Origin of the sequence: Chryseobacterium limigenitum (assembly GCF_900114875.1) — a bacterium.
In the GTDB taxonomy this organism is placed as follows: Bacteria; Bacteroidota; Bacteroidia; order Flavobacteriales; family Weeksellaceae; genus Chryseobacterium; species Chryseobacterium limigenitum.
Genome location: NZ_FPKW01000002.1, coordinates 1 through 57,671, shown reverse-complemented (window position 1 = coordinate 57,671; position 57,671 = coordinate 1). Strand labels below are relative to the sequence as shown.

Below are 57,671 nucleotides of genomic sequence, written 5' to 3'. Positions count from 1 at the left end.
TACAGATATGTACGTTTAAAGGTGACATAAAGATAGAAACCTGAATAGCTTTTCCTTTGATAAATTCAGTTTCTTCAACTTCTTTGATCATTACTACTTTTCCGTCAACCGGAGCAATAACGTTTTCTCTGTGCTCCAAAATATCACGTTCCGGAACTCTAAAGAACCAAAATACCAAACTGTAAACAAGCAATAATGGCATAATGATCAGTAGCGACCACATTTTAAGAAAATAAATAGCCAACACACTAATGATAATAAATAGTATCGTTGCTACAGTGATCGTCCCTTTTGACTCCTTATGTAATTTCATGAGATTAAATAAATTTTTCTAAAATAAAGTACAAATATACGACAGGCGCGCAAATTAAAAAACTATCCAGCCTGTCTAATACACCACCATGCCCCGGAATGATGTTTCCGCTGTCTTTTACAGCGAAATTTCTTTTCAGTTGGCTTTCTACCAAGTCTCCTAATGGTGCAAATGCAGCCACTAAAAACCCAACAACCATCCAGTTTCCGCGAAGTTCCGGTTGATAATGTTCTACAAAATATGATAAAACTAAAGTTAATACGACTCCGCCAATATATCCTTCCCAAGTTTTTTTAGGAGAGATTTTGGGAGCCATTTTATGTTTTCCGAAGAATTTCCCTGTTAAGTACGCAAAAGTATCGCTGCTCCATATCAGAACAAACAAGAAAAGAACTTCCAGAGAGAATGTATTGTCGTAAGTCGAGAACTTTGGTAAACCTAATGCAAAACTAAACGGAAGAGCCACGTAAATGACCGTAAAAATTAGTTTTCCGCTATCGAAGTACAATTCGTTAGCATATTTAAATAAAGTAATAACAGCTATTAAAATAAGGGCAAGAGCTAATATTTCACTCAGTCTGAAATTAAAATAAAAGTCGTGGTAGAAATATCTTTTAGAAAACATGTAAAAAATAACCAAAATGACAGGAAATACTACCCATTTTTCATATCCATTTCCAAATTTCATGATCTTCACACATTCCCACGATCCTACAATCATTAGAAAAGTGATCAAACCGTAATATAAATATTGCTGTTTAACAAGATCCGGAGAAATACTGTTGATCAGTTGCGCTCCCAACGGAGTCGTACAAAGAATAATAACTGCAACATAAACAATTCCCGAGAGCGTTCTTTGAATAAGATTTTTGTCCAAGATGTAAATTTTAGAAGTTGATGCTAATCTTCAAGCAGCAATAAAAACAGTTTTGTATTGGCATTAGAAGAAGTATCTAATTTTGACTGATTTCCGCTGATGGAAGTAAGATTTTTAATATTTCCATTCCTTTTAATTTTCCCCATCGCATCATTAAGATTATTTACGATCTGAGATACGTTTGCCATAATAATAATTTTATTTGGCAGTCTTGAAGAATGGTAATGCAGGATGTTATTGTGAGAGAGCATGATTCTGCCATCGTAAGCAATAAGGTACTCACAGGTAATGAAAGCTGCATCATTAGAATGCTCAAAATCTGAAGTATAAGGAGCTTTTACAACATTCAGAAAATTCTGAAGTTCCTTATCCCAACAAAACATGTTGTTGATACCTTCTATTTTTATGATTTGATTTAAAGTCTGTAGAGCTTCCGCTTCATCTGCACAGTAATTGAAAAATCCTCCGGAATGCGTAAACAATTGCGCAAACTTATAGTCGAGATCCGCATTTTTAAGCGAATCCCCTAGTTTCTCCAAACTCTGTTTGTCTTCTTCCTCAGGTTGGTTGGTAAGTTTGCTTACAATTCTCTTGAATAAACTCAACTTAATTTATTTTTAGTCAACTTTATACAAAAATAGAAAATTAATTACAATAGATTCTAAAAATGTAGCCTTAAATATGAAAAAACCTGACAATTTTGTGTTGTCAGGTTTTTGTAATATGTTTTTTGAAGTATTTTAAAGTTGAGTCGGGCTTTCTGGAGCCTGAATTTCTCTTTCTTCTTCTTTCTCTTTGATAATGATTTCCTCACTCGATTCTTTTGCTGCAGCTGCGATCGTGCTTGTAACAGGTCTTTCTGTTAACTCAGGATCCCAGGCTCTTTTCCCGAAAATATCCTCAAGGTCTTCACGGAATATTACTTCTTTTTCTAGAAGCTTATTCGCCAAAGCATCAAGCTTATCTTTATTTTCAGTAAGAATCTGAACCGCTCTTTGATATTGATTTTCAATAATTGATTTAATCTCAACATCAATTTTATTAGCTGTTTCCTCAGAATACGGTTTTCCGAAATTATATTCAGACTGCCCCGAACTATCATAGTAAGAAATGTTACCAATATTTGGGCTTAGTCCGTAAACGGTAACCATAGCCTGAGCTCTTTTCGTTACACTTTCCAAATCAGATAATGCACCTGTTGAAATATTGTTGAAAATAACCTGCTCTGCAGCTCTACCTCCTAACGTTGCACATAACTCGTCCAACATCTGTTCAGTAGTCGTCAACTGTCTTTCTTCCGGAAGATACCAAGCTGCTCCTAAAGAACGCCCTCTCGGTACAATTGTTACTTTCAACAATGGAGCGGCGTGTTCTACCAACCAAGAGATTGTAGCGTGACCCGCTTCATGATAAGCAACTCTCTTCTTTTCCGAAGGTTTGATGGCCATGTTTTTCTTTTCAAGACCTCCGATGATTCTGTCTACAGCATCAAGGAAATCCTGTTTTGTAACTGATGTATGACTGTTTCTAGCTGCAATTAATGCTGCTTCGTTACAAACGTTAGCAATATCCGCCCCACTGAATCCAGGAGTTTGTTTTGCCAAGAAATCTCTGTCAACCGTATCATCAAGCTTAATTTTAAGCAAATGAACATCAAAAATCTCTCTTCTTTCGTGTAATTCCGGAAGGTCTACATAAATAGAACGGTCAAAACGTCCTGCTCTCATCAAGGCTTTATCTAAGATATCAGCTCTGTTGGTTGCAGCCATAACGATTACGTTAACGTCTGTTCCAAATCCGTCCATTTCTGTAAGAAGTTGGTTTAATGTATTTTCTCTTTCGTCGTTTCCGCCTGAGAAATTGTTTTTACCTCTTGCACGTCCGATAGCATCAATCTCATCAATAAAGATGATCGCCGGAGATTTTGCTTTTGCCTGCGCAAATAAATCTCTAACTCTTGAAGCACCTACACCTACAAACATTTCAACAAAATCTGAACCTGAAAGTGAGAAGAACGGAACTTTAGCTTCACCTGCAACGGCTTTAGCCAATAACGTCTTACCAGTTCCCGGAGGCCCTACCAATAGAACTCCTTTAGGAATTTTACCTCCTAATTTCGTGTATTTTTCAGAGTTTTTCAAGAAATCAACAACTTCCTGTACTTCTTCTTTTGCTCCTTCCAAACCTGCAACATCTTTAAATGTTACCTGAATTCTTTCTTTTTCGTCGAAAAGTTTAGCTTTAGACTTACCGATAGAGAAGATTTGTCCGCCAGGACCTCCGCCACCTCCCATCTTTCTGAAAAGAAGGAAATAGAATAACCCTAAAATTGCGATCCAGATCAACGCTGAAAACAAGATATCCATGAACGGGTTTTTGCCCGCACCATAATCTTTAGTTGTTTTAATCGCCGGATTTGTTGCTTTTACCTGATCAAATTTTTGAAGGAAAAGCTGAAGGTCTCCATACTTCACAGAATAATCTGCTTTTGGAGCCATATCAAACCCTGATAACGGATTGTTGTCTTTGGCTTCTTTACTTACCATTGCCGCTTTTGCAGCTTTAGTTAAGAAAACATCAGCCTTTTCGGTGTCTTTGTATATAATAATGTTCTGAACCTTCCCCGTCTGCAATTCTCTGAAGAAACCATCTTCATCAATAGATTTTGCACTATCGCCTCCTAAAAAATTGGAGCCGAAGAATAACAAAAGAGCTATGATCGCAATCGGAAAAAACCAGTTAAATCCTTTATTGTTCATTTATACTTTTTAAAATTTAATATTCATATTCAATTTTTGTGATTGCGGCATCTCCCCAAAGTTCCTCAATGTCATAATATTCACGAGTTTCTTTCTGGAAAATGTGCACCACTACGGTAACGTAATCTACCAAAACCCACATAGAGTTTTCGGTACCTTCCACATGCCAAGGTCTATCCTGAAGATCGTTTCTCACCTTTTTCTCAACACTTCCTGCTAATGCAGATACCTGAGTGTTTGAGTTTCCGCTACAAATTATAAAAGTTTCCGCTACAGAGTTCTCAATCTTAGAAAGATCGAAAATCATGATATCTTCACCCTTAACGTCCTGGATGGCTTCAACAATTTTATCTATTAGTGCCTGCTTTTCTGCTGTTTTATTCATTAAAATATCTATAATCTGCAAATTTATTGTTTTTCTTTTACTTTAGCCTTACTTTTAGCCTTTTAAAGTCTTAAAGTTTTCTTAATGGGTCAACTATTCTATCAAAAAGAGTCTCCTTCTACTAATGACGAAATATCTCAGTTTTTACTTTACGATAATTCGGATTTTATTGCACTTCACACTTTCAACCAGACAAAAGGTCGCGGACAGTATGGAAATACGTGGATTTCAACTGCTGAAAAAAATTTAGCTTATACATTAGCGGTAAAAACTCAGAACTCCACACTCTCTGATTTTTTGTTCAATTATTATACCGCAATTGTCATCAGGGATTTCCTTGCCAATTTGACTGAAAATATAGTGAAAATAAAATGGCCGAACGATATCATTCTTAAAAATAAAAAAATCGTCGGCATCTTAATTGAGAAGAGAAAGATCAACCAAAGCAATTATTATATTATCGGGTCAGGCATTAATATTTTACAGGAAGAATTTGATGACATTTCGAAGGCCGGTTCACTCCTAACCCAGACTGGAATACAATTTGACCTAAAAGAATTTGCATTAAATTATCACACATTTTTAATTGAAAAATTAAAAAACATTCCGTCTGAAGAGGAAATACTGGAACAATTTAATGAAAATTTATTCCGAAAAGATGAGATCTCCGTTTTTGAGATTAATGAAGAGCGACAAAATGGCATTATAAAATACGCCGATGAAAAAGGCGAATTATGGATCGATCTTGAAAATGACGGCCTAAAATCTTTTTATCACAAAGAAATAAAATTGCTTTACTGATTCGCTCTTTTCAGATATAAATACAGTGCAATCGGGAAAAAGATGATATTAGGAACCCACATTGCCAAGGCCGGAGACATACTTTTATTTTCCGAAACAACCTTTAAGGCTTCGAATGAGAACACGAACAAAAAGGCCAAGGAAATCCCTATCGCCAAGTTAATCCCCAGTCCTCCTCTTTTCTTTTGAGAAGAAAGAGACAGCGCTAAAAACGTCAAAATGACAATAGAAACAGGCATGGAAGTCCTCTGATGAAGCTCATTAAGGTGAGTATTCAGGTTGCTATTTCCTTTTTCTGCTTCTCTTTGGATGAATTTCAGAAGTTCGGGCGTTGTTTTATTTTGCCCCAACAATTCATTCGGGAAAAGTTCGTCAGGATTGTGTCCGAAGCTTTTTATTAATTCAGGACCGTTTCCTAGTTTTTCGGTATCGTCTTTATTGATTGTTTTTTCGAAATAATTGCTTAAAACAAATTGCTTTTTAACCTTGTCCCAAAGCACATCGGAAGCTTTAAGTTCATAGGTCATCTTTCTATTCTTATTAAATTTTTGGAAGACAAAGCCTGAGCCTCTTTTTTCTCCTTTATTCCAGGAATTAACAAAAATATATTCCGTTCTGCTCAATTGTGCGGAAACAGGAGCTGTACCCAAAACTTTTTCTTTATTCCTTGCGTTATAAGTGTACGCTTCAAGTTGATTTTTCTGAATATTTGCCCAAGGAAGCACAAAATGATTGATTACCAGTGACAAAGAAGCAATAAACAGAGACGTAATTAAGTATGGTTTTGCAAACCTGTGAAAACTTGCTCCACTACTGATAATGGCAACAATTTCCGTATTATTTGCCATTCTGGACGTGAAATAAATCACAGAAATAAACACCAAAATGGACAGAAAAGTCATGACCAAGTTGATGATCCAGAAAGGATAGAAATGAATAAGAAAATACGTTAAATCTAATTTCGGATCTATAAGTTTAGCATTTTCAATTCTCGGAATTTTCTGCTGAACATCGATCACCAAAACCACTACAGACAGCAATATCAACATGAAACTGAAAGTCCCAAGGTATTTTTTAATGATATATCGGTCTATAATTTTAAGCATGCTCTATATTTTAAAGTCTTTGTCTAAGAATCGGCACCACAGAGTTTTTCCATTGGTAGAAATCTCCTGCAACAATATGTTCTCTCGCCACTTTCACCAAATCTAAATAAAATGCCAAGTTATGAATTGATGCGATTTGTTTCCCTAAATATTCTTTAGAAACAAACAAATGGCGCACATAAGCTTTTGAATATTCTTTATCTACAAAACTCGTCCCAAATTCATCCAAAGGCGAAAAATCGTTCTTCCATTTTTCATTTTTCATGTTCATAACACCTTGCCAAGTGAACAACATTGCGTTTCTGGCGTTTCTTGTAGGCATTACACAATCCATCATATCGATTCCTAAACCAATGGATTCCAGAATATTCCATGGAGTCCCAACACCCATTAAATATCTTGGTTTGTCTTTTGGTAAAATATCGGTAACCTCATCGGTAATTCTGTACAGTTCATCTTCAGGCTCACCAACGGAAAGTCCGCCGATCGCATTTCCTTCTGCGCCTGCTTCCGAAATTACTTCTGCTGAAATTTTTCTTAAATCTGAATAAGTAGAACCTTGAACAATCGGGAAAAATCTTTGTTTATGACCATATAATTCAGGATTTTGTTCATTCCAATCGATACATCTTTTTAACCAACGATGCGTCATTTCCATGGAAGCCTTTACCTGATTGTATCCACTTGGATAAGCAACACATTCATCAAAAGCCATAAAAATATCAGCCCCGATCTGTCTTTGGATTTCCATAGATTTTTCCGGAGTAAATAAATGATAACTTCCATCGATGTGAGACTTGAATTTCACCCCTTCTTCAGACATTTTTCTGCTTCCAGAAAGTGAAAAAACCTGAAAACCTCCCGAATCCGTAAGAATTGGAAGATCCCAGTTCATGAATTTATGTAAACCTCCCGCATTCTGCATCGTTTCCATGCCGGGACGAAGGTATAAATGATAGGTATTGCCCAGAATAATTTGAGCTTTAATGTCTTCTTTTAATTCTCTTTGGTGAACTGTTTTTACACTGGCAACAGTTCCTACAGGCATAAAAATAGGCGTTTGCACCTTACCGTGATCGGTCATGATCTCTCCTGCTCTTGCCTTACCTTCAGAGGTTTTTTCTATATTAAAAAATTTCATTCGTATACTTTTAAATCATCGCCATTGGCCGTTATATTTCGCCTAATGGAACACGTTTCTGCATTGTTATCTTGCAAAAGACGGCACATTACCATCCTTTTTTAATTTGTCTTTTATATATTGATCCGCTTTTGGATCTTTTTCCAACAGCTTTTTCTGAGCTTCGTCTGCGATACCTTTCATTTGGTCTTTTACAACATAATATTTAAAACTTTCAACAAAATCTGTTGATTTTATGTTGTGAGCCTTAAGGATATATCTTGTTCCGGCCTCCAGATTTTTATTCTGATACATGAAAGTTGCCTGATCGTTGATTGACAGGTCAGCAAGAATTTCAGCCATCGTATCTTTATCCACCAAATTCTTTGGTTTATCTACATAATCACTGCATGAAAATATGCATGACAAAACGAAAATGAAGATCAGCTTTTTCATAATCTGTTGATTAATGATTTCCATTTTAAATTTAAAACACCAAAAACCGCTTCATGAATGATCCCGCCATTCATTTTGCTTTCTCCCAATATTCTGTTTGTAAAAATAATCGGTACTTCTACAATTTTATAGCCTTTTTTAAAAGCTCTGAATTTCATTTCGATCTGAAAACCGTATCCTTTTAACTTTACGTTATCCAATCCTATTTCTTCTAAAACTTTTCTTGAAAAACAGACAAAACCAGCTGTTGTATCATGAATCGGAAGTCCTAAAACAAATCTCACATATTTTGAAGCGAAATAAGAAAGCAAAACCCTTCCCATTGGCCAGTTTACCACATTGACTCCTTTTGAGTATCGTGAACCGATCGCCATATCCGCATTTAAACAAGCTTCAAACAATTTAGGAAGATCACTTGGATTATGGGAAAAATCGGCATCCATCTCAAAAATATAATCATAATTGTTTTGAATAGCCCACTTAAATCCATGAATATAAGCCTTCCCCAGACCGTCTTTCACATGTCTTATTGACAAATGTAAAGTGTGAGGAAATCTTTTCTGAAGATCCTTTACAATGTTGGAAGTTCCGTCCGGAGACGAGTCGTCCACCACCAAAATATGAAAATCATCTTCCAACGCAAAAACCGCGGAAATTATACTTTCTATATTTTCCTTTTCATTATAAGTTGGGATGATGACGAGTTTTTTCATTTCAATTTGCAAAGATAGTTTATTTAACCTTTTTATTTTATACAAAATAATCTATAATTTTGCAAAAAACATTCCTTTGCCGTTATCACAAAATTTTATAAATCATGTAAGGATACCCGAGAACAACGATTGGGTTATTTTTATATTGTTGGGCTGTATATTTTTATACCTGTTTATGATGAATATCATAGAAAGAGGCGCCAACCTGAAAGACTTTTTGCTTCAAAAATATTTTGATGCAAGCAACAATCTTCCGAGCTGGATCATCACATCCTGTGTGACGGCTCTTACTTTGGCAGTTTTGATCTCACAATACATTCCTATTGTACCTAAATACATAGCCGATCTGAGTGTTTTAGGGTATCAACTGAACAAATTTGGGTATAGTTTAGTTATAGTTATCCTATTTTATTTCGTAAAAACGACTTTAGGATTTATTTTCTATCAAAGTATAGGTGATGGTAAAAAATGGTTGGTTTTTTACTTTACCTCTACTAAATTTTATTTCGTTTTGTCGTTTTTGTTAATAATTTTATGTGTAACCCACTACTATTTCCCTATTGACAGAAATAAAATGTTTTTATACTACTTGTTCTTTTTTTCTTTTGTATTCATTTTCAAGGTTTTTTTCTACTTATTTCACAAGAACAATGTCTTACCTGAAAAATGGTATTATAAATTTTTGTATATTTGCACCCTCCAAATCGCACCTTTATTGTTGCTTTGGAAACTATTATTTTTTTAATAAATGTCAATGATGAGAATAAAGTCTATATTGGTTTCTCAACCAGCGCCTAGTGAGTCTTCTCCATATTTGGAAATAGCGAAGAAGGAAAAAATAAAGATTGATTTCCGTCCTTTTATCCACGTCGAAGGAGTTGACAACAAAGAACTTAGAACACAGAAAATAGATCTAACGCAGTACACTGGAATTATTTTCACCAGCAAAAATGCGATTGACCACTATTTCAGACTTGCAGAAGAATTGCGTTTCAGCGTACCGGATACGATGAGATACATTTGTCAGTCGGAAGCAGTTGCCAACTATCTTCAAAAGCATATTGTGTACAGAAAAAGAAAGATCAGTTTTGGGGAGAAAAACTTCTCTGACCTTGCTCCTCTTTTCAAAAAATTTCCTACTGAGAAGTATCTATTGCCATCTTCAGATGTTTTAAGTCCTGATATCGTTAAAACTTTAGATACGGCAAACATAGATTGGACAAGAGCGATCATGTACAGAACTGTCTGTAGTGATTTAACTGATATTACGATTAAAGATTACGACATGCTGATCTTCTTCAGTCCGCAAGGAATTAAATCTTTACAGCAAAATTTCCCTGAATTTAAACAGGACGAAACTAATATTGGCGTTTTCGGTAACACAACATTAGCAGCAGCCGAGGAAGCAGGATTAAGAGTAGATTTAATGGCACCTACAAAAGAAACGCCATCAATGACAATGGCACTTGAAAAGTACGTCAAAGCTCTTCACAAATAGCCCTTGATATAAAATATAAATCAGCCGTCTTTTCAATTCAAGGAAAGATGGCTTTTTTTTAACTAAATTTGAACAAGAATTAACATTGAATGGAAGCTCCACAGGCAAAAAAAATAGAAAAAACACTAGAAATACACGGAGATAAAAGAACTGACAATTATTTCTGGCTCAATGAAAGAGAAAATCCCGAAGTCATAAAATATCTTGAACAAGAAAATGCTTACCAAGAATTCATGATGAAAGATACCGAAGAGCTTCAGGAAGAACTTTTCGAAGAAATGAAAGCCCGCTACAAAAAAGACGATGAGTCTCTACCCTATTTCTTTAACGAATATTGGTACATTGTACGTTATGAAGACGGAAAAGAATATCCTATTTTTTGCAGAAAACATAAAAGTTTAGACAATACAGAAGAAATCATTCTGGATGTAAATGTACTCGCAGAAGGGGAAACATTTTTCGAAGTGGGAAGCGTTGCGGTAAGTCCGAATAATAAACTGACTTCTTTTTCGTCTGACAATGTTGGAAGAAGAATTTACGATATCAATTTCAAGAATTTAGAAACAGAAGAAATTCTTTCCGATAAAATAGAGAACACCACAGGTAAAGCTGTTTGGGCGAATGATAACGAACATGTTTTTTATATCAGAAAAGATGACAGTTTGCGTGCATTTCAGGTTTACAGACATAAATTAGGAACAGAACCTTCGGAAGATATTTTAATTTTCCATGAAGAGGATGATACTTTTGATGTGAATGTTTTCAAGACAAAATCATTAGAATATATTTTCTTAGCAAGTTCAAGTACGATCTCAGACGAACACCGTTTTATTCCTGCTGATGATGTTTTTGCAGAATGGAAAATCATTCAGCCAAGAATCGACGATCTTGAATATTCTGTAGAACATTATGAAGATGAGTTTTACATTATCACCAATGCCGACGACGCCATCAATTTTAAAATTGTAAAGGCTAAAATCGACAATTGCGGAATGGAAAACTGGGTAGACGTAATCCCACACCGTGCAGAAGTTTTATTGGAAGGTTTTGAAATATTTAAAAACTATCTTGTTCTTGAAGAAAGAGAAGAAGGTCTTTTACAGATAAAAATCATTGAAGAGAAAACGAACGAATCTTATTATTTACCTTTCTCTGATCCTACTTACACAGCTTATATCGGGATCAATCTAGAATTCGATACAGAAATTTTGCGTTATGGTTACACTTCATTAACTCAGCCAGGCTCCACCTATGAGTACGACATGAAGACCAAAACCACAAAATTATTGAAGCAACAGGAAGTTTTGGGAGGAAAATTTTTCGCTGAAAATTATATTTCCGAAAGAATTTGGGCAGATTCAAGAGATGGGGAAACGAAAATTCCAATTTCTTTAGTTTATCATAAAGACACGAAAAAATCGGCAGACACTCCGGTACTTTTATATGGTTATGGAAGTTATGGACACACAGTTGACGCGAGTTTCTCGAATGTAAGACTGTCAATTTTAGACAGAGGTTTCATTTATGCGATCGCTCACATCCGAGGTGGAGAATATTTAGGAAGAGAATGGTATGAAGACGGAAAAATGCTGTTTAAGAAAAATACATTCTTCGATTTTATTGATGCCGGAAAGTATTTAATTAAAGAAAATTATACTTCATCCAAGCATTTATATGCGATGGGTGGAAGTGCCGGAGGATTATTGGTTGGAGCCGTTATCAATTATGAACCTAAACTGTTCAACGGAATTGTTTCTCAGGTTCCTTTTGTGGATGTGGTGACAACCATGTTGGATGAGACGATTCCATTGACGACCGGAGAATATGACGAATGGGGTAATCCGAACGACAAAGAATACTATCAATACATGAAGGAATATTCGCCTTACGATAATGTAGAAGCGAAAGAATATCCTCACATGTTGATTACAACTGGTCTGCATGATTCTCAGGTTCAATATTGGGAGCCTGCGAAATGGACTGCAAAATTAAGAGAGTTAAAAACAGACAACAATCTTTTATTATTCAAAACCGATATGAGTTCCGGTCACGGAGGTGCAAGCGGAAGATTTGAATCACTAAAAGAAGATGCACTGGAGTATGCGTTCTTGCTCAAAATAAATGATAATTCATAAATGATAAATGATGGATAGTGTCGATTATAACAAACTTTTCGCTTCAAAAACAAAGCAATTAGCTGTTACAATTATTCAGGAATTATCTAAACTTCCTTATCAAGAAGCTTTTGCCGTAATTAGAAAACAAATATATCGTTCGTCTACATCAATGGCAGCCAATTATAGGGCGATGTGCAGAGCTAGATCAAAGGCAGAGAGATTTTCTAAAATATCCATCGTCATAGAAGAAACAGACGAAACATTATTTTGGCTTGAAATGCTAGAAGAACTCAATTATGTTCAAAACGAAATTTTATTAGATTTAAAAATTAAAACTGAAGAAATCTTAAAAGTGATTTCTTCATACCGAAAGATGTTAAAAGCATAGCTTTTATCATTTATCAACTATCATTTATAAATTATGATCAACGAAGCTGAATACTGGAAAAAAGTAGAACAATTTTTCGAGGACAACTTTGAGACTGAAAAAAATCCGCCAATCGAGACGATATTATTTCTGATTGGTCTTCAGGAACTTGGAAGTGGCCAACAAAAATACACGAAAGACGACAAATTAAACATTCTTCATATTGCGGTTTGCAGATTATTAGAGCCTTTTGGTTACTATAAATTCACGCATTACGAAGATGGATGGCCTCATTTTGAAAAACTGGAAGGACTGCCAGAATTAAAGCCCAATGAACAATCATTGCTTATGAAAAAAGCGGTTATTCAATATTTTCAGGATGAAGAATTGATATAAAAATAAAGCTTGGATAATTTTTTCCAAGCTTTTTACTTTTTAAACCATCAAGGTTGGGGTTCAAATTATTTTAGAATTTCCTCAAGCTGGTTCAGACCCATTTTGAAACCTTCTTCAAAACCCATTTCCAATTGTTGCTTTATAGCTTCCGGTGACGTAAAATGAATATTGACAGTCACTTTTGTACCTTCTTCCACACCCGTAAAACCGAAAAGCCATTTTGATTGTGCAAAATCTTGATTAATGTTGCCATTTTCATCGCAGAAAGCATCAGTTCCGTCAAAACTTCTATGCTCCATGATTTCGCCATATTTTGCCTGAGCATAATGCCTCTCTCCTTCCGGACCAACCATTGAGTACAGCCAAATTCCACCTTCCTTAAAATCCTGCTCTTTTGTTTCGCATTTCCATGGTTTTGGAGCCCACCACTGATCCAATAATTCAGATTTTGTAAAATAATCCCATACTTTTGACACATCTGCACCGAAAATTTTCATTACATAAACTGTATTAGAATCAAAATCTTTGTTAAAAATGATATTAGATTTCATAAGTAATTATTTTTAACAAACTTAATATATTATTCTCTGACAAGGCTTTTCCTATGGCAAGTATTTAAAAATTTATAATAAAATGTTAAAAAACGTAGTTTTAAGAAAAATTACACAATTTTTTGGCTCGTTTTTTGTTTATGAAGTCTTAAAACAATTAATTTTAACATTCATAATTCCAAAATTTTTAAAATAAAATAATGAATAATAAATTCATCCCAATAATTTCAGTGTTTATGACGATCTCACTGATCGTCTTCGTTACGCTCCAATTTTATTGGTTGAAAAGATATTATAATGTCCTAGAGCAAGACTTTTCGAGCAAAGTATATACTGCCTTAGAAAGTACCGCCAAAAGCGTTACCGAAATTGAGATAGAAAAATACATGAACGAGAATAATAAAAACTTCCGAAATAATATTCTTGCCAACAATAAACAGCCTTCTTTAACCACTATTCAGCAGGTTGAAGATTCCGGTACCCAAAGACAGATTATTTATTCTAAAAATATTATTGAAAGAAACCAGCTTCCAATCTCTCAAAGTGGAGATTCTATAAAATGGACAACACTTTACAGCGATGAAGCGGCCTATAAAATAAAAAGAGACACCACAAAACCCCAACAGCTTACCTCAGAACTCAATAATGAAATTGAAAACGGAGATTATACCATAAAAGAATTTGCAAAAATTTACGGGAATAATCTACCCATCACCAAAAGAGTTGATGATAAAGTGCTTGATTCCATTATTTCAAAAGAACTTAAAATAAGAGGAATTTCAGCAAAATTCGGGTACGGGATTACGGATAAAAACAACAATCTTACAAGCATAGTCAACAAAGATTATAAAGATAAAAAAGACAATACACCTTACACCTACCCTCTTTTTACGGACAATAAAGAACGTACTTTATACTCTTTGGCTTTAGTTTTTCCTAAAAAAGAATATTCTTTGGCGATGAACAACTGGCCGATGCTTTTAGGAACTTTCCTTTCGTTACTAACGATTTTGGGAATTTATATTATTTCCATTAATTATATGATGAGGCAGAAAAAATTGGCGGAAGTAAAAACAGACTTCATCAACAATATGTCGCATGAATTCAAGACTCCTCTGGCAACAATTTCGGTAGCAACAGACTCTTTGGCGAATGATAAAATTGCCACCAATCCTGATAAGGTTAAATATTATTCAGAATTAATAAAACAGGAAAATCTGAGGATGAAAAAACAGGTAGAAAATGTTCTCAACATGTCTAAACTGGAGAGAAACGAAGTAAACCTATTCCTAAAAGAAGCCAACGTAAGAGAATTAATAAAAAGAACTACAGAATCATTTAACCTAATTGTAAAACAAAGAAACGGTTCATTGACGCAAGAGTTCAACGCAGAGAAATATATTTTTAAAATTGATGAATTTCATATTTCAAATATGCTGGTGAATTTATTGGACAATGCCAATAAATATTCTCCGGAAACGCCTGAAATTCATGTAAAAACAAGAAACGAAGGTAATTTCTACGTCATTGAAATTTCCGATAAAGGAATGGGAATGGAAACCCAGAATAAAACGAAAATTTTCGACAAATTTTTTAGAGAAGAAACCGGAAATATTCATAATGTGAAAGGACAAGGTTTGGGACTTTCCTACGTTAAGAAAATTGTAGAACTGCATAAAGGACAGGTTATTGTAGATTCTGAGAAAGAATCGGGAAGCACATTTACGATCAAGCTTCCAATGAGTTAAAAAAAATAAATAATAAGTGATTATTGATAAGCGATCTGCTTGAATGATCATTTATCAACGATCATTTATAAATTATAAAATATAAAATATGAGCAACAGAATATTATTAGTAGAGGACGATCAGAGTTTCGGCGCAGTGCTGAAGGATTATTTAACGATTAATAACTTTGAAGTTACGCTGGCTGTAGATGGAGAACAGGGATTAAAAGAATTTACAGAAAACGAATTCGACATCTGTATATTCGATGTCATGATGCCTAAAAAAGACGGATTTTCATTGGCCGAAGACGTAAAAAAAATCGATAAAAATACACCAATCATTTTCTTGACAGCAAGAAACATGAGAGAAGATATATTGAAAGGATATCAATTGGGAGCTGATGACTACATCACGAAACCGTTTGATACTGAATTACTTTTATATAAAATCAAAGCAATTCTTCAAAGAAGTTCGACATTGGAAAATGAAGAGCAGGAGCAATTTAAGATCAGCAATATTTTCTTTGATTCTATGTTGAGACAATTGAGAGTTGGCGATAAAGAATACAAACTTTCTCCAAAAGAAAATGAGTTGTTGAAACTTCTCTGTATCCACAGAAACGACTTCATGCCAAGAGACTTAGCATTAAGAAAGATCTGGAAAAAAGAAAACTACTTCACCGCAAGAAGTATGGACGTTTACATCGCAAAACTTCGTAAATTATTAAAAGATGACGAAGGATTGGAAATTATCAACGTTCACGGAGAAGGATTCAGACTTTTAGTTAAGAATTAAAACCAGTACTTTATATTGATCATGGTATTATGATTTGAAAATCATATATATATTATAAATATCTCTGCTTAAGCGGAGATATTTTTTTTCGTAAATTAAAATTTCAATATCATATTAATTAATTTTTCACAAAACTGTAACAAATTTAAATTTTAGCTGACTAATTTTTTCAAAAATATAAATACAGTTATGAAAAAATTACTATTACTGCAGGTTCTTTTTCTACTTGCTCTACAGCTATTCAATGCACAGTCAATCACATTTATTTCAGAAAAAAACAACAAGCCTTTATCGAAAGTTTCAGTCTTCGGAAAAAACGGAAACCTTATGACTCAGTCTGATATTGACGGTAAAATAGATAAACAAACCTTAAATCCACCACAGGAAAAGTATGACATTGTTTATAACAATATTCCGGTGACCACTCTTTCATATTCAGATTTTGATAAAGCTATCATAAAAATAAATGATCAGATAAAAGAAATCCAGGCGGTTGTTATCAGCAAAAAGCCCGCGAAATACTTATACATGAAAGGAAACTTCAACACCTATGTAACGGTCAACAATAGACTGAATTGTTACGCTGACGGAGTTGTTACATACATTTTTGATAATAAAACGAAAAAGCTAAAAAGCACCAATATTGAACAATATAGAGTCTATACACTGATAGATCCCAAAGAAGAAGAAAAACTGGTGGCATCATGGGATTTTCAAAGCGACATGGAAATTCCTGATATTAAACATATTGGAAATTTAGAAAAATACAATGTACATTATCCCGACACTAAAGAATTAAAAGGAGATTACAAAGATGAAGTGGAAATGACAGATAAATTTCTCCAGAAGAAACCGCTTGCTCTATTCGGCTTCCGTATTTTTGACATGAGAAATGTATTAAATATTTCTTATGAAAAAGACTCAAAAAAAACGCTCAAGGACTTTCTAGAGTATAACGAGCTAAATTTCACAAAAATAAAGCATAAAAGTGAGCAAGATTTCAGCGTTGTTGTTGATTATAAAAACTTTTACCCTACCGATATTTCGTTTAGTAATGAAGATGATATTCAAAATGTAAGATTTGATAGAGATAATAGCAATTACAAAACTCAATATTGGCAGAACCCGTCATTTCCAAATATGCAAAGCGTTTTCAGTTCATATTTTAAAGACGATCTGAAAGAAAAAGAAAACAAAAAATAATTATCCACTCATAAACACACAATGAAAAAATTTATTCACGAAATAATCGATTCTTTAAGAGCCCGACAGATATTAAGAATAGAAAACTGGACTTTATCAAAATGGTTATGCTTTTTTAATTGATTTAATATGCTCTGCAATTATCATATCATTAACAGCTCTTTTGGGTAGCAATGCTGTTCCTGTAAACACAGATGTGCTGTATATCACCAGAACACATTAAGGTACCTAATAATTACCTCTATTATTTTAGCCCCATTAATTGAAGAGATCATATTCAGATTACCTTTGAGGTATAATAAATTTTATGCTCTTTTTATCGGCAGAAAAAAATGGAATATCAAAAAAAGAATTTATAAAAATACTGAACCAATACGATGAAAAAGAAGATTAACTTCAAAATAACATTATAAATATAAAATTAGCAAAACAATTAAAAATGTTTTGCTAATTTTGTTTCATACGATTGGTTATGAAAAATACAGTTTTTGGCTTTATCGCTATCTCGATACTTACTATTTCCTGCAAAAAGGACGAAAGAGCAACATATATAGAAGAAGAGGCAAGCGTTCAGTCGAATGCAGTTGCTAGTTCACCTCAAGCATCCCTTTTAGATCAGTCCGGAATTTCCAGCCAAAACGCAACAGCCATAGCATCCGGAATCAATCCTGCCCACGGACAGCCCGGTCACAGATGCGACATTCCTGTCGGACAGCCTTTGAATAGCAAACCTGCACCGACAGCTCAAAATACACCTGTTAATAACGTTCCAAATGCAGTTCAGATCGATCCAAATACTTTACCGGCAGGGCAATTTGTTGTTCCGGACAAGAAACAGGTTAAAACAGCGCCAGGAATGAATCCTCCACACGGAGAAACGGGGCATAGATGTGACATTCCTGTTGGACAGCCTTTAAACAGTAAACCAGCGCCGCCAGCTACACCAGCCAATGTAGTCCAATCTACTCCGGCGCCTCAACAGGCTCTTGCGGTTGGTGAAAAACCAAAATTGAATCCTCCTCATGGAGAGCCTTTTCACAGCTGCTCATTAAAAGTGGGAGATCCTTTGCCATAATTTTTGTAAATTTGCACTCGTGAAGCTAGTTCAGATTTTGACAATCATTTTCTGCCTTGGGATTTTTTTGATTCCCAAGGATAATTTCTATGCTCAGGCTTCACAGGAAACTTGCTGCAAAAAAGAGTCTAAATCAAACGATTGCTGCAAAAACCACCACACTTCATCAAAAGATAATCATTCTAAAGAAAGCAAATCATCTTGTAATGATGACTGCTGCACTTTTTGCGTGTCTTGCGCACCATTTTTAGAAATCACTTCTTCTAAAAATTTATTGCCTTTAGATTTTTTGAATTTTAATCGTACTAAAAATTTACAGTTTCAATATTCTGATCCTTATGTTTCAGATCGTTTAAAAGATATCTGGCAGCCGCCTAAGCTGGGTTAATTATCTATCAAATAGTTCATTATTTTATGATGAACCGATTTTTAATTAATCTAAATTTTAAACAAAATGAAATTATATATTTCCAAGGTAATTCTTGGTGCATTCTTGCTATTTACCCAAATTATTTTTGCTCAGAATCTTTCTAAAAGTCAGTTTAAAGTTAAAGGAAACTGTGAAATGTGTAAGGAAAGAATTGAAACAACCGCTAAAAAAGCAGGCGCAAAAGAAGCTCGATATTCTATTGATTCTCAAACCTTAACCTTAGAAACTGACAACAACATTTCAACTGATGAAATTTTGAAAAAAGTTGCCGGAGCGGGACATGACAACGAAAAATTCAAGGCATCAAATGAGACGTATGAAAGTCTTCCCGGATGTTGTCATTATGAAAGAGATCTTCAACAATCAACTGCAGAAGTCCACAATCATCATCACAAAAAAGAGAATGAATTTTATGTAAAAGGAAACTGCGCATCTTGTAAAGCAAGAATTGAAAAAGCAGCCAAAGATGCAGGTGCCAATTCTGCGGACTGGGATGCAGAAAAACAGACCGTTACATTAGATTTTGATCCATCAAAAACCTCAGCTGACAAAATTTTAAAGAAAATTGCAGACGTTGGTCATGATAATGAAAAGTACAAATCTAGCGACAACACTTATAAAAACTTACCCTCATGTTGCCTGTATGACCGAGAAATCGCTTTAGGAGAAAAGAATCCTAACGTACATTATGAAGAGGGCACAACATCTGAACATTCAGAACACGCTGATCAAAATGCCTCAAACGAAAACCATGAAAGTCATGACAATCATGAAAAACACATTGAAGGCGTTGTTGTAACAGGCGGAAAAGCCGCAACTTCTTTAAGCAAAAAAGAAGCTGGGTTGGTTTTTAATATTGATAAAAAAGAATTATTAAAAGCAGCTTGCTGTAATTTATCCGAAAGTTTTGAAACCAATGCCACGGTCGACGTTTCTTTCAGTAATGCGGTTACAGGAACAAAACAGTTGAAAATGTTAGGCTTAGATCAGAAATATACGAGTTTAACGAAAGAATTATTACCCGAAATTAGAGGCTTGGCTTCTGCATATGGATTAAGTTTCATTCCCGGAAGATGGATCGAAAGTATTCAACTAACCAAAGGAGGAAGTACCGTTACCAACGGATACGAAAGCATTACAGGACAGATCAATACAGAACTTCTAAAAAATGCTAAAGAACCTGAAACTTCATTAAATCTTTTTTCTGATTTTAACGGAAGAGCCGAAGCCAATATTACAAACGTTTCCAACATTAATGAAAAATGGTCTCAAACATTTTTACTTCACGGAAACGGAACTTTCGGCAATACCGATATGAATGATGACGGCTTTCTTGACCGTCCAAAAGGAACGCAGATCAATGCAGCTTATTTATTGAATTATAATGATTTAGAGAAGTCAGGTTTCGGTTCGCATTTTGGAATTAATTTCATCAAAGACGAAAGAACGGCAGGACAAACTGATTTCAACAAACAATTGGCTCAGGACAAACAAACCGCTTACGGAGTGGGAATTGACATTTCAAGATTTCAGGTTTGGAATAAAACAGGATATGTTTTCAGAGGAAAACCTTACCAAAGCTTAGGCTGGATGAACCAATATGTTTATCATCAGCAGGACAGCTTTTTCGGCCTTAGAAATTACTCCGGGAAACAGCAGACGTATTACTCTAATTTAATTTTTGAAAGTATTTTAGGGAATACCAACCACAAATATAAAGCGGGTGCAAGCTTTATGTATGACGGTTATGACGAAACATATCTAGCAGATAATTTTAAGCGTAACGAGATCGTTCCCGGAATTTTTGCTGAATATACCCTGACCGGATTAAAATATACTTTAGTTGCCGGAGCCAGAGCCGACTTCCATAATTTGGCAGGAACTCAGTTTACGCCGAGATTGAATTTTAAATATGATTTCACTCCACAGACTATTTTGAGACTTTCTGCGGGCAGAGGTTTCAGAACTGCGAATGTTTTTGCTGAAAATCAACAATATTTTGCATCTAACAGAACTATCCAGATCTTACAAAATAATGGAAGCATCTATGGTTTAAAACCTGAAATCGCTTGGAATTACGGGGTAAGTTTACAACAGGAATTCAAGTTATTTGGAAGAAAATCTTCGATCATTGCTGATTTCTTCAGAACAGATTTCCAGAACCAGGTTTTGGTAGATCTAGACCGTTCACCTCAACAATTGACTTTCTATAATTTGGAAGATAAATCTTTCGCCAATTCTTTTCAGACGCAGTGGGATTTTACGCCTTTCAAGAATTTCGATGTGAGATTAGCCTATAAATATTATGATGTTCAGGCGGATTATCTTGATGGAAGAAGAGAAATTCCTTTCATGGCAAAACACAGAGGTTTCGTGAATTTGGCGTATGCAACCAACAAGAATAACAAAGGTGCATTCTGGAGTTTTGACACCACTTTAAACTGGGTCGGAAAACAAAGACTTCCCAATACATCAAGCAATCCTGAAGAATTTCAATTACCAGCCTATTCAGAATCTTATGCGGTGTTGAATGCTCAGATTTCAAGAAATTTCAACAAAAAGATCAGAGCGTATGTTGGGGGTGAGAATTTAACCTCTTATTACCAAAAAAATGCCATCGTTGATTTCAAAAATCCGTTCGGAAATTATTTTGACGGCGGAATGGTTTACGCTCCAATTATGAAAGCTAATTTCTATGTTGGATTGGATGTTACATTCTAGGTTTGAGAGTTTGAGAATTATAGAGTATGAGTGAAGTAACAAAACTCATTCAAATTAAAATATACAAGCATGATTTCAATAATTTAATATCTTGAAATCATGCTTTTTCGTATCTTTAAGGTAAACTAAAAGCATGTCACAAACTCTACTTTTTGAAGATAATTACAAGAAATTCGGCCTGAATATATTTTCCAATGAAAACCTTGAAACCATCAGCAAAATAAAGTCTCAACCCTACATCAAAATACTTTTTGTTCCTGCAGGCTATGAACTCACTGTAGATTTCAATCATTATACAACACAAGCCCCTACTCTATTTTTTCTTACCTATCAATATTTAGATATTAAAAATGGAAATTCTGAAGCTGCTTCTCTTCTCTATTACAACCGAGATTTCTATTGCATCCAAATTCATGATAAAGAAGTAGCCTGTGACGGCTTGCTTTTTCATAATATTTTTGAAATCCCCAAAGTTGATCTTGATGATTCTGAAACAATTATCATTAAAAATTTATTTCAAAATATCAAAGAAGAACTTGAATGGAAAGAATCTTCCGGCGAAGAAATGATAAGAACGTATTTAAAACAGATCATCATCCGCGCCACCAGAAAATGGAAGAAACAGAATCTGGACAACGATACTGTAAAAATTCCAAGCAATGAATTGGATGTTTTCCGAGATTTCAGCAGACATCTCGAGATCCATTTCAGAGAGAAGCACAATGTGGCTGATTATGCAGATTTACTTCACATCGCTCCGAAAACATTAACTCATAAATTTAAAAGCTTACATCTGGATTCTCCCAATCAGTTTATTATCAACAGAATTTTACTGGAAGCTAAAAGACTATTATTTTATACTGATAAACCTGTAAAAGAAATCGCATATGACTTAGGCTATGAAGATCCGGCATATTTCAACCGACTTTTTACGAATAAAATAGGAAACACACCTGTAAATTTCAAAAAAAATTACACTTCGGGAAAAAAGTACAATATTTAATCCTTTTTATGTATTTATTACACCTAATAACCGCCATACATTTGTAATATCAAAAACAAACAACATTAAATAAAACATTATGAAACGTAACGCAACTGCCGTTTGGAACGGTAACATTAAAGAAGGAAAAGGACATTTAACAACTCAAAGCACAACGTTGAACGAAACTCAATATTCTTTCAACAGCCGTTTTGCGGATGGAGTGGGAACAAACCCGGAAGAATTGTTGGCAGCTGCTCACGCAGGATGCTTTACGATGAAGCTAAGTGCAGAACTTTCTCAGGCTGGTTTTACTCCTGAAGAATTGACTACAAAATCAGTAATCACTTTAGATCCAAACATCGGAAAAATTACAAAATCTGAATTAACTTTAACAGCAAAAGTTCCGGGACTTTCAGAAGAAGAGTTTCAAAAATATGCTAAAATTGCTGAAGAAGGTTGTCCTGTAAGCGCAGCTTTTAATTTTGAAATTACGTTGAATGCTACTTTAGTTTAAAATTAAATTTTTGAACCATTAAGAATTTAAGAGTATTAAGTTCTATATAAAAAGTAGAAAATTTTAAATTCAACATCAATAGGAACGGGCTTTAGCCCGTTTTTTCTTTCAGAGCCAGCAAATTGGCTTTAGCCAAACTTAAAATTTTAATGGTTTAATTCAGTAGATTAAACACAGAATTTATAATTTCAAAAATAAAATATACCAATCGGTATATTTTTGTATCTTTGTGCAATATTTTCATTGAAAGAAATGTCAAAAGCAGAAAAGACAAAACAATTTATTATCGAAAAAACAGCGTCTTTGTTTAACACCAAAGGGTATACTTCTACGTCGCTTTCAGATATTACCGAAGCAACGGGATTAACGAAAGGAAGCATTTATGGAAACTTTGAGAATAAAGATGAAGTTGCGCTTGAGGTCTACAAATACAACTCAGGTTTATTAGGAAAAAGTATGTCCCGATCACTTGGAGACGAATTTTCTACTACTATTGATAAATTAAATGCTTTTGTTAATTTTTACCGTAAAAACTGGAAAATGGTTTTCGAAACCGGAGGTTGCCCATTGATGAACGCTGCAACTGAAGCTGACGACAAATTTCCTACATTGAAGAAACAAGTCACAAAATCTTTTGAGGGTTGGATAAAAAATATATCTGAAGTCATTATTCAAGGTCAGAAAAATGGTGAAATTCATGAAAATATTAATGCTGATGAATTCGCATCGTTATTTATTATGCTTGTCGAAGGCGGGATATTACTTTCCAAAACAACAGGTGACGAAAAATACCTCAATCTCGCTTTAGACAGAATATTATTAATGATTGATAAAGAACTAAAACACCTTCCATCATAAACTTCACAATATGGAAACAAAAAAAGTAGCAATTGTAGGATACAGCAGAATCCCTTTTGCCAGAATGAATACCGCTTACGCAGACAAAGGAAATCAGGATTTACTGCTTCCCGCGCTGGATGGTTTGATCAATCGTTACTGCCTAAAAGGAAAACTTCTCGGTGAAGTTGCCGGAGGAGCGACCATCAAACACATTTCTGAAAGCAACCTCATCAGAGAAACCGTGATGAATACTTCTCTTGATCCTGGAACTCCTGCATGTGACCTTCAACAAGCCTGTGATACAGGAATTGAAGCAACAGTATACATCGCAAACAAAATCGCTTTAGGTCAGATCGAAAGCGGAATTGCCTGCGGTGTTGAAGCCATGAGCAATATTCCTTTTGAATCTTCACCAAGATTAAGAAAAGCTTTATTAAAGGCCAACAAAGAAAAATCTGCTTTCGGAAAATTAAAACAACTATTAAGTCCAAAACTCAAAGACTGGATGCCAATCCCTTACAAAGGTCAGGAACCCAAAACAGGTTTGGTAATGGGCGGTCACACAGAAATTACCGCAAAATATTATCAGATTTCCCGTGAAGATCAGGATGAATTAGCCTTTAAAAGCCATCAAAATATGGCAAAAGCTTATGATGAAGGATTTTTTAATGATATGATCACTCCGGCTTTTGGTTTAGACAAGGATAATAATCTTCGTCGTGATACGAGTTTGGAGAAATTAGCTTCATTAAAACCTGCTTTTGACAAACAAAACGGAACCTTAACAGCCGGAAATTCAACGCCTTTTACCGATGGAGCATCTGCGGTTTTGTTGGCTAGTGAAGAATGGGCAAAAGCCAATAATTTACCCATTTTAGCCTATATCACTTTTTCAGAAGTTGCAGGTATTGAATATGTTGAAAATAAACAAAACCTATTGCTAGCTCCTGTTTTTGCAACAGACAGAATGCTTAAAAAAGCAGGAATGAGTTTGGAGGATTTTGATTATTATGAAATCCATGAGGCTTTTGCCGCACAAGTTTTAGCAACATTAAAAATTTGGGGAAATGATGACTTGGCTAAAAAATTCGGATTAGAAAAAGCATTAGGAAAAATCGACAGAAACAAATTAAACGTAAAAGGCGGAAGTCTAGCAGTAGCACACCCTTTTGCCGCAACCGGCGGAAGAATCATTGGAACTTTAGCAAAATTACTCAATGAAAAAGGAAGCGGAAAAGGATTTATCTCCATCTGCGCTGCTCGTGGACAAGGCGTTACGATGATCTTAGAAAAATAAAAATTGAAAGAATGGACAGATTAGAACAATTAAAACAATTCATCGGAAAGGAATTTACACAATCTCCTTCTCCTTTTATGAAATGGCTCAACCCCATCGTTCTTTCTGTAGAGGAAGGACAGTTGGAGTTTCAATATAAAGTAAGACCAGAGTGGCTGAATCCGATAGGAAATCTTCATGGCGGGGTCACCGCAGCAATTGTTGATGACATCATCGGAGCCACGATGTTTTCCTTAAACGAAAATTCTTTTATCACAACCATCAATAATGTCATAGATTATTTCTCCACAGCAAAAGAAAATGATAATATTGTAGCCGAAACGAAAATCATTAAAAGAGGTAAGCAATTTGTAAATGCACAATGCGAAATATGGAACGCAGACAAGACGCGTTTAATTGCAAGAGGAACCTCTAATCTATTTAAAATCAATAACTAATATGAAAAGAGTTGTCATTACAGGACTAGGTGCAGTTACACCTTTGGGGAATAATGTCGAAGATTTTTGGCAAAACAGTATTAATGGTGTCAGTGGGGCCAACTTAATTACCCATTTCGATACAGAAAAATTTAAAGTACATGTTGCTTGTGAGGTTAAAAATTTTGATCCAAAAGCACATTTAACTCATCAGGAAATTAAAAGAAGTGATTTATTTTCACAATATGCCATGTATTCTAGTGCAGAAGCGCTTAAAGATTCAGGGCTTGAACTAGAAAATATGGATCCGTTTGATACGGGCGTAATCTGGGGAACAGGACAAGGCGGAATGTGGACTTTCGAAAGTGAAGTAATGGAATTCACAAAAGGTGACGGAACGCCAAGGTTTAATCCGTTTTTTGTTCCGAAATTCATTGCCAATATGGCATCAGGAATGATTTCTATGAAATTTGGTCTTCAGGGCATTAATTATACCACTATTTCAGCTTGTGCTACAGGAAATACAGCGATAATGGATGCTTTCAACTATATCAGATTAGGAAAAGCGAAAGTTATTGTAAGTGGTGGTTCTGAAGCAGCTATTACTCCGGCTTCTGTAGGAGGTTTCTCTATTATGAAAGCAATGTCTACCAGAAATGATGATTTTGCAACAGCAAGTCGTCCTTATGACGCCAACAGAGATGGTTTCGTCATGGGTGAAGGTGCAGGAGCGTTAATTCTTGAAGAATATGAGCACGCTAAAGCAAGAGGTGCAAAAATCTACGCAGAATTAGTAGGAGCAGCAATGACAGCTGATGCTTATCACATGACAGCACCTCATCCCGATGGTGTTGGAGCAATTAAAGCCATGCAATTAGCTCTTAATGAAGCTGAAGCGAATATAGAAGATATTGACTATCTTAATCCTCACGCAACTTCTACTCCGATGGGAGATTTGGTTGAATTAAAAGGAATTAATAAATTATTCAAAGGAAGTAAAAACCTTGACATCAGCGCTACGAAATCGATGACAGGGCACTTGTTAGGAGCAGCCGGAGCGGCAGAAGCTATTCTTTCTATAAAAGCAATTGAAAACGGAATTATCCCACCAACGATCAATCTTCATAATATTGATGAGAATATCCCGAAAGAGGTGAATATTATTTTCGGTGAAGCTAAAGAAAAGGATATTACATTTGCTTTAAGTAATGCTTTTGGCTTTGGAGGACATAATGCGACTTTAGTTTTTAAGAAGTTTACTTCGTAAAATTCTCTCGCAGATTAAATACAATGGTTTAGATTCTTCCTTCGTCAGAATGACAAACGTACTGGAAAATCTTAATGAAAAATCTTATTTTAGTTAAAATAAAAAAGCAGTCAAAAATTTGACTGCTTTTTGCATAATACTATTAATTCAGATAAAATTAAATCTGGAATAATCCTCTACTTCGGATCTGGAATAAAAAAACTTTCAGCATTTTCAGCAATTGGAATATATAGTCTTTCCCATTTCTCTCCTTCTTCTATTTCCCAACTATGCCCTTCACCTTCAACATCTTCAGCTAAAAGAATAAATCCGGGCTCAATAAGAAATGTTGAACCATCACTTACCTTAAATCTGACCTTTCCTTTCAAAGTCACTACATATTGCCTTCTTGGAGCCGGATGATCAGCCTTTTCCCATTCCTCAATTTTATTGCTTATCCAAAAAGTGGTTGTATTCATAGGTTTTAAAACAGGAATTTTCCCATTTTCAAACGTACATGTTCCATCAGGATTATTCATTAATCTTACTGCAAAAATAAATTCCGAAGCGTCAATCATTTTAAAGTTATGCTTTTAACCATTCCGATTTTGAAAGATAATTCTGATCGGGATAATAAATGAAAAGGCAATTTCTTCCTTTTATTGTATTAATGATCGGCTGCGTCAGATCTCTTGGAACAGCTGGGCATCCCCAACTTCTTCCGATCCTTTTATGCACTGCTGCAAAATCTTCGCTCACATAATCAGCTCCGTGCATTACGATGGCTCTTTTGTAAGCTGCGTCATTAAAGCCTTTATCCATTCCCAATAATCTTAAAGAATACCCGTTGTCTCCGTTATAAGTAGCATCTGTGATATAAAATCCTAAGCTGCTTTGAAGCGAACTGTTGGTATTTGAAAAGTTGGTGGCAAATTCTTCACCTGTATTCTTTCCGTGAGCTACAAGAGAGTTGAATAATACTTTCTTTTCTTCTGTGTCAATCACCCAAAGTCTTTTCGTGTTAGAAGACATCGAAAAATCGCATACCGTTAATAAGTGAGCATCCTGATTAAGCAAACCAGCTTTCTTTAAATTCTCAAAACCTGTTAAAGCTTTAAAGAAAACTTCTTCGTTAAGTTCGTGCCCCGCTTCAAATGTAATTGATTTGTACAATGCTTCTGATGAAGATACTGTAGTGATTTTTTCAGTTTTAGTGTCGTTTAATCTTTCAATTTTTGTTCTGATTTCATTCTTTACTACCGCTTCTTTTGGAGACAGATAAAATGAAGTCGTAACCATGTAAACAATACCTAATACGCTATAAAATCCTTTCATTCAATATTATGTTAAATTCAAATTAGTAGGCAAATTTATAAAAACATAATTACCAAGCAGTTAAAAATGAAAGAAGTTTAACTCAATTTAAGAAACTTTAACGTCCTGATTTCGTGAATTAAAGACCTCATTTTTGCGAATCCGGGACAAATTCCAGGCTCACGGAATTCATGCAATAACGCAGTCCGGTAGGCTTTGGACCATCATCAAAGACGTGCCCCAAATGCGAGTCACATCTCTTGCAAAGCACCTCTACTCTTTCCATTCCGTATGCTGTATCTTTTTTATAATATACACCTTCTTTATCTGCTTCAAAGAAACTTGGCCATCCGCAGCTGCTTGAAAATTTCGAAGTAGAACGGAATAAATGATTTCCGCAAACCGCACAATAATATTCTCCGGTTTCGTCAAATTCATTATATTTTCCGGTAAAAGCTCTTTCTGTCGCGGCTTCTCTGGCGATGGCGTATAAATCCGGAGCAAGGATCTTTTTCCATTCGTCATTAGAAATATCAAGTTTTGTAGTATCTGTTCTTGAGTAATATGGATTGTTTTTTGCTTCTATATTTTCCATAGGATTAATTTAAATATTTTTTGAGATTAAGCTTAAAAATTAAACCACAAAAGTCACAAAAGCTTTTTAACGCTTTAGAACACTTTAGAACACTTTAGCTCAATAAGTTACTACTTTGAAAATAATATAAGTTCACATAAGAAGAAAATCAAAGATTCTCAAAAACTAATGTGTTCTTCTTTGCAATAAAATTTTAACTTCAAATAACTTAAGTGCTTAATTCTTTTGTGACCTTTATGGTTAGATTAAATATAAACTTCACAACCAAATTTAGTAAATTTGAGAATATGAATGATGAAGCAAAAAGAAAACAGTTAAGAAAATATAAAGCATTTGCCACAGGACTCTTTGTGTTGATGGCCATTGTCTTTATTATTACCACAATTCTCCAAAAATCAAATGATTCTCATTGGATCGGGTATGTCCGTGCTTTTTCTGAGGCAGCAATGGTTGGTGCGCTGGCAGATTGGTTTGCCGTTACCGCTTTATTCCGTCATCCGCTTGGCTTACCGATTCCACACACTAATTTGATTGAAAACAGCAAAGAAAAATTAGGGGATAATTTGGGAAGTTTTGTTGTTTCAAATTTTTTATCACCTCAAAATATACGTCCTTATATTCAAAAATTAAAAGTTTCAAATTTTGTAGGAGAATGGCTTAATAAGGAGAAAAACCAGGAAGTTTTAATTAAAAACCTTTCCGATATTGTTTTAGATATTCTCAACAAGCTGGATGATTCTACGGTAAGCAGTTTCATCAGTAAAAAGGTTTCTGAAATGACAGATGATATTAAACTGAATAAAATTATCGGAAACGGAATCAATTATCTTTTAGACAAAAATGATCATCAGAGAATTATTACCAACCTCTCAAAACAGATCAAAGATTATATCATTGAAAATGATGAAATGATCCAGAAACGTGTAAAAGAAGGAAGTTATTCTTTTATTCCGTCTTTTGTTGACAATAAAATTGCAGATAAGATTGCAAGCGGACTTGCAGACTTTTTCAAAGAAGTGGAAGAAGATACTGAACATGAGATCAGAGCGTTGATCACAAAAAAGATTTATGAATTTTCTACAGATTTAAAAGAAGATCCGAAATGGGAAGATGAATTTAAAGACATCAAAAATAACTTCCTTAAAAATGATAAGCTGGATGAATATTCTAATGACATCTGGTTTTCTATTAAAAAAACGTTGATGAAAGAACTTCAGGATGATGGATCTTCATTAAAAAATTATCTTTCTAAAAACCTGAATGAATTTTCACAAAATCTTAAAACTGACGAAAATCTTCAAAATAAGATCGATCATTGGGTTCGTGTCACCGCTTACAAATATATTCTTAAAAATACCCACCAATTCGGAAACCTCATCAGTTCAACTGTTGGCAACTGGAAAGGGAAAGAATTAAGTGAAAAACTGGAATTAGAAGTTGGAAAAGACCTCCAGTTTATTCGCGTTAACGGAACTTTGGTCGGCGGACTCGTAGGTTTGATCATTTACACGATCTCACACTTCTTCCTCTGAAAAATTTAAACTAATAACAACCAAACCATGAAAAAAATTTTAACGCTCTTATTTTCTTTAAGCATAACATTATTTCTCTGTCAGAAAGTTGAATTAAAGAAAGTTACAGATTCCTCTCAGATTTTTAAAGGAGAAATTGCGGGAGTTCCTGTCACAATGCAACTTTATTTTGCAGGAATTGCGGACTGCAGCTTGTATCAATATTTTGTGGACGGATGGTATTATTACGATAAATATCAAAAGAAAATTCAGTTAACAGGCATTTACGATTATGGAAAATTGTCTTTGTATAATTTTGGAGCCAAGCAAAAGCAGAATTCTAAAAGTATCAGAGATCAAATTACTTCTCCCCAAAAAGTAGAAAAAACTACGGAAATCGCAGAAAATTTACAACCTAAAGAATCTATTATTTTTGAGCAAAAGGATAAAGAAAATCCTATTTTGGGTAATTTTTACTTGAATGAAAAAACTCAGGCAGCGAAATTATTTACCGGTAATACGATGATTTACCGTTATAATAATTACCTCATTTTGCCTAATAATAAAAAGATCAACACCTTTGATTTTATTAACAAACATGGCGGAAATCAATTAATTTCTTACGCTTCCGGAGAAAATGGGAATCGTGTTTTACTTTATTTTGAAGAATCATCAAATTTCAATGCATGCGGAAGATGTGGCGCAAGTGAAGGCGAAAAAGGTTACAGAGTTTTGTACTTCACAAAAGACTGGAATTATAAAAGTTACGAAGAATTTCTCACAGAAAGCTGTCTTGAAAATATCTATGACACCAAAGAAACAAAATCCAAAGACAGAAAAATATTAACTTTTACAATAAACAAAACGGAATCTACATCAGCTTACACTTTTACGGTTGATATAAAAAACGCATCTGTTAGAAAGTCAAAATAAAAAAGAGAGTCTAAAAACTCTCTTTTAATTTATCTCGGCAATCTGCTTGCTCTTTTTAAAATTTCTTTGTTGATTTCCTTGATCAATTCCGGACCTTCGTAAACAAATCCTGTATATAATTGAATTAAAGTCGCTCCTGCATTTAATTTTTCGATCGCATCTTTTGCGGAGTGAATTCCACCAACTCCGATGATTGGGAAAGCTCTGTTGCTTTTATCTGAAAGATATTTGATCATTTTTGTGCTTCTCTCACGAATAGGTTTTCCGCTTAATCCGCCATTTCCTATTTGTTCTAACACTTCAGCCGAAGTTTTCAATCCTTCTCTGTTTACTGATGTATTGGAAACTACAATTCCGTCGATTTTTGTTTCTGCAATCAGTTCAATAATTTCATCAAGCTGCTGATTGTTCAAATCCGGAGCAATTTTCAATAATATTGGCTTCTGTACAGATTTTGACTGGTTGATTTTTTTAACTTCTGTAATCAGTTCTCGTAAATATTCTACATCTTCCAGTTTTGCATGACTTCCAACATTCGGACAGCTTACATTCAGTACAAAATAATCTACGTGAGGATGAAGACCTTCAAAACAATCCAGATAATCCTGAGTGTAATTTTCCGGGCTTGTATCTGTATTTTTTCCGATGTTTCCACCGATGATTATTTTTCCTTTGTTTCCTTTCAATTTTTCAATCGCTGCTTCTAGGCCGTCGTTATTGAAGCCCATTCTGTTGATGATTCCACCGTCTTCTATCAGACGAAATAATCTTTTTTTAGGATTTCCAGCTTGAGCTTTTGGCGTTACTGTTCCAATTTCTACAAATCCGAAACCCAGATCTCCCAATTCGTTAAACAACACTGCATTTTTATCGAAACCGGCCGCCAATCCTACAGGATTTTTAAATTTCAATCCGAAAACTTCTCTTTCCAGACGTTTGTCTTCAATAGGTTTAGGGAAAAATAATTTAGTGAGAAATCCGAAATTCTTTAGCATTGAAAAAGTAAAGTGATGAACTTCTTCAGGATCAAATTTGAAAAGGATCGGACGAATAAGCGATTTGTACATTGAAAAAAAGTTTTACAAAAATACTCATTTTAAAATTAATAGTTGATTAACGTATGATATTTTATGTAAAAATGTTTTATAAGCATCATCTATAAAACACAATCTTCTGCAAAATCAGCGGGATAATTTCTTTACGCAAAGATTTAATTATTCAAACGTATTATTAAGTGAGCAAAGTATTGATCAACAAGTTGATTTGATGAAGCTATATGTTGAAGCTTCGCGTAGCAAATTTATTTGCTTTTGCTTTTTTAAAATTAAAATTTCAGATTTTATTTGAAGCTTTTTCCCGCTTTCCATTACAATCTTTTTTTACAAAAAAGGATTTTCATTTCAATCGGGGCTAGGATCCAGTCGTTTATTTCAACATCGTAAAATAACCGCAAAGTTTGTCATTCCGCAGGAATCTAGACTCAAATTTTTCATCTGATTTTCTAATACTATGCGTAGATCCTTCCAGGATGACAAACTTTGGAGTAACAAAAATGGAAAAAACTACGAATATGAACTCAAATCGAAATTCAGAATATCTCCTATTCTTTTGAACTCATCATCTATAGTGCCATTTACTGTAATTCTTTCGTTAGAAATAGGATGATTAAAAATCAATTGATGGGCATGAAGCGTCATTTTTGTGATCTCAAATGTTTCCAGCCACAACTTATTCTGTTTATTGCAGCCGTGTTTGCGACAGCCTAAAATCGGATGTAAAATATGTTTAAAATGCTTTCTCAACTGATGAAATCTTCCCGTTTCAGGGATTGCTTCTACCAAACAATATCTTGAAGTCTGATGTTTTAAAAAAGGCAAATCTATTTCCGAAGTCTGTAAACGACGATAATAGGTAATGGCATTTTGTTTGACTTCATTTTCGTTAATCAAGTCATAGTCTATCGTTTCTTCTTCCTTTGTCCAGCCCCGAAGAATGGCTATGTATTTCTTTTCAACCTGTCTTGTAGCAAACTGATCACTCATAGTTCTCAAGGTTTCTTTATCTAAAGTGAACAGCAAAACACCAGAAGTTTTCCGGTCTAAACGATGCACAGGATAAACTTTTTGCCCAATCTGGTTTCTTAATTCCTGAATAGCATAAGTATCGGCTTCTCCTGCATAAAAAGATTTATGAACCAATAATCCGCTGGGTTTGTTGATGGCAATAAGATGTTCGTCGCGATAAAGAATTTCTAACATGGGACAAAAGTAGAGATTTTCGGCTGATTTAGCCCTGATTGAACGGCATGTTTGAGCTCATTTTTCATGAATCTGCGCGGCGGCTCCGCCGCCGCGCAGATTCATGAAAAATAGCGAGTAGAGAAAGCAGATTCCCGGCTCCTGAAAATCTTAATCTTTATATTTTCGATAAGATCTCGGTTAAATTTCTTTACATTCGTGGAAACAGAAAAGTCTAAAAAATTATGGTAGACTATTTTAATTTTTTCAAATCACTGATAATCATCTCTATTATTACTAGTGCCCTTACCTTAGCCGCTACAGATCCTAAAAAACACAGAACAATAAGAATATTATTATTGATTATTGCAGGTATTTTATTGATGATCGGTTTAGGTGGATGCTTTTTAATGTCCGTATCCAATGTAGGTTCTTACCGATATTAATATTTTCCCAATAAAAAACATTATTTTTGTGCTTCAGACGTAAAAAAATTATGGCAAAGCAAGAAGATGTTTTCAAGAAAGTGATTTCTCACGCTAAAGAATATGGTTTTATTTTCCCTTCAAGTGAGATCTATGACGGTTTATCCGCTGTTTATGATTATGGACAGAACGGAGCCGAACTAAAAAATAATATCAAACAATATTGGTGGAAAGCAATGGTACAGCTTAACGAAAATATTGTGGGTATTGATTCGGCGATCCTTATGCACCCAACAACATGGAAGGCATCTGGCCACGTAGACGCTTTCAACGATCCATTGATTGACAATAAAGATTCTAAAAAACGTTTCAGAGCAGACGTTTTGGTGGAAGATTACTGTTTGAAAATTGAAGATAAAGAAAACAAAGAAATCGAAAAAGCAGCGAAAAGATTTGGTGAATCTTTCGATAAAGCACAATTTGAAGCTACTAATCCAAAAATCTTGGAATACAGAGCAAAAAGAGAGGCTATTCTTTCAAGATTGGCAAAATCATTGGAAAATGAAGATCTTGCTGATGTAAAAGCTTTAATTGAAGAATTGGAAATCGCTGATCCTGATACCGGTTCTAAAAACTGGACAGAAGTAAGACAATTCAACCTAATGTTCGGAACTAAATTGGGTGCTTCTGCAGACAGCGCAATGGATCTTTATTTAAGACCTGAAACTGCTCAGGGTATCTTCGTTAATTTCTTGAATGTACAGAAAACTTCACGTCACAGACTTCCTTTCGGGATTGCACAAATCGGTAAGGCATTCAGAAATGAAATTGTTGCAAGACAGTTTATCTTCAGAATGCGTGAATTCGAACAAATGGAAATGCAATTCTTCGTTGCTCCGGGAACTGAACTTGAATTCTACGAACAGTGGAAGCAAAAACGTCTAAACTGGCACTTAGCTTTAGGTTTAGGAAATGATAATTACAGATTCCACGATCATGAGAAACTGGCTCATTATGCGAATGCTGCAGCTGATATTGAATTTAATTTTCCATTCGGTTTCAAAGAATTGGAAGGTATTCACTCAAGAACGGATTTTGATTTAAAAGCTCATGAAGAATTCTCCGGAAGAAAGCTTCAGTTCTTCGATCCTGAAAGAAATGAAAACTACGTTCCTTATGTAGTAGAAACTTCTGTAGGTTTAGACAGATTATTCCTTTCAATTTTCTCTCATTGTTTAAGAGACGAAGTATTGGAAGACGGTTCAGAAAGAACTGTTTTATCTCTACCTCCGGCTTTAGCACCAATTAAAGCGGCAATTCTTCCATTAATGAAGAAAGACGGTTTAGCTGAATATGCAGAAAATATTTTCAATGATTTGAAATATGATTTCAACTTATTCTACGAAGAAAAAGACGCGATCGGAAAACGTTACAGAAGACAAGATGCGGTTGGAACACCTTATTGTATCACCATTGATCACGATTCTTTGACAGACCACACAGTAACGATAAGAGACAGAGACACCATGCAGCAGGAAAGAGTTCCGGTTTCAGAACTGAGACGAATTATCGACGAGAAAACAAATTTCAGAAATTTACTTTCTAAAATATAGATCAAAAGCCTTGAGAAATCAGGGCTTTTTTTATTTTATACCACATTCGTTAATTATCTGGTAGAATTTATTATTTTAGCGAACTTTTTAACACTCTAAATAATAACTATGAAAAAATTAATTATTTCGTCTTTGGCAATATTTGCCCTGGCAAGTTGTGGCTCGTCCGATGACACTGTTGACGAAACACAACCAGTTGATCCAACAACCATCCTTCCAACAAAATTTACCGAAATTACTCAGGATAACCAGACCTATGTGGTTACTTTTAAATATGACGGAACAAAATTAGTAGAATCAAACGATGTTGGCACCAACGAAAAAACAGTGTATACTTACAGTGGAGACAATATCGTAAAAACTGAGGATTTTGAAGGTACTGCGATAGTTTACACGAGAGAATTCACTTACACCAACGGAAGAGTTACTGCTGAAAAAATCACCAACAAACATTCTGGAGGAACATTGGTTTATACAAAAAACTTCCAGTATCTAAGTGATAATCATGTGAAATACAATGAATACACATCGTCTACCTACAATCCTGCAACCGGAGTACATACAGATATAAAATCTACCCAGTATGACGTTTACATTTCCAATAATGGCAATCTTATTACTGGAACATCCAACTATGAAGGACATATAAGAAACTACACCTACACGTATGACGGGCAAAATAATCCAACTAAAAATATAAAAGGATTTTTAAAGATAAATCTTCTGTTATCACCTGAGGGAGACGTTGCCAGCAACAATCTTTTAAAAGTAAGTAGTATTTATAGTGGTCCAACCAACGGGCAAACTAGTAATACATCAGTGCACACTTATAATAATAACAATTTCCCTACAAAAACGGTTACAACTTATACAAGCACATTATTTCCTACAAACTCGCACACATTCCTTACTGAATACAATAAGTAGCCTATTACTTTTTTTTAAATACAGCCTTGATTTTTTCAGGGCTTTTTTAATTTCTTATCAATTTTATTTTAAATTTGCTGAAGACCAACTCACAATGAAAGCACTAAAATATATCATAGGCGGAGCAGCCGTTACAGTAGCTGCAGCCTATATTTTTGGATATGATTACTTATTCAGCGGAATTTCCAAAACGTATCTGAAAGGAAAAACGAGTGCTAATATTGATGATGGAAAGCTCTTCCCGAGAAATACCATTGCTACAGAAGAACCCAAACTTTGGGAAGAAGATCCTGAATACAACAAAAAAGAGTTACCGAAAAATATCGTTGAAGATCTAAAACAATCTCACACTGCCGCCTTTATCGTCATTAAAAATGGAAAAATTCTTCATGAACAGTATTGGGACGGCTATAGTCAGCTTTCAAAAACCAATTCCTTTTCCATGGCTAAAGCAGTGACAGTAATGCTTTTGGGGAAAGCTTTAGAAGAGGGTAAAATTGATAATATTGATGCTCAATTCTCCGATTTTTATGATGAATTTAAAACTAAAGAATTTGGAAACAATGTTACTATAAAAAACTTAGCTCAAATGGAAGCCGGACTTGATTGGGATGAAGATTATGCCAATCCTTTTCTTCCAAATGCCAAAGCTTATTATGGAAGAAGTCTCAAAAAAGCTGTTTTTTCAAGAAAATTTAAAGAAGAACCAGGACAGCGATATGAATATCAAAGTGGTTCAACACAATTGTTAGGTTTTGCAGTAAGAAAAGCTATTAATCAATCTTTAGCCAGTTATTTATCCGAAAAATTCTGGATTCCGCTTGGAATGGAACAAAATGCCGAATGGAGCGTCGACGACAGCGGAATGGAAAAAACCTACTGCTGTATTCATTCCAACGCGAGAGATTATGCAAAATTGGGGCAGTTATTTTTGGATGACGGGAAGGTTGACGATGTTCAATTATTAAATTTAGATTTCATTAATTTAATGAGAACTCCGACTCAGAAATCTAAAGAAATTTATGGAATGGGACTTTGGATTAATAACGACAATCCTATTAAACATTATTATTTCTTAGGCCTTCAAGGTCAATACATTATTATGGTTCCGGAATATGATATGGTGATCGTAAGAACGGGAAGCTACAGCAACAATCCTAAAAATGACAGAGGAAGACCTGATCAGGTGAAATTTCTCGTGAATGAAACAGTACAATTATTTCAATAAAAATTATGGAAAAACACAGCCCAAAAATTGATGAATACATTGAGAAATCTCAGGATTTCGCAAAACCTATTTTAGATTATATCCGTGAAACGGTTCATGAATTCTGTCCTGATGCTGAGGAAACTATGAAATGGAGTTTCCCTCATTTCATTTATAAAGGAAAGAATTTGTGCGCAATGGCTTCTTTTAAACAACATTGTACGTTCGGGTTTTGGCTTGAAAAGGAAATGAAAACTATGCATGAGATCACTCAGGATATTGAAAAAAGCTCAATGTTCAGCTTAGGGAAAATTACTAAAGTTGAAGATCTTCCACCAAAACCTCAGCTTAAAAAAGCCATCAAAGAAGCAATGGATCTTACAGACATGGGCGTTACCATGAAAAAAGCGGCTCCATCTAAAACCGAAATTGAGATTCCGGATTACTTTCAAAAAGCTTTAAATGAAAATAAAAAAGTATTGGAAATTTTTCAAAAAGCTTCACCTTCATTCAGGAAAGAATATATCATGTGGATCACAGAAGCTAAAGCAGAGACCACACAAAATAAAAGAATGCAACAAGCATTGGAATGGATCTCAGAAGGCAAAGGCAGAAACTGGAAATATGAAAAAAAGTGATGCTTGAGTTATGAATGATGAGTTATAAGTTCTGAATTTTTTGACTCATCCTTCGAGATTAAACCAAATTCTTAGTGAAAACGGAAATTCGCTTCCGTTAAAGTATTATTTTTTAAGAAAGCTTCGTATTCCGGGGATAATTGTGCCCTTCCGAACGTGTTTTCTCCGCTCATACTTCCCAAACGAACTTTATCTTTTCCGTATTTTTTATTCATCGCATCCATCGCTTTCATGACCGGTAAGTGCTGGTTTTGAGTATCTTCTTCAAAAAGATTAATCAACCTTTGATCCTCAGGCACAAAATCATTAACGATAACTCCGGCTTTTTTATAATGAAAACCTTCTTTAAAAACAGCCTCAAAAAGTTCATTAACAACCCTGCCGATAATAATGGAAGAATTGGTAGGATTCGGAAGAATTTTGGTCATTCCATTTCTGTATTCCGGCAAATCTTTTCTGAAACGATTGGTCTGAACGAAAACCGTAACCATTTTACAGCAGGTATTTTGTTTTCTCAGCCTTTCAGAGCAATACATTCCAAAAGTTTCTACACGTTCTCGTACCTCCTCTTTTTTTGTCAGCATTTCCATGAAGCTTCTGGTAACGGCGATTGATTTTTTCGGAGAAGGAGAATCCAGTTCAAGCTGACGGATTCCTTTTAATTCGTTGATCATTCTCACGCCATGAATTCCCATTACTTTTCGAACCCACATTTCGGGTTTTTGAAGAAGATCCCACGCTTTGTAAACTCCGCTGTCGTTCATTTTTGCGGTAAGTTTTCTTCCTATTCCCCAAACATCTCCGATATTAAGCCATTTTAAGGCTTTTTCGATTTTTTCCGGAGTATCCATACTATACACTCCGTTAAATTTCTCGGGAAAATCTTTTACAATTCTATTCGCAACCTTGCATAATGTTTTTGTGGGAGCAATCCCGATACTTACAGGAATATTTACATTTTTATGAATGTCATTTCTGATCTCCAAACAATAGTCATAGAGATTAATATATTTAAAGCTTGTTAGATCTAAAAATAACTCATCTATGCTATACACTTCAAAATCTGTTTTATCAACATAAGAGGTTGCAACCCCAATAACTTGCTGGCTTTTAAAATTATATAGCTCAAATTTTGCTGAAAAACTTTTTACATCGTATTTCCTGAACAGCTCTTTATACTTAAATGCAGGAGCAGCCATCGGAATTCCCAAATCTTTAGCTTCTTTACTCCGAGACACAACGCAACCGTCGTTGTTGGAAAGTACTACAACGGGCTTGTTTTCAAGTGAAGGATCCAAAGTTCTTTCACAGGAATTATCGAAAGCTTTTGATAACTCCCGTTATCAAAAGTTAAATTTTATCAAAAGTTATAATAAAGAACACTTAATAGAAACATTTTACAATAAGATCTTATCATTATAACTTTCGATAAAATTTCCCTGAGCAAAAGGAATAAAGTAAAAAGTAAAAATTAATAAGAGTTTATTACAATTGTATTATTGTTCTTCTAACATTAAATTTATGCTCGGATCACTTTTAGTTTTCATCCATATAATGTCTGTAACAACAAAATAATCATCTTTATAATTTCCTTTTTCAAATGCTTCTTCTCCTATAAAATCTATTAAATATAGTTTATGCCCTATTTCAGGAATTAAAGGAAAGTCCCATTGAATCTCAAAATTTTCATTGTTGTTAATAATTAAGTTTAATTTCATAATTAATAATGTTCGTGACTATATTTTATTTCAGGAGTCCATTCTTGATTTATATATCTTAACAGATGATAAAACTGCTCATAATGTTCATTATTGTCATTATTAAATGCATTTAGCAATTCACTGTTCGAAATATTGCCTAATTGATCTAATAATTCACCTATAACAGCTCTTCGTAATCCATCTAAATGAAATCTATAACGTATTTCTCCGATTTCCCAATCAATTAAATCTTTTATTCCATCAATATCTACATCATCTCTATCTAGTATAGAAAAATACATATCAAGGTAAGAAGTTCTTCCTGCTTCACTAAAATGCGGAAGGTGTAATAATTCTCTCATATTAAAATGGTTTTAGTATATCAGTATTTTCAATTAATAAATCTATTGCAGTACTTTAGAAAAGGAATTTTTTCTCTTTTCCTTTTCAGATCATTAAATATTTCTTTATAGTTTAACATTATTTATCGGGTCAAGTGGATTAGCTATGCATTCCCATTGTAGATCAAACTTTTGAGCAACTGCAATTTTTTTAATATGGCTCAATCCGTTATTTGTAAAGTATGGGGAAGAAATATTTAATAGAGGTACAGACGATAATTTTTCAAGGATAGATATTTCTTCAGTATTTAACCTCATGAAAAATATTGTTATATGATATTCGTTTGCAGCAGTAAGAAAAATATTTAGCGTAACATTAAACTCAAAAATTTGATCTTGATTATATTTGTAATCAATTTCGTCATAAAGAGTTATAGTTGTCTCAATACCTCTTTCATTATACTCAACTTTAGGCACATTAAATAAATTCATAACTAAAGACTTATGAAATATAATAAATGAGTTTTATCAAGCTCTATCCACTGCACATTTAATATTTGATGGATAATTTTAGAATTAATTTTTATCCATTGATTCATTTCTTTTAATGGTTTAAATTCTTGACTTCTTATTAACATGATTTAGTTTTAATTTTACCAAAAATAAGTATTTAATCTTTAGTATAATAGTCAAACAAAATAAATGTTTTAGACTAATTTTTTCACCTTCTTTTAAATGAATAAAATAGTGAAATTATCTTTTAATTAATAGTGCCATGATCTTTCAATTGTTTGTCCTGCATGACCATTTTTAAGATGCTCAAAAATATCATTTATAATATGTTAGAATTTAATAAAATATATGATTCAACTAATCAAACATATTCTCATAATGTAGAAATTTTAATAGGTAACTTCATTACCACATGACTATAAGGAACATATGCTCAAGTATAATGGAGGTTTCATTCCTATAGAAAAAGAATATGTATTTGATTTCGAAAATAATGAATTTTTACTTGGAAGTTTTTTTCCGACAAAATATGGAACAGATAGTATGGAGCATTATTACCAAATTAAACATGTTTTTTATATCCAAATTTATTATCCATAGGGACTTTAGTTGGTGGATATATAGCAATGGGATATCAATCAGATAATTTAGGACAAATTTATATTTATTTTTCTGATGAAGAGCCTAAGAAAATTGCCAGCTCTCTTACTGAGTTTCCAAAAAAAATGGAAGTTCGAGATATTTAAAAATAAAATACAGCAACTTATGTTGCCGTATTTTGTTTTATGGGTCGAGACTAACTTTATTATAGTTTGAAAACAAGCAAGATTGTAAAAAAGCAGGCTCGTTTATTCTATTTTTTCGTAGATAAATATTTAAAAACCTTATGACTACCTTTTTTAAGTTTGAGAATTGAAAATAAATTTAATATATTTTCAGAGATATTTATCTTCGCTCATAATAATATTAAATCCCCAAGTTAGTTAAAAAATCTATCTCATCATCATTTCCTTCCCAAGAACCAAGTTTTCCTTTTTCAGGGATTACATCTTGGTAAGCTGCTTCAAGAGCATCCCGTTTTTGTTTTGAATCAGCTCTTGCATATCTTTCCGTTGTTTGTACACTTACATGTCCTAAAATATCTCGAATGTAAACAATATTCACTCCACCTTGTAAAAGGTGCATTGCTTTAGAATGCCTAAACACGTGAGGACTAATAATTTCAGGAATCAGATGGCTATTAACTATTCTAGCACTTTTTGCGTATTTCTTTAAAATATAAGTTATACCTGCAGGAGTAAGCTTTCCTCCTCCTCGATTAAAAAATAAAGGGCTAAATTGTTTTTCAGGCCTAAGCAAATGATTCTCTTTGACATATCGTTCCAATAAATTAATTTGTTCTTTTAGCAAAGGAATGTCTCGTTGCTTATTACCTTTACCTGTTACTCTTATATGATAAGGATATTCAAACCTTACACATGATGGGCTTAGATCTACAAGCTCCTGAACTCGCATTCCGCTATCATATAACAATGCTAACATAGCTAAATCCCGACGAGAAGCCAAAGTTTCCATAGACGCTTGTTCAAGTAATAAATTTATACCTTCTACAGACAAATAATTCATTACTTTTGAAAATCCTTTTTTACTTTTAATTGATCGGATATTTTGCCACTCAGCTAATCTGTCTGGTACTTCATATTGTAAATATTTACAAAAAGAACAAATGGCTCCGTAACGATTATTTCTTGTTGAAATAGAATTATTGCAATCCGTCTCAAGCCACATCAAAAATTCAGATATTGAATCTTTATTTAAATGTTTTAGTTCAAGTTTGTGAGGAGGGATATTTTTTACCTTAGTCATAAATGATACCAACAAACTAAAGCTTTTTTTATATGCTCTGATCGTATTGGATGAAGCTCCAAAATTTCCAAGAAGATATTTATGGAAAAAACTTTGTAAGTATTTAGCAAAATCCGTCATAACTATTCACTTTTTGGGATTTTTGGAAAAATTAGAGATGTCGGATGTTCTAGCTGTATTATTCCAGGAAACATTTCGTTTGTAAGCCGAACATAATTATTGGTTGACCTGGGATCGTTATGACCTAAAAACACCGAAATCATAGGTAATGCACAATAAACATCTATGTTATTACGAACCATCTTTGCAAGGCTATGAACAGCAGCTGTATGCCTAAGATCATGAATTCGCGGAGGATTCCCTCCCAACTTTGAAGATATTCCTGCTGTATTTAAAATATCACAGAACCAACGCCTAACACTTTCTCCAAGACAGCTCTTTCCCCTCTGTGTAACAAAAAATGGTGATTCAGGCAAAAGAATTTTTTCTATTGGATTTTTGTCTCTAAATTCTTTGTATTGTAGTAATACTGGTAATAACGAATCGTTTATTGCTGCAAGTCTTTGTGTGTTATTTTTTGAATCATTTATTACTATCGTTCTTTTTTCAAAATCAATATCTTTATTTTTAATTGCCAATGCTTCACCAATTCTTAATCCTGCACTATAAAGCAATCGAAGTATCGCAGGCATAGTAAAGATCATTGTTTGTCCATATTGATAATGGATTCGCAAAGAATTTGACAGTGAAAATATAGTTTGAATCTCTTCGTGAGTAAAAATATATGGGATATAAGTATTTTTCGCCCCTTTTCTATAGGGAATTGGCACATAGCAGTCTATACCTAAATCACGCATATAATTACCTAACTGAATCCAGGCATTGTATTTCATATATAAAGATCGGGGACTATCATTAGTTCTTGTTTTTTTCCATTTATCTACAATCTCTTCTCTTATAAAATGGTCTTTCATGTTGTAATCATTACAAAATTTATCGATCTCTAATAAAATCCATTTAAGTGTCGACGAATTATATCCTTTAAGCCCTCTCTCTTTTAAAAACCCTTGAATATAAGGGGCTAATTTACTGGTGTATATAAACTTTTTATCCATAATTTCATTATTTAAAATTTGCTTGTAAGTAAAAATTATGATCAACCACGGGTACATCTAAGGAGCATTCCAGTAAATTTTCTATACTTATATGTAAATAATCCATTGTTACCACTGTGTTTGTATGCCCCAATGTATCTGAAATTATAGATATAGGAACTCGATTCTTCAATAAGTTAGTTGCCAAGCTATGTCGTAGTGCATGACTGCCGTGCTTCCTTGTACTATAATCAATATTGGCTTTTTTCAAATAATTACGGATATTATTATAAAATGCATTACTTGTCATCGTTGTATATGGACCAAGTTCTCTTAGAAATATATACTTTGATTTTATTTTAGGTCTTCCATTTTTGATATAATCAATTATCGCTTCGCCAATATCAGTCAGTAAAGGCAGCTCAATAGGGACTTTTGTTTTGAATTGTTCTAAACGAATTATATTGTTCTTCCAATCAATATTCGAAAATTTCAGAAATCTAATATCTGAAGATCTAAATCCCAATCTAGTTGCCAATAAAATCATAGCATAATCTCTTTTTCCCTTTGATATTGTTCTATTTACATTCTGTTCAAGCCGTAAAATTTCATCCGCTGTATAATATGTCTGGATTTTATTTCTAACTCTTATTTTTAGATGATCTAAAATCTTTGCCGTTCGACGATCAATAATTCCATCATCATAAAGTTTTTTTAGTGCAGCCCTTAATATTGTTGCACTGTGATCTTTGCAATTTCTTACCGATGACATAAAATCAAGAAGTTTTTCAGCAGTAAGATCTTTCAGTGATGATACATTTTCGTAGTGCATTCGCTCACAAAATTTGTAAAGACATCGATAATAATTATTTCTTGTATCCGTTTTTAATTTTTTCTCAATGACGTGTTTCTCTAAAAACTCTGTAAAATAAGGACCTATGTGCCCTGGAAATGGCGCATCATACTTTGTTCGGGAAATTCTTAATATCCAACGTTCCTGAAGCATTCCGTTTAACAATGTAATATAACGTTCATCATAATGATGACATTTCCGTTTACTGATTATTGTATCTCTGTGCTTTAGATAGACTTTTCCAACTTCGGGTGTGTAAATTTCAGTTGAATTTTGTTTCATGTATGCGAGAAGCCTATTATACTCGATTGATAAGCGTTCTATCATACTGCTTGAATATATATTCTCTTTGATATACGTTTCAAGCTGTAAATGTAGTTCGTGAATGTTTTTTTGCATAATATTAATATAAAAAGTTAAAAATTGTTTCTTTTTTAAATAATGGAAAGAATGCTATTTATCTCTCTATATCAATACTTTGATTCCTAGCAAATTTAATGATGGAATTTTATGCAGATATTTTTTTATATCAGCAATATTTTTTATATTTGCTATAATAAAATAAGATATAAGGGACTAAAGAAATCTCTTTTTTCCATATTCTTGTTTAAACGAAAAAGTTAAAATCTGTCGGTGGCCTAATACTAACAGATTTTTTTATTTTCACAAACTTATGAAATTTTCACAAAAAACTTGTATTTTTTCCGAAAAACATTTAAATGAATGGATTTTAGTAAATACTTAGTAAGTACTCAGTAAATACTTTACACATTTTGTATATACTTTATATATAAAGTATATAATGATTGAACAAAATGTTATTACTAAAAGATAGAATTGTATCTAGGTAATCCAATTTCATTTTCTTTTGGATAAGGTTTTCTATTGGTCATACTCACATCTTCTTTAATCTGCTGGTGGATATCATATTGTTTTTCTTTATCATAGGAATAACGAGGATCAGGAATCATGGGCATCTTTGCCATCTTATGAATGGTAATCGTTGGAAAATGATAATCTACTTCTACAGTTCCCAAAAGTAAATAACATCCACCTCCCTGAAAATCATATTGTTTCAAACTATCCGGAAAATGAGCTGTATCAAAATAATCTCCGTTCACATCGATCCAGGTTCCGAAATACATTTCTCCTTTTCTGGTTGGGACGTGTTTTCTGGCAATCAGATAAGCTAGCATCTTTACTTGTCGTTTATGAAACTTTAATAAATCTTTTACAAATACAGAACCTCTGCATTTGGTCTGCAACAAATCAAAAGGACTGCATGAAACCGGAAAACCTAGCAATTCAATTTCATCGAAAGCATCCTCAAAATTTTCTCTTTTGAGCTCCGGAAGCTTAAACTCTTCGACAGGTTCTTCAATTAGTAGTAAGCCTCGATTCTCTGGTTTAAAATTCACTAATAATACTCTAGCCTCTACGAGCAATTCGTTTTTAGGTTTACCCGTAAAACGAAATGCGCCGATAAAAATTAAGGTCTGGATCGTTTCAATACCAATCTGAATGCGTTTGACAAAGTCTTGTAAAGATTGATAATTTCCATTCTTTTCCCGCTCTTCAACAATCTCGTGGGCAATCTTAGTCTCCAGTCCTTCCAGAAGCATTAATCCTAAATAGATGTCCTTTCCTTTTAACGCCGTTTGGAACTCACTTGAATTGACACAGGGAACCTGAACATTTCCTCCAGACATTTTTGCTTCATGAATATAAACTTCTGTACGGTAAAATCCGCCCTGATTATTAATCACCGAAACCATGAATTCCAATGGATAATATACTTTCAGATATAAACTCTGGTAACTTTCTACTGCGTAAGAAGCTGAGTGTGCTTTACAGAAAGAATATCCTGCAAAAGATTCAATCTGGCGAAAAGCTTCAGCAGTAAGCGCTTCCGAATGCCCTTGATTTTTACAGGAATTAAAAAAATTGACTTTTACTTCATTCAGTTTTTCAATGGATCGCTCTTTTCCACTCATTGCTCTGCGGAGAATATCGCCATCAGCATGAGTAAGCCCGCCGAAATACTGTGCAATTTTGATGACATCTTCCTGATACACCATAATTCCATACGTTTCTTTTAAATTTTCTTCAAAAACAGAATGAAAATATTCGAACTGATCTGGATGATTATGCCTGAAGATATATTCACGCATCATACCGCTCTGTGCTACACCCGGTCTGATAATAGAGGAAGCCGCAACGAGAATTCTGTAATTGTCACATTTTAATCTTCTTAAAAGTCCACGCATGGCAGGAGATTCAATGTAAAAACAACCAATTGTTCTTCCTATTGCCAAATATTCATTGGCTTTTTCTTCATCTTTGGAAATTCTTGTATCTCGAATATCAACATCAATTCCTCTTGTTTTTTTTATAAGATCTACGGTATCCTTTATCGTTCCAAGTCCTCTTTGGGACAAGATATCAAACTTTTCCAATTTAATGTCTTCCGCTACATTCATATCGAACTGAACAATCGGAAATCCTTTTGGCGGCATTTCAAGTGCGGAATACTGAGTAATAGGCTCATCAGAAATTAAAATTCCGCAAGCGTGCATGCTTCGTTGATTTGGAAATTTTTCCATTAACTTAACGTATGTATGGATTGTTTGAACAACCGAATTCGTCTCATGAATTTCCATAGTTTTTTTAGTCAGTTCATCTAGCTCATCTTTAGGCAGCCCAAAAACTTTCCCTACTTCTCTAAATCTTGATTTGTATTTAAACTCCACATTGGTTCCGCAGAAAGCAACATGATCTTTTCCGTACCTGTTAAAGATATATTCCAGAATCGCATCTCTGTTCTGCCAGCTCCAGTCAATATCAAAATCCGGAGGGCTTTTTCTGTTAAGGTTTAGGAATCTTTCAAAATATAGATCAAGTTCCAAAGGACATATATCAGTAATTCCTATGCAGTAACTGACAATGGAGTTGGCTCCGCTTCCACGACCAACATGCATGAATCCCATTCTGTTGCTGTATCGTACAATATCCCACGTGATCAGAAAATAAGAACAGAAGTTAAGTTCGTCAATTACTTTTAGTTCTTTCTCTACCCTTATTTTTGCGGTTTCATTGTCCTTTCCATAACGTTTCTCCAATCCCAAATATGCCAACCTTCTCAAAAGCTTAACATCAGATTCTTTGGACTTAGTATAGTATTGCTTATTCTTAACTTTTTCAAAATCAAATTCAAAACTACAGGTTTCCAACAATTTTTCGGTATTCTTTATGATTTCAGGATACCTTTGAAAAGCCTTGATAATCGAATCTCTAGATTTAAAATACTCTGATTTCCTGCAAACATCTTGTTCAGAAAGTTTCGATAGCAAGGTATTGTTGTCAATAGCCCTTAAGATCCTATGAAGATTATATTCTTTTTTAGTACTGAAAGTAACAGGATGAAAAACCATCATTTTCGGAATCAGCATTTTAAATTCAGGACGGATCAAAAGATTCAGTTCTTCTTCCAGAATTCCAATAAACTCATTGTCTTTCAACTTTGAAGGAATGTTATCAATCGGATATACTACAAACACGTTTTTAAATATAGGGGCAACCTCAGAAAGTTCCTCACCATTACAATTGTAATCTGTCAACACTATATTGACTTCACCAATTCCGGAGAACTCTTTTGCAATAGCAACGTAAAGCAGTCTGTTTTCTTTTCTGATTTCAATTCCGGCAATAGGTTTAATTCCTACTTTTTCACATTCCTTCTTGAAATCATAAATCGCAGTAATGGTATTGATATCTGTCAATACTAATTCCTTAATACCTAAAGAATGTGCCTGCCGTACCAACTCTTCTACAGATAAAGTGCCGTAACGAAGGCTATGAAAAGAATGACAATTCAGAAACATAATAGAAGGTTTTATACGTTATTTTCCAAAATCAAAACCGGATGCCCTACCGACTGCATCAGCACCAAACCGGTTCTTTAAGTAATCCATTGTCTGATACAAGCTCATCTGCTCTTCTGTATCTTCAAATAGATTCATTTGATGATTACCATGCACCAGCCCGGTAAATCGTAATCCAACTAATCTCAGTCTCATTCTTCTTGTATAAACCTGATTAAAAAGTTCCAGTGCTACTCTCGAAAGCGTATGATCAGCGGAAGTGTAAGCTACTTTATACTGTTTGGTTTCTGTATCGAAATTGGCATAACGAATCTTTACGACCACGGTTGAAGTCAGCCATTTTTCCTGTCTTAATTGATAAGCCAACTTTTCTGCCATTCCCGATATAAGCCTTTTGAGCTCGATAATATCCATCGTATCATTTGTAAATGTTCTTTCCGTTGAAATCGACTTTCTTTCCGAATATGGAACAACAGGGTTTTCATCAATACCATTGGCTTTTTTCCATAATTCTTTCCCATTTACTCCAATCATCTGCTGAAGCACGAGTACCGGCATTTCAGCCAAAGTATGAATAGTACGGATCCCAATCCTTGACAACAGTTGAAAGGTCTTATCGCCAACCATCGGAATCTTCTTAATGGATAAAGGATTTAAAAATGACTGCACTTCCATTTCCTTAATTTCCAGACTTCCCACAGGTTTTGATTCCCCGGTTCCGATTTTTGAGACGGTTTTGTTGGTAGATAAGGCAAAACTTATTGGAAGTCCAGCTTCTTTTTTTACTGCTGCTGCAATTTCCTGAGTCCATTGATAGCAACCGAAAAATTGATCCATTCCGGAAAGATCCAAGTAAAATTCATCTATGCTCGCTTTTTCCATCACAGGAACTTTTTCTTGAATAATTTCAGTAACAGTATGAGATAAATTAGAATACAATTCATGATCTCCCCGAATGACTTTAGCGTCTGGGCATAATCTGAGTGCCATTCGAATTGGCATGGCTGAGCGTACTCCGAACTTACGTGCTTCATAAGAACACGATGCAACCACCCCACGGTCTCCACCTCCAATAATTAAGGGAATTCCGTCAAGTTGGGTATTATTACGTCTCTCGCAGGATACAAAAAATGTATCCAGATCCATATGTACAATCGCACGATTCATGTCACAAAGCTAGATACTATTTGTATCATTTTTTGTATATTTGCAGATACAATTTGTATCAATGTCAATTTTTTCAGAAAACATCAGGTTTTTAAGGACTCAAAAAAAATTATCACAACATGAACTTGCTGATAAAATTTTAATGAGCAGAGTGCGTTATTCGAAATATGAGGATGGACGTTCTGAACCTCCCTATGAGCTGCTTATCAGAATTTCAAAATATTTCAATTTGAGTATTGATCTGCTTCTTACTGTGGATATCAGAAAATATCCGCTAGAAGATATCTTAAAACTTCCGGATAATAGGATTGTTTTGCCAGTGGTAGTAGATCAATTAGGCAATAACAGCATTGAAATTGTGCCTCAAAAAGCATCTATGGGCTATCTATCGGGGTATAGTGACCCAGAATATATTGAAAATTTACAAAGAATTACGCTTCCATTTCTGACTGGTGGAAAGTTTAGAGCTTTTCCTGCCCAAGGAGATTCTATGCCACCATTTAAAGATGGTTCTTATATTATCGGAAAATATATTGAAAATATTGATGATCTAAAACTGAATAAAAGTTATGTTTTTGTGACTTTGAACGATGGTATTTCTTATAAAAGATTTATTTCCAGAAATAAGAAATCAATAACTGTTGCCGCTGACAACTCTTTTTATAAATCTTATGATATTCCTCTGGGAGAAGTTGTAGAAGTCTGGCAATACGCATCAGGAATTTTTCCCGAAGATTTTGAACCTGATAACTTTGAAAATTATAATTTAAAAGAAATGTTTCTGGAAATCAGAAAAGATATTCAAGGTCTTGATGAAAAGATTTCAAAAAACAATTAGAAAAAAACTTACATTATTTAATGATCATCTCTTACTACGATTTTCAGAACTTACCAGACCGTCAGGCGCAGTATGATTTCACTCTTGCTCACGGACGTTTAATCAGCGAAAGAACCACTTCCCAATCAAAATATATTTTGTACGAAGTTTCAAATTTTTCGGTAGAACTTATTTATGATATCGTTCACCATAAAATTATCAGTATGAATCTTTTTGAAAATAAGTTTTCCTATTTGAACAAAAATTAAAAACTACCATAAAATCCCATCTAAACGAGATATTAAGTATTAAATATTTTAAAGTAAATACTACAGTGAGCCAACTCAGTTTATTTAATTCAGAAGACCTTTATGAGTTTCCAAAAAACCTTTTGGAATATAGAGAACATTTTCTAGCTCCAAAAGAAGCCGACCAACTAAAAAAGCATTTGCTATCTACAGTTCCATGGAAGCAACGTACCCAGAAAATGTATGATAAAACTGTATTGACTCCTCGACTCACTGCATGGTACAGCGATAAGAAAACTTTCGAATCTGCAGACAAGACATCAGATACTAATCTATGGACACCCGAACTCATATTTCTAAAAGAAAGAGTTGAAAAAGAATTTGGTTATCAATTCAATGGTGTTTTGTTGAATCTCTACAGAGACCACAATGATTCCGTTGCCTGGCATCGGGATAAAGAAAGCAAATATGGGAAACGACCGATTATTGCTTCAATAAGCCTGGGACAAACAAGAAATTTTGACTTTAGAAAAGTAGATCATCATCAGAGCAAATATAGTCTTCCTCTTCCTCATGGATCATTATTAATTATGAAAGGTGATTTACAAGAGCACTGGGAACACAGAATTGCTAAGTCTAGTATTCCAATGGAAGAACGTATTAATTTAACTTTCCGTTTGCGAACTGTATAATTATAATAAAAAGCAGCCCTAAAGATGCTTTATTTACAATACATTTTTTATTCTTTAAGAATAAACGACGGTTATTTTTATTAGATAACTTTTAATTTTGATTTTATATATTTGTTTATAAATTAAAATAACGTCAAGCGTAAGCTATCGTTTTGGTACATAAAGCCGCGAACTTTAAAATGATAACCAAAAATGATAGACTTACGCCCATGCTTATACGGCGTGGGCTAAGTCTTTCTGGTTATCGGGTACTTCGCGGCACCTATGTACGGATTGATATTAGTTCCACGCTTTCTAATAAATAAGCATGATACAAATTTTGACCGTAACTACACAACAAGAAGAAGGAGGAGCATTATTTCTAAAAATAATTTTGTTCATATATTTCATTCCTTCGATGATAGCTTTACTTCGTCTTCCTGTACTGAAGTTTAAATTTCTAATCGTTTTATTAGTTAATGTATTCTTTGGATGGACAGTGTATGGTTGGTGGCTTTCTTTTATAAAAGCGGTATCTAGCAGCAAAGGATAATCTATAATATAAGACTTTTAAGTAATTCATATATGATGATAAAGGTAGTTTTAAAAGTCTCAGAAAGCGAAATTAATCATATATTAAGCAAGCTCGTAAAACTGGGAATTAACAATATAAAAATTAAAAAGAAACGGGAAAAATTAAATCTTTTTCGTTATAAAAATATGCTTGATGGTAAAAATTTTGATCAAAAAATGTAAAATTAATGGAAATGCTTTAACGAGAATACTGAATAACAAAATGCTTAAAGTATCAAATTATTCTTTAAGCATTTTGTTATACTGTTTATTATATTTATAATAGATCAATGGTTAAGAAACATTGACTAGCTCAGAGAATGAATAGTTATGATTTTATCATATGCTGTCATTAAAGCTCCTTAAAGATATATTTATGTATATTAGCATTACTAATAACTTTCAATGCCACTTACTTTTAAAACCTCTCTCAGTAAAGAGATAAAAGAAAAAATCAGATTAAATCATAAGGAATTACTTAAAAGTCTAATATTACTAGATAAAAACAAGAATAATAAATCATATTTCTAGTAAAAAACTAGTAATCTCTTCAATTTCAAATAAAATAACTTTGCATTAGATTATTTAATTTTACGGTAATCCGTAATATTAATAGTTACTTAGTTAGTATTTTTGAAATTTATCATTTAAATTAGATCAAAACACTTATGTCAGCCATTTCAGCATTAAAGGGTTATAGAACTCAATTCCTGTATTCATTACATTATATCTTATCCACCTTGTCAGATGATTTTATATACAGATTAGAAGGAGAAGAGGATTTGGATGTGTTAGACAAGAATGGTCAACTTCTATATGCAATACAGCTAAAAAATTTAGGAAAGCCTATCACGTTGTCTGACATTCTTTCAGACAGTAAAACTTCATTCATTAAAAGATTCTTGGATAACTACTGTGACGCAACCCCCATACTTGTGTCTTATGGAAAAATAAGTGAAGACCTTAAAAATTGGAATGGACATAAGAATAGCATTAGTGAAAAAGAAAAATCTAATTTAAAGAAGTATAAAATAACTTCAGATGATTGGAAAATAGTTAAGAACAAAACACAATTTTCAGAAATTAACGAAGAGTTAATTGCAGACGAAGTTGAGCAATTAATGAAGGATAACTTTACAGAGATTGACCCTATACCAACCATCGGATATTTATTGTATTGGCTACAGTTTATTGCAGAAAAACAACAGCCAATTACAAAAAAAGATTTCTATAACAAAGTTCAGTACTTTGCTAAATATCTAAGTGAGAGGATTGCTATTCACAATCAATATGGCTTGGTTCTAAAACCATTACATAAAATTTCAACGGACGATGTAAATCGTCAGCAGTTAGAGAAAGAATTCTACAATGCGACATTAACAAGGTATGAACATATTTTATTGGGTCTTGATGTTAATAGAGAAAAGCATTTAGAGAAAATTAACGAAGAGCTACAGGCAAATAATGCTGTAATGATTAAAGGTGCATCTGGGCAAGGGAAAACAGTTTTGTTATATAGTTATGTGCATAAATATATCAATCATTGGCTTTCTTTTGAACTTAATATTCAGGAAGACCCTATAATTACTCAACAGTCAATTCAAGCGATTGCATCTATAAGCAGAAAGTTAGATATCCCCACAGTTTTTGTTATAAACGTTACACCCAATACTACTGAATGGGTTAAAATAATTAAAGAATCTTCACATCTAAAGCATATCAAGTTTCTTGTTGCAGTAAGGAATGAAGATTGGTACAGAGCTTCTGCCATAGGTATTGAGTTTGAATACAAAGAAATAGACTTGTCACTTACCAAAGAAGAAGCAGAAATCATTTACTTAAAACTAAATGAAAGAAACCAAATAAACCATTTTACCGATTTTGAGCAAGCTTGGATTCAGTTAGGTGATGATTCTCCATTATTAGAATTTGTTTATTCCATTACACAAGGAGATTCCTTATTCAATAAATTAAAGCAACAGATTTTACAAATACATCGGGAAAATAATCAAAATGCCAGTCAACAAATTGAGTTCTTAAAAATTGTAAGTCTTGCCGATTCTTTAGGTTCGAAGATTGATGTTTCAAAATTGAGTTCAAATATTGACTATCAATTTATAATTGAAAAATTAGAAAATGAATATCTGATTAAAAAATCTTCTGACCGAAAATACATTCAAGGGTTGCATATAGTACGCTCGCAAAAGTTGACGGAAATCTTATTTGATGAATTTATTAATCATAAAGAAGACTACGCTTACAAAGCAATAGCATTATTAGCCGAAGAAGATTTGTATCTTTTTCTATTACAGCTATTCAATCTTGATATTTTAAAATCAGACAAATTCATTCAAAAATTAAATGAAGATATTTTTGTAGAAAACTGGACTACATACGCATCATCTGTAAAAGCTCTTATATGGCTTGGCACAAAACAATATGTGCATAATAATCAAAAAGTTTTGGATGAATGCAGAGCACTTTATGGTGGAGCTTGGTATTTCTTCGTTGACTTTAAGTTCGGTGTTGACTATGATAAGAATGGATTGCTTGATGTGTTTAATGTAGATGATGAACATAGAAAAAAGATAGACCAAATAAATGAAAATTTAACTCCGAAAGAAACCATTTTCAATTTAGCAACGGAAGTATTAAATAAACTTACTTTTCCAAGTAAACTACCTTCTACAATACTTGAATGGAAATCTTTCGGAGAGTCTTTGTTTTGGCTAAAAAATATTCCAAATGATAAACAAACTGTAGAAATTTATGAAGAAGAAAAGTTTGAAAAAGCTTTTAAAATAATGGACAGTAAAAGCTTATCTAAATTAATGTTAGGTATGTATTCTTATTCGACTGAATTGGATACTATTAGAAAGAAGTATGTAGAACATTTTGTAAAGAAAATAAAGGAAGAATTTGATATTGTACATTTCGATTTTAATGGAGAAGAAATAACTATTCATTTCATTATTGATATTCTAAAAAATACAGAATTAAGGTCAAGCAATGATTTTGTTATTAATATTTTAGACATTATAAGAACAGCTTTGCCAGAGAAGAAGAAATTCAATTCTCAAGGATATGGTCATCGTCTGCAAACCTTAGCAGTCGATTATGATTCAACCCATAAAACAATGCCAATTGAAAATATGCCTTTGGAAGAATGGGTAAATATTAACGCTTCTATGACCAACCTTTACGATTATGAAGATAGACCAGCCGATTGGAAAGAATATTTAGTTCAACTCAATCAATGGGAAAATCTAATTAAACAAAAGATAAACGAGTTTAATAGTTCATTTGCAAAACTCTTTGCAGGCAGTAAAACATATACACCTGTAGTTCCTGTTATGCATAATGCCTTTTTTAAAATGTCTGAAAACGTTAAAGAACCAAAATTGATAACTGATTCTTTAGGAATATATGGCGGGAAAAAGAAAGATTCGACATCCGACAATCAAAGAGAGCAACTAAACAAAAAGTTACAGTCAAAATACGAGCGTTATTTTAAGAGTCTTTCTGATTTCAAAGGAAGCGTAGAAATTTTTCTTCAACAATCCGCAAAAACACTTTACTCAAAAATTCAATTAAAAACTGAAGAAGGGCATATTTACGATGAAAATATTGAGCGATTATCGCAAACTAATCTTTATGATGCAATAGATAAACTTGCTGAATATAATACTCAATATAAAAATGTTTTAGGAAACATTAATACTAAACATGATTCTAAAGTGGAAGTAAATTCATTACTTACTGCAGCTGTCATTTGGAAAGATTTTTTGAACGACAACAATAAAGGAGAACGTTCATTCAATCGAGTACTAAAATTAAAGTCTGATTTTGAAAATAGAATAATAAAGGAGTTTAAACAAGCCTCTAAAGCTAATTACTTTACAATAAAATATGTCAATAATAAAACTACAGCCGATAAGCCAATCGTAATAATTGATGGTCAAAGTCCGTTTTGGTCATTAATGGGATTTAAAGAAGCTTATAATATTCTTAATAAAGCCATTGATAATCCGGAATACACAAGCCTAAAGTATTTGATGTTACAAATAGGTTTTTCAAACTTTTATTTCATTCAAACAGTTCAGAATAAAACCCTAAACAATCATTGGAATGAGGTAAGACTTTATATGCTAAAAGATAAAACATTTGAAGAATTATCTGTTATTAATGCAATTACAAAAACTGTAGAAGAAGATATTCGTACAAAACTAAATGTAGATAGTTGGGCGCAATTATATCCTGAATTTAATAAAATTAATAAAGCAGGCGAAGCATATGGAAAACTACTTTTCTTGGTTGACCATTTCTATGACTTGAGGTTATTTGATGAAATTGAACTTTCAGAATCTGATAAAAATACTCTGCAACAACATTTGAATAAGGTTGGTTTAGAGCTACAGCAATCTTTTCAAACGGTATTAGATTCTTTATTCGATTGGACAAATATGTTCCCATTTGATGAAGATACTTACATAGATAGTGAAGAAGAGCAAGAGTATTTTAAAGCGATGTTCAGTATCAGGGATTATATCTTCCCTGAACCTAAAGGCGATGAAGAAGACTATCGATTAGCAATTAATATGGAAATAGTTTCCGGGTGGGTAGAACGATTGAAAGTTTGTACGGAAAGTTGGGGAATATTTATACTATTACTTTCTGGAAAATATATAACAAAATATAAAACAAAATAACAATATTAATATTTACTAATAATGAAGATATGTAGGGTTCAATATCTTTAAAAATCCTATTTGGTCTTAAAAAACGACAATTATTTCCAAATGATTATTTTATTGGCGTACAATCTATTTTCCGTCAGGATGAGCATCAAAAATTGGGGGATTCTTAAAAGCTTTGCTAAATATTGCTGCTGTTATAGGTGCTGATGCTATAGGAGCTGCTGCTGGTGCTGCTATCGAAGTGGGTGTCGCAGCCATAGCTACTGGTGTAACTGCACCTGTCGTTGTTCCGGGAATGGCAGTAGCAGTTGATCGTATATGATTACGTCGTAATGTACCATCTGTTCAGAATTCGATATCCCGGGAGAAATGATGAACCCCGAGGTGACGCCGTATCGCTTGGGAAGGAATTCGCTAAGCCACTTTCTGAATTGGGATTCGGAAACTAGGCCATGCCTAGTCTTTACCTGTCTATTACTCTCTTGGTCTTTAGCGATGTCGTAGGCCGCAAGCATTCTGGTTCTAGCTGTAAGGAATTGCCTCCAGCCCTGGGTTGGCATCTTTGCCTGTAGTGGCGATTGCTTATTTTCTTTAGCCATTATTATTGTTTAAAACGTTAATTTACGGATTAATCTCGAGGCCATTTGAAAAGGGCCACATTTTTTACAGTTCTTGAACTACCTCCTGTTCTGTTTCTATTATCTCGAGTTGATCTTTAACTTTTCCTAGATCGGTTTTAGTACTTTCCAACAAGGATTTTTCTTATTTGAGTTTCGTCCATGAGATTATTAATTTAACCTGAGCTCGGGATAAGAAACAGAATAAAAATTTGCAATAAAAAGCAATAATTCGTATATTTAAGTTTCTGACATTCAAATATTTAAACGAACTATTGCTTATGATTTTGAAAGACCAAATTACAAATATTTTTGTACAAGTTGACGATTTTTGTAAAGAATTTGACTCCCAAATCAAGCAAATGAAACTTCAAACACTCGGAGATCACAAAAAGAGAAGAAACAGAAAATCGGTAATGTCGGATTCTGAAATCATTACCATTATGATTGGCTTTCATTTGGGCGCTCACAAAACGTTTAAGCATTATTATAAGCAAATTGTTTGTGGTTATTGGAAAGATTTA

Annotated in this window: 56 protein-coding genes and 2 pseudogenes (1 of these 58 running past the window's edge); 31 read left to right on the top strand and 27 right to left on the bottom strand. The window is 33.8% G+C overall.

Annotated elements, in window-relative coordinates:
* The 5 genes from BT156_RS02970 to rsfS all read right to left on the bottom strand — a co-directional run.
* Nucleotides 1-313, bottom strand: the beginning of a protein-coding gene (locus BT156_RS02970) for a phosphatidylserine decarboxylase family protein (RefSeq protein ID WP_072407089.1). Its footprint begins 344 nt before the window's first position; only the first 313 of its 657 coding nucleotides appear in the window; the start codon lies at nt 311-313; its stop codon lies beyond the left edge, outside the window.
* Nucleotides 314-317: 4 nt separating this feature from the next.
* Entirely contained in the window at nt 318-1,190 is an 873-nt protein-coding gene (locus BT156_RS02965; RefSeq protein ID WP_072407087.1) for a phosphatidate cytidylyltransferase, read from the bottom strand.
* Nucleotides 1,191-1,213: 23 nt separating this feature from the next.
* Nucleotides 1,214-1,795 (bottom strand): LUD domain-containing protein, encoded by a 582-nt coding sequence (locus tag BT156_RS02960; protein ID WP_072407085.1) that lies wholly within the window; start codon nt 1,793-1,795, stop codon nt 1,214-1,216.
* A 135-nt stretch (nt 1,796-1,930) separates the two neighbouring features.
* On the bottom strand, nt 1,931-3,949 hold the full coding sequence (ftsH, locus tag BT156_RS02955) for an ATP-dependent zinc metalloprotease FtsH (RefSeq protein ID WP_072407083.1): 2,019 nt from the start codon (nt 3,947-3,949) through the stop codon (nt 1,931-1,933).
* Between the two features lie 16 nt (nt 3,950-3,965).
* On the bottom strand, nt 3,966-4,334 hold the full coding sequence (rsfS, locus tag BT156_RS02950) for a ribosome silencing factor (RefSeq protein ID WP_066753570.1): 369 nt from the start codon (nt 4,332-4,334) through the stop codon (nt 3,966-3,968).
* Between the two features lie 84 nt (nt 4,335-4,418).
* Between rsfS and BT156_RS02945 the strand changes: the two genes are divergently transcribed.
* Complete coding sequence (locus tag BT156_RS02945; protein ID WP_072407081.1) at nt 4,419-5,135, top strand: biotin--[acetyl-CoA-carboxylase] ligase; 717 nt, start codon at nt 4,419-4,421, stop codon at nt 5,133-5,135.
* Here the strand turns inward: BT156_RS02945 and BT156_RS02940 are convergent.
* From BT156_RS02940 to BT156_RS02925, 4 genes are all read right to left on the bottom strand, one after another.
* The gene (locus BT156_RS02940; protein WP_072407080.1) at nt 5,129-6,241 is read right to left on the bottom strand and encodes an LptF/LptG family permease; all 1,113 of its coding nucleotides are present in this window, start codon (nt 6,239-6,241) and stop codon (nt 5,129-5,131) included. The two genes, BT156_RS02945 and BT156_RS02940, sit on opposite strands and share 7 nt — an antisense overlap.
* 10 nt (nt 6,242-6,251) lie before the next feature.
* Nucleotides 6,252-7,382, bottom strand: coding sequence for a tRNA guanosine(34) transglycosylase Tgt (gene tgt / locus BT156_RS02935; RefSeq protein WP_072407079.1), 1,131 nt, complete (start codon nt 7,380-7,382; stop codon nt 6,252-6,254).
* Between the two features lie 66 nt (nt 7,383-7,448).
* Complete coding sequence (locus tag BT156_RS02930) at nt 7,449-7,817, bottom strand: DUF4296 domain-containing protein (protein ID WP_072407732.1); 369 nt, start codon at nt 7,815-7,817, stop codon at nt 7,449-7,451.
* Nucleotides 7,814-8,530, bottom strand: a complete 717-nt coding sequence (locus BT156_RS02925) for a polyprenol monophosphomannose synthase (RefSeq protein ID WP_072407077.1) — start codon at nt 8,528-8,530, stop codon at nt 7,814-7,816. Before BT156_RS02925 ends, BT156_RS02930 begins: the two co-directional genes overlap by 4 nt.
* 175 nt (nt 8,531-8,705) lie before the next feature.
* Here BT156_RS02925 and BT156_RS02920 point away from each other — a divergent pair, with 175 nt between their 5' ends.
* From BT156_RS02920 to BT156_RS02900, 5 genes are all read left to right on the top strand, one after another.
* A complete protein-coding gene (locus tag BT156_RS02920; protein ID WP_262484296.1) occupies nt 8,706-9,275 on the top strand; it encodes a DUF4271 domain-containing protein in 570 nt (189 codons plus the stop codon).
* Between the two features lie 12 nt (nt 9,276-9,287).
* On the top strand, nt 9,288-10,028 hold the full coding sequence (locus tag BT156_RS02915) for a uroporphyrinogen-III synthase (protein ID WP_072407728.1): 741 nt from the start codon (nt 9,288-9,290) through the stop codon (nt 10,026-10,028).
* Nucleotides 10,029-10,117: 89 nt separating this feature from the next.
* Nucleotides 10,118-12,163, top strand: a complete 2,046-nt coding sequence (locus BT156_RS02910) for a S9 family peptidase (protein ID WP_072407075.1) — start codon at nt 10,118-10,120, stop codon at nt 12,161-12,163.
* A gap of 7 nt (nt 12,164-12,170) precedes the next feature.
* Nucleotides 12,171-12,533 carry a four helix bundle protein gene (locus BT156_RS02905; protein WP_228429960.1) on the top strand — a complete coding sequence of 121 codons (363 nt, stop codon included), beginning with the start codon at nt 12,171-12,173 and terminating at the stop codon, nt 12,531-12,533.
* A 33-nt stretch (nt 12,534-12,566) separates the two neighbouring features.
* Nucleotides 12,567-12,908, top strand: coding sequence for a hypothetical protein (locus BT156_RS02900; RefSeq protein ID WP_072407073.1), 342 nt, complete (start codon nt 12,567-12,569; stop codon nt 12,906-12,908).
* A 65-nt stretch (nt 12,909-12,973) separates the two neighbouring features.
* On the opposite strand, the gene BT156_RS02895 is transcribed toward BT156_RS02900, so the two are convergent.
* Nucleotides 12,974-13,459 (bottom strand): SRPBCC family protein, encoded by a 486-nt coding sequence (locus BT156_RS02895; RefSeq protein ID WP_072407070.1) that lies wholly within the window; start codon nt 13,457-13,459, stop codon nt 12,974-12,976.
* Nucleotides 13,460-13,659: 200 nt separating this feature from the next.
* Here BT156_RS02895 and BT156_RS02890 point away from each other — a divergent pair, with 200 nt between their 5' ends.
* The 12 genes from BT156_RS02890 (at nt 13,660) to fabF (ending at nt 26,730) form a co-directional block, all read left to right on the top strand.
* Nucleotides 13,660-15,207, top strand: a complete 1,548-nt coding sequence (locus BT156_RS02890; protein ID WP_072407068.1) for a sensor histidine kinase — start codon at nt 13,660-13,662, stop codon at nt 15,205-15,207.
* Between the two features lie 88 nt (nt 15,208-15,295).
* On the top strand, nt 15,296-15,982 hold the full coding sequence (locus BT156_RS02885; protein ID WP_066753598.1) for a response regulator transcription factor: 687 nt from the start codon (nt 15,296-15,298) through the stop codon (nt 15,980-15,982).
* A gap of 189 nt (nt 15,983-16,171) precedes the next feature.
* Nucleotides 16,172-17,185, top strand: coding sequence for a hypothetical protein (locus BT156_RS02880; RefSeq protein WP_072407066.1), 1,014 nt, complete (start codon nt 16,172-16,174; stop codon nt 17,183-17,185).
* Between the two features lie 472 nt (nt 17,186-17,657).
* Nucleotides 17,658-18,260 carry a hypothetical protein gene (locus tag BT156_RS02875; RefSeq protein ID WP_072407063.1) on the top strand — a complete coding sequence of 201 codons (603 nt, stop codon included), beginning with the start codon at nt 17,658-17,660 and terminating at the stop codon, nt 18,258-18,260.
* A gap of 19 nt (nt 18,261-18,279) precedes the next feature.
* Nucleotides 18,280-18,648, top strand: a complete 369-nt coding sequence (locus BT156_RS02870; protein ID WP_072407061.1) for a hypothetical protein — start codon at nt 18,280-18,282, stop codon at nt 18,646-18,648.
* A gap of 66 nt (nt 18,649-18,714) precedes the next feature.
* Nucleotides 18,715-21,411: a TonB-dependent receptor domain-containing protein gene (locus tag BT156_RS02865; RefSeq protein ID WP_072407059.1), complete on the top strand. Its 2,697-nt coding sequence runs from the start codon at nt 18,715-18,717 to the stop codon at nt 21,409-21,411.
* Nucleotides 21,412-21,544: 133 nt separating this feature from the next.
* Complete coding sequence (locus BT156_RS02860) at nt 21,545-22,414, top strand: helix-turn-helix domain-containing protein (RefSeq protein ID WP_072407057.1); 870 nt, start codon at nt 21,545-21,547, stop codon at nt 22,412-22,414.
* 79 nt (nt 22,415-22,493) lie between these two features.
* The gene (locus BT156_RS02855; protein WP_072407055.1) at nt 22,494-22,910 is read left to right on the top strand and encodes an OsmC family protein; all 417 of its coding nucleotides are present in this window, start codon (nt 22,494-22,496) and stop codon (nt 22,908-22,910) included.
* Between the two features lie 252 nt (nt 22,911-23,162).
* Nucleotides 23,163-23,768 (top strand): TetR/AcrR family transcriptional regulator, encoded by a 606-nt coding sequence (locus BT156_RS02850; protein ID WP_072407053.1) that lies wholly within the window; start codon nt 23,163-23,165, stop codon nt 23,766-23,768.
* 10 nt (nt 23,769-23,778) lie between these two features.
* On the top strand, nt 23,779-25,047 hold the full coding sequence (locus BT156_RS02845) for an acetyl-CoA C-acetyltransferase (RefSeq protein ID WP_072407051.1): 1,269 nt from the start codon (nt 23,779-23,781) through the stop codon (nt 25,045-25,047).
* Between the two features lie 11 nt (nt 25,048-25,058).
* The gene (locus BT156_RS02840; RefSeq protein ID WP_072407049.1) at nt 25,059-25,484 is read left to right on the top strand and encodes a PaaI family thioesterase; all 426 of its coding nucleotides are present in this window, start codon (nt 25,059-25,061) and stop codon (nt 25,482-25,484) included.
* A gap of 1 nt (nt 25,485) precedes the next feature.
* On the top strand, nt 25,486-26,730 hold the full coding sequence (gene fabF / locus BT156_RS02835; RefSeq protein ID WP_072407047.1) for a beta-ketoacyl-ACP synthase II: 1,245 nt from the start codon (nt 25,486-25,488) through the stop codon (nt 26,728-26,730).
* Between the two features lie 176 nt (nt 26,731-26,906).
* Here the strand turns inward: fabF and BT156_RS02830 are convergent, their stop codons facing one another.
* The 3 genes from BT156_RS02830 to msrB form a co-directional block, all read right to left on the bottom strand.
* Entirely contained in the window at nt 26,907-27,287 is a 381-nt protein-coding gene (locus BT156_RS02830) for a cupin domain-containing protein (RefSeq protein ID WP_072407045.1), read from the bottom strand.
* Nucleotides 27,288-27,294: 7 nt separating this feature from the next.
* Nucleotides 27,295-28,044 (bottom strand): murein L,D-transpeptidase catalytic domain family protein, encoded by a 750-nt coding sequence (locus BT156_RS02825; protein WP_072407043.1) that lies wholly within the window; start codon nt 28,042-28,044, stop codon nt 27,295-27,297.
* Nucleotides 28,045-28,171: 127 nt separating this feature from the next.
* Nucleotides 28,172-28,618, bottom strand: coding sequence for a peptide-methionine (R)-S-oxide reductase MsrB (gene msrB / locus BT156_RS02820; RefSeq protein ID WP_072407041.1), 447 nt, complete (start codon nt 28,616-28,618; stop codon nt 28,172-28,174).
* A gap of 287 nt (nt 28,619-28,905) precedes the next feature.
* Here msrB and BT156_RS02815 point away from each other — a divergent pair, with 287 nt between their 5' ends.
* Both BT156_RS02815 and BT156_RS02810 read left to right on the top strand, forming a co-directional pair.
* Nucleotides 28,906-30,150: a DUF445 domain-containing protein gene (locus BT156_RS02815; protein ID WP_072407039.1), complete on the top strand. Its 1,245-nt coding sequence runs from the start codon at nt 28,906-28,908 to the stop codon at nt 30,148-30,150.
* 27 nt (nt 30,151-30,177) lie between these two features.
* Nucleotides 30,178-31,062, top strand: a complete 885-nt coding sequence (locus BT156_RS02810) for a hypothetical protein (protein WP_072407037.1) — start codon at nt 30,178-30,180, stop codon at nt 31,060-31,062.
* Nucleotides 31,063-31,091: 29 nt separating this feature from the next.
* Here BT156_RS02810 and BT156_RS02805 read toward each other — a convergent pair whose 3' ends face one another.
* Both BT156_RS02805 and BT156_RS02800 read right to left on the bottom strand, forming a co-directional pair.
* A complete protein-coding gene (locus BT156_RS02805) occupies nt 31,092-32,129 on the bottom strand; it encodes a quinone-dependent dihydroorotate dehydrogenase (protein ID WP_072407035.1) in 1,038 nt (345 codons plus the stop codon).
* Nucleotides 32,130-32,624: 495 nt separating this feature from the next.
* Nucleotides 32,625-33,320, bottom strand: coding sequence for a pseudouridine synthase (locus BT156_RS02800; RefSeq protein WP_072407033.1), 696 nt, complete (start codon nt 33,318-33,320; stop codon nt 32,625-32,627).
* Nucleotides 33,321-33,544: 224 nt separating this feature from the next.
* Here BT156_RS02800 and BT156_RS21840 point away from each other — a divergent pair, with 224 nt between their 5' ends.
* The 5 genes from BT156_RS21840 to BT156_RS02780 all read left to right on the top strand — a co-directional run bounded on the left by BT156_RS21840 (nt 33,545) and on the right by BT156_RS02780 (nt 38,109).
* Nucleotides 33,545-33,745: a hypothetical protein gene (locus BT156_RS21840; protein WP_139255398.1), complete on the top strand. Its 201-nt coding sequence runs from the start codon at nt 33,545-33,547 to the stop codon at nt 33,743-33,745.
* A 50-nt stretch (nt 33,746-33,795) separates the two neighbouring features.
* Nucleotides 33,796-35,337, top strand: a complete 1,542-nt coding sequence (locus tag BT156_RS02795; RefSeq protein WP_072407031.1) for a glycine--tRNA ligase — start codon at nt 33,796-33,798, stop codon at nt 35,335-35,337.
* Nucleotides 35,338-35,445: 108 nt separating this feature from the next.
* A complete protein-coding gene (locus BT156_RS02790; protein ID WP_072407029.1) occupies nt 35,446-36,264 on the top strand; it encodes a lipocalin/fatty acid-binding family protein in 819 nt (272 codons plus the stop codon).
* A 94-nt stretch (nt 36,265-36,358) separates the two neighbouring features.
* Nucleotides 36,359-37,492, top strand: coding sequence for a serine hydrolase domain-containing protein (locus BT156_RS02785; protein WP_072407027.1), 1,134 nt, complete (start codon nt 36,359-36,361; stop codon nt 37,490-37,492).
* Between the two features lie 5 nt (nt 37,493-37,497).
* A complete protein-coding gene (locus BT156_RS02780; protein WP_072407025.1) occupies nt 37,498-38,109 on the top strand; it encodes a YdeI/OmpD-associated family protein in 612 nt (203 codons plus the stop codon).
* 71 nt (nt 38,110-38,180) lie between these two features.
* Here BT156_RS02780 and BT156_RS22460 read toward each other — a convergent pair whose 3' ends face one another.
* From BT156_RS22460 to dinB, 10 genes and pseudogenes are all read right to left on the bottom strand, one after another.
* Nucleotides 38,181-38,333 carry a DUF4113 domain-containing protein gene (locus tag BT156_RS22460; protein ID WP_262484298.1) on the bottom strand — a complete coding sequence of 51 codons (153 nt, stop codon included), beginning with the start codon at nt 38,331-38,333 and terminating at the stop codon, nt 38,181-38,183.
* Between the two features lie 57 nt (nt 38,334-38,390).
* Nucleotides 38,391-39,425 (bottom strand): annotated as a pseudogene (locus tag BT156_RS02775) (Y-family DNA polymerase); the annotation flags it as partial.
* A 180-nt stretch (nt 39,426-39,605) separates the two neighbouring features.
* Nucleotides 39,606-39,827, bottom strand: a complete 222-nt coding sequence (locus BT156_RS02770) for a hypothetical protein (RefSeq protein ID WP_072407020.1) — start codon at nt 39,825-39,827, stop codon at nt 39,606-39,608.
* A gap of 2 nt (nt 39,828-39,829) precedes the next feature.
* Nucleotides 39,830-40,171, bottom strand: coding sequence for a hypothetical protein (locus BT156_RS02765; protein ID WP_072407018.1), 342 nt, complete (start codon nt 40,169-40,171; stop codon nt 39,830-39,832).
* A gap of 105 nt (nt 40,172-40,276) precedes the next feature.
* On the bottom strand, nt 40,277-40,642 hold the full coding sequence (locus BT156_RS02760; RefSeq protein ID WP_072407016.1) for a hypothetical protein: 366 nt from the start codon (nt 40,640-40,642) through the stop codon (nt 40,277-40,279).
* Between the two features lie 987 nt (nt 40,643-41,629).
* Nucleotides 41,630-42,649 (bottom strand): tyrosine-type recombinase/integrase, encoded by a 1,020-nt coding sequence (locus BT156_RS02755; protein ID WP_072407014.1) that lies wholly within the window; start codon nt 42,647-42,649, stop codon nt 41,630-41,632.
* 2 nt (nt 42,650-42,651) lie between these two features.
* Complete coding sequence (locus BT156_RS02750) at nt 42,652-43,644, bottom strand: tyrosine-type recombinase/integrase (RefSeq protein ID WP_072407724.1); 993 nt, start codon at nt 43,642-43,644, stop codon at nt 42,652-42,654.
* A 7-nt stretch (nt 43,645-43,651) separates the two neighbouring features.
* The gene (locus tag BT156_RS02745) at nt 43,652-44,875 is read right to left on the bottom strand and encodes a tyrosine-type recombinase/integrase (RefSeq protein WP_072407012.1); all 1,224 of its coding nucleotides are present in this window, start codon (nt 44,873-44,875) and stop codon (nt 43,652-43,654) included.
* Between the two features lie 425 nt (nt 44,876-45,300).
* Nucleotides 45,301-48,357: a DNA polymerase III subunit alpha gene (locus BT156_RS02740; RefSeq protein WP_072407010.1), complete on the bottom strand. Its 3,057-nt coding sequence runs from the start codon at nt 48,355-48,357 to the stop codon at nt 45,301-45,303.
* An 18-nt stretch (nt 48,358-48,375) separates the two neighbouring features.
* Nucleotides 48,376-49,524 (bottom strand): DNA polymerase IV, encoded by a 1,149-nt coding sequence (gene dinB, locus BT156_RS02735; protein WP_072407008.1) that lies wholly within the window; start codon nt 49,522-49,524, stop codon nt 48,376-48,378.
* 61 nt (nt 49,525-49,585) lie between these two features.
* Here dinB and BT156_RS02730 point away from each other — a divergent pair, with 61 nt between their 5' ends.
* From BT156_RS02730 to BT156_RS02710, 5 genes are all read left to right on the top strand, one after another.
* Nucleotides 49,586-50,362 (top strand): XRE family transcriptional regulator, encoded by a 777-nt coding sequence (locus BT156_RS02730; protein WP_072407006.1) that lies wholly within the window; start codon nt 49,586-49,588, stop codon nt 50,360-50,362.
* 20 nt (nt 50,363-50,382) lie between these two features.
* A complete protein-coding gene (locus tag BT156_RS02725) occupies nt 50,383-50,610 on the top strand; it encodes a hypothetical protein (RefSeq protein ID WP_072407004.1) in 228 nt (75 codons plus the stop codon).
* A gap of 65 nt (nt 50,611-50,675) precedes the next feature.
* Complete coding sequence (locus BT156_RS02720; RefSeq protein WP_072407002.1) at nt 50,676-51,281, top strand: alpha-ketoglutarate-dependent dioxygenase AlkB family protein; 606 nt, start codon at nt 50,676-50,678, stop codon at nt 51,279-51,281.
* A 307-nt stretch (nt 51,282-51,588) separates the two neighbouring features.
* A complete protein-coding gene (locus tag BT156_RS22565; protein WP_072407000.1) occupies nt 51,589-51,813 on the top strand; it encodes a superinfection immunity protein in 225 nt (74 codons plus the stop codon).
* A 688-nt stretch (nt 51,814-52,501) separates the two neighbouring features.
* Nucleotides 52,502-56,542, top strand: coding sequence for a hypothetical protein (locus BT156_RS02710; RefSeq protein WP_072406998.1), 4,041 nt, complete (start codon nt 52,502-52,504; stop codon nt 56,540-56,542).
* A 114-nt stretch (nt 56,543-56,656) separates the two neighbouring features.
* On the opposite strand, the gene BT156_RS22455 is transcribed toward BT156_RS02710, so the two are convergent.
* Both BT156_RS22455 and BT156_RS22560 read right to left on the bottom strand, forming a co-directional pair.
* Nucleotides 56,657-56,788, bottom strand: coding sequence for a hypothetical protein (locus BT156_RS22455; protein WP_262484295.1), 132 nt, complete (start codon nt 56,786-56,788; stop codon nt 56,657-56,659).
* Between the two features lie 2 nt (nt 56,789-56,790).
* Entirely contained in the window at nt 56,791-57,045 is a 255-nt protein-coding gene (locus BT156_RS22560) for a DUF6602 domain-containing protein (protein WP_354066846.1), read from the bottom strand.
* Between the two features lie 383 nt (nt 57,046-57,428).
* Between BT156_RS22560 and BT156_RS22630 the strand changes: the two are divergent.
* Nucleotides 57,429-57,671: pseudogene (locus BT156_RS22630) on the top strand (IS982 family transposase); the annotation flags it as partial.

Excerpts from the sequence above, each read along its gene's own strand:
- ftsH (WP_072407083.1), bottom strand. The coding sequence starts at position 3,949 with ATGAACAATAAAGGATTTAACTGGTTTTTTCCGATTGCGATCATAGCT.
- rsfS (WP_066753570.1), bottom strand. The coding sequence starts at position 4,334 with ATGAATAAAACAGCAGAAAAGCAGGCACTAATAGATAAAATTGTTGAA.
- BT156_RS02945 (WP_072407081.1), top strand. The coding sequence starts at position 4,419 with ATGGGTCAACTATTCTATCAAAAAGAGTCTCCTTCTACTAATGACGAA.
- BT156_RS02940 (WP_072407080.1), bottom strand. The coding sequence starts at position 6,241 with ATGCTTAAAATTATAGACCGATATATCATTAAAAAATACCTTGGGACT.
- tgt (WP_072407079.1), bottom strand. The coding sequence starts at position 7,382 with ATGAAATTTTTTAATATAGAAAAAACCTCTGAAGGTAAGGCAAGAGCA.
- BT156_RS02930 (WP_072407732.1), bottom strand. The coding sequence starts at position 7,817 with ATGAAAAAGCTGATCTTCATTTTCGTTTTGTCATGCATATTTTCATGC.
- BT156_RS02925 (WP_072407077.1), bottom strand. The coding sequence starts at position 8,530 with ATGAAAAAACTCGTCATCATCCCAACTTATAATGAAAAGGAAAATATA.
- BT156_RS02920 (WP_262484296.1), top strand. The coding sequence starts at position 8,706 with ATGATGAATATCATAGAAAGAGGCGCCAACCTGAAAGACTTTTTGCTT.
- BT156_RS02915 (WP_072407728.1), top strand. The coding sequence starts at position 9,288 with ATGAGAATAAAGTCTATATTGGTTTCTCAACCAGCGCCTAGTGAGTCT.
- BT156_RS02910 (WP_072407075.1), top strand. The coding sequence starts at position 10,118 with ATGGAAGCTCCACAGGCAAAAAAAATAGAAAAAACACTAGAAATACAC.
- BT156_RS02905 (WP_228429960.1), top strand. The coding sequence starts at position 12,171 with ATGATGGATAGTGTCGATTATAACAAACTTTTCGCTTCAAAAACAAAG.
- BT156_RS02900 (WP_072407073.1), top strand. The coding sequence starts at position 12,567 with ATGATCAACGAAGCTGAATACTGGAAAAAAGTAGAACAATTTTTCGAG.
- BT156_RS02895 (WP_072407070.1), bottom strand. The coding sequence starts at position 13,459 with ATGAAATCTAATATCATTTTTAACAAAGATTTTGATTCTAATACAGTT.
- BT156_RS02890 (WP_072407068.1), top strand. The coding sequence starts at position 13,660 with ATGAATAATAAATTCATCCCAATAATTTCAGTGTTTATGACGATCTCA.
- BT156_RS02885 (WP_066753598.1), top strand. The coding sequence starts at position 15,296 with ATGAGCAACAGAATATTATTAGTAGAGGACGATCAGAGTTTCGGCGCA.
- BT156_RS02880 (WP_072407066.1), top strand. The coding sequence starts at position 16,172 with ATGAAAAAATTACTATTACTGCAGGTTCTTTTTCTACTTGCTCTACAG.
- BT156_RS02875 (WP_072407063.1), top strand. The coding sequence starts at position 17,658 with ATGAAAAATACAGTTTTTGGCTTTATCGCTATCTCGATACTTACTATT.
- BT156_RS02865 (WP_072407059.1), top strand. The coding sequence starts at position 18,715 with ATGAAATTATATATTTCCAAGGTAATTCTTGGTGCATTCTTGCTATTT.
- BT156_RS02860 (WP_072407057.1), top strand. The coding sequence starts at position 21,545 with ATGTCACAAACTCTACTTTTTGAAGATAATTACAAGAAATTCGGCCTG.
- BT156_RS02855 (WP_072407055.1), top strand. The coding sequence starts at position 22,494 with ATGAAACGTAACGCAACTGCCGTTTGGAACGGTAACATTAAAGAAGGA.
- BT156_RS02850 (WP_072407053.1), top strand. The coding sequence starts at position 23,163 with ATGTCAAAAGCAGAAAAGACAAAACAATTTATTATCGAAAAAACAGCG.
- BT156_RS02845 (WP_072407051.1), top strand. The coding sequence starts at position 23,779 with ATGGAAACAAAAAAAGTAGCAATTGTAGGATACAGCAGAATCCCTTTT.
- BT156_RS02840 (WP_072407049.1), top strand. The coding sequence starts at position 25,059 with ATGGACAGATTAGAACAATTAAAACAATTCATCGGAAAGGAATTTACA.
- fabF (WP_072407047.1), top strand. The coding sequence starts at position 25,486 with ATGAAAAGAGTTGTCATTACAGGACTAGGTGCAGTTACACCTTTGGGG.
- BT156_RS02830 (WP_072407045.1), bottom strand. The coding sequence starts at position 27,287 with ATGATTGACGCTTCGGAATTTATTTTTGCAGTAAGATTAATGAATAAT.
- BT156_RS02825 (WP_072407043.1), bottom strand. The coding sequence starts at position 28,044 with ATGAAAGGATTTTATAGCGTATTAGGTATTGTTTACATGGTTACGACT.
- msrB (WP_072407041.1), bottom strand. The coding sequence starts at position 28,618 with ATGGAAAATATAGAAGCAAAAAACAATCCATATTACTCAAGAACAGAT.
- BT156_RS02815 (WP_072407039.1), top strand. The coding sequence starts at position 28,906 with ATGAATGATGAAGCAAAAAGAAAACAGTTAAGAAAATATAAAGCATTT.
- BT156_RS02810 (WP_072407037.1), top strand. The coding sequence starts at position 30,178 with ATGAAAAAAATTTTAACGCTCTTATTTTCTTTAAGCATAACATTATTT.
- BT156_RS02805 (WP_072407035.1), bottom strand. The coding sequence starts at position 32,129 with ATGTACAAATCGCTTATTCGTCCGATCCTTTTCAAATTTGATCCTGAA.
- BT156_RS02800 (WP_072407033.1), bottom strand. The coding sequence starts at position 33,320 with ATGTTAGAAATTCTTTATCGCGACGAACATCTTATTGCCATCAACAAA.
- BT156_RS21840 (WP_139255398.1), top strand. The coding sequence starts at position 33,545 with ATGGTAGACTATTTTAATTTTTTCAAATCACTGATAATCATCTCTATT.
- BT156_RS02795 (WP_072407031.1), top strand. The coding sequence starts at position 33,796 with ATGGCAAAGCAAGAAGATGTTTTCAAGAAAGTGATTTCTCACGCTAAA.
- BT156_RS02790 (WP_072407029.1), top strand. The coding sequence starts at position 35,446 with ATGAAAAAATTAATTATTTCGTCTTTGGCAATATTTGCCCTGGCAAGT.
- BT156_RS02785 (WP_072407027.1), top strand. The coding sequence starts at position 36,359 with ATGAAAGCACTAAAATATATCATAGGCGGAGCAGCCGTTACAGTAGCT.
- BT156_RS02780 (WP_072407025.1), top strand. The coding sequence starts at position 37,498 with ATGGAAAAACACAGCCCAAAAATTGATGAATACATTGAGAAATCTCAG.
- BT156_RS22460 (WP_262484298.1), bottom strand. The coding sequence starts at position 38,333 with ATGGATGCGATGAATAAAAAATACGGAAAAGATAAAGTTCGTTTGGGA.
- BT156_RS02770 (WP_072407020.1), bottom strand. The coding sequence starts at position 39,827 with ATGAAATTAAACTTAATTATTAACAACAATGAAAATTTTGAGATTCAA.
- BT156_RS02765 (WP_072407018.1), bottom strand. The coding sequence starts at position 40,171 with ATGAGAGAATTATTACACCTTCCGCATTTTAGTGAAGCAGGAAGAACT.
- BT156_RS02760 (WP_072407016.1), bottom strand. The coding sequence starts at position 40,642 with ATGAATTTATTTAATGTGCCTAAAGTTGAGTATAATGAAAGAGGTATT.
- BT156_RS02755 (WP_072407014.1), bottom strand. The coding sequence starts at position 42,649 with ATGACGGATTTTGCTAAATACTTACAAAGTTTTTTCCATAAATATCTT.
- BT156_RS02750 (WP_072407724.1), bottom strand. The coding sequence starts at position 43,644 with ATGGATAAAAAGTTTATATACACCAGTAAATTAGCCCCTTATATTCAA.
- BT156_RS02745 (WP_072407012.1), bottom strand. The coding sequence starts at position 44,875 with ATGCAAAAAAACATTCACGAACTACATTTACAGCTTGAAACGTATATC.
- BT156_RS02740 (WP_072407010.1), bottom strand. The coding sequence starts at position 48,357 with ATGTTTCTGAATTGTCATTCTTTTCATAGCCTTCGTTACGGCACTTTA.
- dinB (WP_072407008.1), bottom strand. The coding sequence starts at position 49,524 with ATGAATCGTGCGATTGTACATATGGATCTGGATACATTTTTTGTATCC.
- BT156_RS02730 (WP_072407006.1), top strand. The coding sequence starts at position 49,586 with ATGTCAATTTTTTCAGAAAACATCAGGTTTTTAAGGACTCAAAAAAAA.
- BT156_RS02725 (WP_072407004.1), top strand. The coding sequence starts at position 50,383 with ATGATCATCTCTTACTACGATTTTCAGAACTTACCAGACCGTCAGGCG.
- BT156_RS22565 (WP_072407000.1), top strand. The coding sequence starts at position 51,589 with ATGATACAAATTTTGACCGTAACTACACAACAAGAAGAAGGAGGAGCA.
- BT156_RS02710 (WP_072406998.1), top strand. The coding sequence starts at position 52,502 with ATGTCAGCCATTTCAGCATTAAAGGGTTATAGAACTCAATTCCTGTAT.
- BT156_RS22455 (WP_262484295.1), bottom strand. The coding sequence starts at position 56,788 with ATGGCTGCGACACCCACTTCGATAGCAGCACCAGCAGCAGCTCCTATA.
- BT156_RS22560 (WP_354066846.1), bottom strand. The coding sequence starts at position 57,045 with ATGCTTGCGGCCTACGACATCGCTAAAGACCAAGAGAGTAATAGACAG.